The sequence below is a fragment of the Traorella sp. mt218 genome (assembly GCF_055420025.1).
Map to the genome: position 1 here is coordinate 1 of NZ_JBVAYM010000016.1, position 56695 is coordinate 56695.

The 56695-nt window shown below is 39.5% G+C and carries 62 protein-coding genes, 1 tRNA gene, 1 riboswitch and 1 other annotated feature (1 of these 65 cut by a window edge); of the genes, 59 read left to right on the top strand and 4 right to left on the bottom strand.

Annotated features, from left to right (window positions below):
* From ACZYT3_RS08740 to ACZYT3_RS08780, 9 genes are all read left to right on the top strand, one after another.
* On the top strand, positions 1–859 hold an 859-nt coding region (locus ACZYT3_RS08740; protein WP_464088370.1), incomplete at its 5' end, for a radical SAM/SPASM domain-containing protein.
* Positions 860–986: 127 nt separating this feature from the next.
* Complete coding sequence (locus ACZYT3_RS08745; RefSeq protein WP_464088371.1) at positions 987–1322, top strand: TM2 domain-containing protein; 336 nt, start codon at positions 987–989, stop codon at positions 1320–1322.
* Positions 1323–1348: 26 nt separating this feature from the next.
* Positions 1349–1657, top strand: coding sequence for a DUF2752 domain-containing protein (locus tag ACZYT3_RS08750; protein WP_464088372.1), 309 nt, complete (start codon positions 1349–1351; stop codon positions 1655–1657).
* A gap of 81 nt (positions 1658–1738) precedes the next feature.
* Positions 1739–2425, top strand: coding sequence for a response regulator transcription factor (locus ACZYT3_RS08755; RefSeq protein WP_464088373.1), 687 nt, complete (start codon positions 1739–1741; stop codon positions 2423–2425).
* Complete coding sequence (locus tag ACZYT3_RS08760) at positions 2418–3638, top strand: sensor histidine kinase (RefSeq protein ID WP_464088374.1); 1221 nt, start codon at positions 2418–2420, stop codon at positions 3636–3638. Before ACZYT3_RS08755 ends, ACZYT3_RS08760 begins: the two co-directional genes overlap by 8 nt.
* Positions 3638–4318: an ABC transporter ATP-binding protein gene (locus ACZYT3_RS08765; RefSeq protein ID WP_294560429.1), complete on the top strand. Its 681-nt coding sequence runs from the start codon at positions 3638–3640 to the stop codon at positions 4316–4318. Before ACZYT3_RS08760 ends, ACZYT3_RS08765 begins: the two co-directional genes overlap by 1 nt.
* On the top strand, positions 4315–6711 hold the full coding sequence (locus tag ACZYT3_RS08770; protein ID WP_464088375.1) for an ABC transporter permease: 2397 nt from the start codon (positions 4315–4317) through the stop codon (positions 6709–6711). Before ACZYT3_RS08765 ends, ACZYT3_RS08770 begins: the two co-directional genes overlap by 4 nt.
* Positions 6712–6721: 10 nt before the next feature.
* The gene (locus tag ACZYT3_RS08775; RefSeq protein WP_464088376.1) at positions 6722–7717 is read left to right on the top strand and encodes a GNAT family N-acetyltransferase; all 996 of its coding nucleotides are present in this window, start codon (positions 6722–6724) and stop codon (positions 7715–7717) included.
* The gene (locus tag ACZYT3_RS08780; RefSeq protein ID WP_464088377.1) at positions 7710–9002 is read left to right on the top strand and encodes an alpha-L-fucosidase; all 1293 of its coding nucleotides are present in this window, start codon (positions 7710–7712) and stop codon (positions 9000–9002) included. The genes ACZYT3_RS08775 and ACZYT3_RS08780 overlap by 8 nt, the downstream gene beginning before the upstream one ends.
* Positions 9003–9114: 112 nt before the next feature.
* On the opposite strand, the gene ACZYT3_RS08785 is transcribed toward ACZYT3_RS08780, so the two are convergent.
* A tRNA-Leu gene (locus ACZYT3_RS08785) sits at positions 9115–9201 on the bottom strand.
* A gap of 99 nt (positions 9202–9300) precedes the next feature.
* On the opposite strand from ACZYT3_RS08785, the gene ACZYT3_RS08790 reads away from it, so the two are divergent.
* The 3 genes from ACZYT3_RS08790 to ACZYT3_RS08800 are packed head-to-tail and all read left to right on the top strand — an operon-like array spanning position 9301 to position 12862.
* Positions 9301–10389: an Mbeg1-like protein gene (locus ACZYT3_RS08790; RefSeq protein WP_464088378.1), complete on the top strand. Its 1089-nt coding sequence runs from the start codon at positions 9301–9303 to the stop codon at positions 10387–10389.
* Positions 10386–11360 carry a metallophosphoesterase gene (locus ACZYT3_RS08795; RefSeq protein ID WP_294562866.1) on the top strand — a complete coding sequence of 325 codons (975 nt, stop codon included), beginning with the start codon at positions 10386–10388 and terminating at the stop codon, positions 11358–11360. The genes ACZYT3_RS08790 and ACZYT3_RS08795 overlap by 4 nt, the downstream gene beginning before the upstream one ends.
* Before the next feature lie 23 nt (positions 11361–11383).
* On the top strand, positions 11384–12862 hold the full coding sequence (locus ACZYT3_RS08800; RefSeq protein WP_294562867.1) for a nicotinate phosphoribosyltransferase: 1479 nt from the start codon (positions 11384–11386) through the stop codon (positions 12860–12862).
* A gap of 51 nt (positions 12863–12913) precedes the next feature.
* Here ACZYT3_RS08800 and ACZYT3_RS08805 read toward each other — a convergent pair whose 3' ends face one another.
* On the bottom strand, positions 12914–13624 hold the full coding sequence (locus ACZYT3_RS08805) for an alpha/beta hydrolase (protein ID WP_464088379.1): 711 nt from the start codon (positions 13622–13624) through the stop codon (positions 12914–12916).
* A gap of 106 nt (positions 13625–13730) precedes the next feature.
* On the opposite strand from ACZYT3_RS08805, the gene ACZYT3_RS08810 reads away from it, so the two are divergent.
* The 30 genes from ACZYT3_RS08810 to ACZYT3_RS08955 all read left to right on the top strand — a co-directional run bounded on the left by ACZYT3_RS08810 (position 13731) and on the right by ACZYT3_RS08955 (position 39575).
* The gene (locus ACZYT3_RS08810) at positions 13731–14198 is read left to right on the top strand and encodes a DUF4352 domain-containing protein (protein ID WP_294562869.1); all 468 of its coding nucleotides are present in this window, start codon (positions 13731–13733) and stop codon (positions 14196–14198) included.
* A 304-nt stretch (positions 14199–14502) separates the two neighbouring features.
* Positions 14503–15600 carry an aldo/keto reductase gene (locus tag ACZYT3_RS08815; protein WP_464088380.1) on the top strand — a complete coding sequence of 366 codons (1098 nt, stop codon included), beginning with the start codon at positions 14503–14505 and terminating at the stop codon, positions 15598–15600.
* Between the two features lie 128 nt (positions 15601–15728).
* Positions 15729–15860, top strand: a complete 132-nt coding sequence (locus ACZYT3_RS08820) for a hypothetical protein (RefSeq protein WP_464088381.1) — start codon at positions 15729–15731, stop codon at positions 15858–15860.
* 6 nt (positions 15861–15866) lie between these two features.
* A complete protein-coding gene (locus tag ACZYT3_RS08825) occupies positions 15867–16406 on the top strand; it encodes a response regulator transcription factor (RefSeq protein ID WP_464088382.1) in 540 nt (179 codons plus the stop codon).
* A complete protein-coding gene (locus ACZYT3_RS08830) occupies positions 16399–17580 on the top strand; it encodes a sensor histidine kinase (protein ID WP_464088383.1) in 1182 nt (393 codons plus the stop codon). The genes ACZYT3_RS08825 and ACZYT3_RS08830 overlap by 8 nt, the downstream gene beginning before the upstream one ends.
* 63 nt (positions 17581–17643) lie before the next feature.
* The gene (locus tag ACZYT3_RS08835) at positions 17644–18432 is read left to right on the top strand and encodes a hypothetical protein (RefSeq protein ID WP_464088384.1); all 789 of its coding nucleotides are present in this window, start codon (positions 17644–17646) and stop codon (positions 18430–18432) included.
* Positions 18433–18540: 108 nt separating this feature from the next.
* Positions 18541–19986: an NAD(P)/FAD-dependent oxidoreductase gene (locus tag ACZYT3_RS08840; RefSeq protein ID WP_294562923.1), complete on the top strand. Its 1446-nt coding sequence runs from the start codon at positions 18541–18543 to the stop codon at positions 19984–19986.
* Positions 19973–21226, top strand: coding sequence for an NAD(P)/FAD-dependent oxidoreductase (locus ACZYT3_RS08845; RefSeq protein WP_464088385.1), 1254 nt, complete (start codon positions 19973–19975; stop codon positions 21224–21226). Before ACZYT3_RS08840 ends, ACZYT3_RS08845 begins: the two co-directional genes overlap by 14 nt.
* Positions 21223–21588: a DUF1667 domain-containing protein gene (locus ACZYT3_RS08850; protein ID WP_294562921.1), complete on the top strand. Its 366-nt coding sequence runs from the start codon at positions 21223–21225 to the stop codon at positions 21586–21588. The genes ACZYT3_RS08845 and ACZYT3_RS08850 overlap by 4 nt, the downstream gene beginning before the upstream one ends.
* Positions 21589–21596: 8 nt before the next feature.
* Entirely contained in the window at positions 21597–22433 is an 837-nt protein-coding gene (locus tag ACZYT3_RS08855) for an aldose epimerase family protein (RefSeq protein WP_464088386.1), read from the top strand.
* Between the two features lie 10 nt (positions 22434–22443).
* Positions 22444–23343 (top strand): ROK family protein, encoded by a 900-nt coding sequence (locus ACZYT3_RS08860; protein WP_294562919.1) that lies wholly within the window; start codon positions 22444–22446, stop codon positions 23341–23343.
* Entirely contained in the window at positions 23343–24578 is a 1236-nt protein-coding gene (locus ACZYT3_RS08865) for an aminopeptidase (protein WP_464088387.1), read from the top strand. The genes ACZYT3_RS08860 and ACZYT3_RS08865 overlap by 1 nt, the downstream gene beginning before the upstream one ends.
* 51 nt (positions 24579–24629) lie before the next feature.
* Entirely contained in the window at positions 24630–25010 is a 381-nt protein-coding gene (locus tag ACZYT3_RS08870) for a hypothetical protein (protein WP_464088388.1), read from the top strand.
* 42 nt (positions 25011–25052) lie between these two features.
* Positions 25053–25251: a binding site (T-box leader), on the top strand.
* A gap of 30 nt (positions 25252–25281) precedes the next feature.
* Entirely contained in the window at positions 25282–27024 is a 1743-nt protein-coding gene (thrS, locus tag ACZYT3_RS08875) for a threonine--tRNA ligase (RefSeq protein WP_464088389.1), read from the top strand.
* Positions 27012–27926 carry a substrate-binding domain-containing protein gene (locus ACZYT3_RS08880; protein ID WP_464088390.1) on the top strand — a complete coding sequence of 305 codons (915 nt, stop codon included), beginning with the start codon at positions 27012–27014 and terminating at the stop codon, positions 27924–27926. The genes thrS and ACZYT3_RS08880 overlap by 13 nt, the downstream gene beginning before the upstream one ends.
* 61 nt (positions 27927–27987) lie before the next feature.
* A complete protein-coding gene (locus tag ACZYT3_RS08885; RefSeq protein WP_464088391.1) occupies positions 27988–28731 on the top strand; it encodes an ABC transporter permease in 744 nt (247 codons plus the stop codon).
* Positions 28732–28829: 98 nt separating this feature from the next.
* The gene (locus ACZYT3_RS08890; RefSeq protein WP_294560474.1) at positions 28830–29030 is read left to right on the top strand and encodes a hypothetical protein; all 201 of its coding nucleotides are present in this window, start codon (positions 28830–28832) and stop codon (positions 29028–29030) included.
* Positions 29031–29035: 5 nt separating this feature from the next.
* Entirely contained in the window at positions 29036–29755 is a 720-nt protein-coding gene (locus ACZYT3_RS08895) for an ABC transporter ATP-binding protein (RefSeq protein WP_294560476.1), read from the top strand.
* A complete protein-coding gene (locus ACZYT3_RS08900; protein ID WP_294560478.1) occupies positions 29748–30473 on the top strand; it encodes an ABC transporter permease in 726 nt (241 codons plus the stop codon). Before ACZYT3_RS08895 ends, ACZYT3_RS08900 begins: the two co-directional genes overlap by 8 nt.
* A gap of 245 nt (positions 30474–30718) precedes the next feature.
* Positions 30719–31201 (top strand): NADH-quinone oxidoreductase subunit NuoE family protein, encoded by a 483-nt coding sequence (locus ACZYT3_RS08905; protein WP_464088392.1) that lies wholly within the window; start codon positions 30719–30721, stop codon positions 31199–31201.
* 1 nt (position 31202) lies between these two features.
* Positions 31203–31550 (top strand): hypothetical protein, encoded by a 348-nt coding sequence (locus ACZYT3_RS08910; RefSeq protein WP_464088393.1) that lies wholly within the window; start codon positions 31203–31205, stop codon positions 31548–31550.
* Positions 31543–31953 (top strand): ATP-binding protein, encoded by a 411-nt coding sequence (locus ACZYT3_RS08915; RefSeq protein WP_464088394.1) that lies wholly within the window; start codon positions 31543–31545, stop codon positions 31951–31953. The genes ACZYT3_RS08910 and ACZYT3_RS08915 overlap by 8 nt, the downstream gene beginning before the upstream one ends.
* On the top strand, positions 31950–33122 hold the full coding sequence (locus ACZYT3_RS08920; RefSeq protein ID WP_464088395.1) for a (Fe-S)-binding protein: 1173 nt from the start codon (positions 31950–31952) through the stop codon (positions 33120–33122). Before ACZYT3_RS08915 ends, ACZYT3_RS08920 begins: the two co-directional genes overlap by 4 nt.
* Positions 33112–33444 carry a hypothetical protein gene (locus tag ACZYT3_RS08925; protein ID WP_464088396.1) on the top strand — a complete coding sequence of 111 codons (333 nt, stop codon included), beginning with the start codon at positions 33112–33114 and terminating at the stop codon, positions 33442–33444. Before ACZYT3_RS08920 ends, ACZYT3_RS08925 begins: the two co-directional genes overlap by 11 nt.
* A gap of 1 nt (position 33445) precedes the next feature.
* Positions 33446–34147: a PHP domain-containing protein gene (locus ACZYT3_RS08930; protein ID WP_464088397.1), complete on the top strand. Its 702-nt coding sequence runs from the start codon at positions 33446–33448 to the stop codon at positions 34145–34147.
* Positions 34137–34736, top strand: coding sequence for an ATP-binding protein (locus ACZYT3_RS08935; protein WP_464088398.1), 600 nt, complete (start codon positions 34137–34139; stop codon positions 34734–34736). Before ACZYT3_RS08930 ends, ACZYT3_RS08935 begins: the two co-directional genes overlap by 11 nt.
* Complete coding sequence (locus ACZYT3_RS08940; RefSeq protein WP_294560449.1) at positions 34681–35046, top strand: (2Fe-2S) ferredoxin domain-containing protein; 366 nt, start codon at positions 34681–34683, stop codon at positions 35044–35046. The genes ACZYT3_RS08935 and ACZYT3_RS08940 overlap by 56 nt, the downstream gene beginning before the upstream one ends.
* A 2-nt stretch (positions 35047–35048) precedes the next feature.
* Positions 35049–36845 (top strand): NADH-quinone oxidoreductase subunit NuoF, encoded by a 1797-nt coding sequence (gene nuoF, locus ACZYT3_RS08945; RefSeq protein WP_294560447.1) that lies wholly within the window; start codon positions 35049–35051, stop codon positions 36843–36845.
* A 12-nt stretch (positions 36846–36857) separates the two neighbouring features.
* Positions 36858–38597, top strand: a complete 1740-nt coding sequence (locus ACZYT3_RS08950) for an NADH-dependent [FeFe] hydrogenase, group A6 (RefSeq protein ID WP_294560445.1) — start codon at positions 36858–36860, stop codon at positions 38595–38597.
* Between the two features lie 27 nt (positions 38598–38624).
* The gene (locus ACZYT3_RS08955) at positions 38625–39575 is read left to right on the top strand and encodes a Gfo/Idh/MocA family protein (protein WP_464088399.1); all 951 of its coding nucleotides are present in this window, start codon (positions 38625–38627) and stop codon (positions 39573–39575) included.
* On the opposite strand, the gene ACZYT3_RS08960 is transcribed toward ACZYT3_RS08955, so the two are convergent.
* Entirely contained in the window at positions 39570–40289 is a 720-nt protein-coding gene (locus tag ACZYT3_RS08960) for a GTP pyrophosphokinase (protein ID WP_294560443.1), read from the bottom strand. The genes ACZYT3_RS08955 and ACZYT3_RS08960 overlap by 6 nt on opposite strands.
* A 175-nt stretch (positions 40290–40464) precedes the next feature.
* Between ACZYT3_RS08960 and ACZYT3_RS08965 the strand changes: the two genes are divergently transcribed.
* The 17 genes from ACZYT3_RS08965 (at position 40465) to ACZYT3_RS09045 (ending at position 55189) form a co-directional block, all read left to right on the top strand.
* Entirely contained in the window at positions 40465–42144 is a 1680-nt protein-coding gene (locus tag ACZYT3_RS08965; RefSeq protein ID WP_464088400.1) for a DEAD/DEAH box helicase, read from the top strand.
* Positions 42145–42222: 78 nt separating this feature from the next.
* The gene (locus tag ACZYT3_RS08970; protein WP_294560441.1) at positions 42223–42819 is read left to right on the top strand and encodes an ATP-binding protein; all 597 of its coding nucleotides are present in this window, start codon (positions 42223–42225) and stop codon (positions 42817–42819) included.
* A 182-nt stretch (positions 42820–43001) separates the two neighbouring features.
* Positions 43002–43580, top strand: coding sequence for a bZIP transcription factor (locus tag ACZYT3_RS08975; protein ID WP_464088401.1), 579 nt, complete (start codon positions 43002–43004; stop codon positions 43578–43580).
* Positions 43581–43686: 106 nt separating this feature from the next.
* Positions 43687–44136, top strand: coding sequence for a hypothetical protein (locus ACZYT3_RS08980; RefSeq protein ID WP_464088402.1), 450 nt, complete (start codon positions 43687–43689; stop codon positions 44134–44136).
* A gap of 28 nt (positions 44137–44164) precedes the next feature.
* Positions 44165–44638, top strand: a complete 474-nt coding sequence (locus ACZYT3_RS08985; RefSeq protein ID WP_464088403.1) for a hypothetical protein — start codon at positions 44165–44167, stop codon at positions 44636–44638.
* Positions 44639–44690: 52 nt separating this feature from the next.
* Positions 44691–45176 (top strand): thioredoxin domain-containing protein, encoded by a 486-nt coding sequence (locus tag ACZYT3_RS08990; protein ID WP_464088404.1) that lies wholly within the window; start codon positions 44691–44693, stop codon positions 45174–45176.
* Positions 45177–45270: 94 nt separating this feature from the next.
* Positions 45271–46284 (top strand): alpha-hydroxy-acid oxidizing protein, encoded by a 1014-nt coding sequence (locus ACZYT3_RS08995; protein WP_464088405.1) that lies wholly within the window; start codon positions 45271–45273, stop codon positions 46282–46284.
* 11 nt (positions 46285–46295) lie between these two features.
* A complete protein-coding gene (locus ACZYT3_RS09000) occupies positions 46296–46685 on the top strand; it encodes an Inorganic pyrophosphatase (protein WP_464088406.1) in 390 nt (129 codons plus the stop codon).
* Between the two features lie 33 nt (positions 46686–46718).
* Complete coding sequence (locus tag ACZYT3_RS09005) at positions 46719–47087, top strand: hypothetical protein (protein WP_464088407.1); 369 nt, start codon at positions 46719–46721, stop codon at positions 47085–47087.
* A 24-nt stretch (positions 47088–47111) separates the two neighbouring features.
* Positions 47112–47948: a YihY/virulence factor BrkB family protein gene (locus ACZYT3_RS09010; RefSeq protein ID WP_464088408.1), complete on the top strand. Its 837-nt coding sequence runs from the start codon at positions 47112–47114 to the stop codon at positions 47946–47948.
* The gene (gene rlmD, locus ACZYT3_RS09015; protein WP_464088409.1) at positions 47932–49239 is read left to right on the top strand and encodes a 23S rRNA (uracil(1939)-C(5))-methyltransferase RlmD; all 1308 of its coding nucleotides are present in this window, start codon (positions 47932–47934) and stop codon (positions 49237–49239) included. The genes ACZYT3_RS09010 and rlmD overlap by 17 nt, the downstream gene beginning before the upstream one ends.
* Positions 49240–49514: 275 nt before the next feature.
* Positions 49515–49913, top strand: a complete 399-nt coding sequence (locus ACZYT3_RS09020) for a hypothetical protein (RefSeq protein WP_464088410.1) — start codon at positions 49515–49517, stop codon at positions 49911–49913.
* An 8-nt stretch (positions 49914–49921) separates the two neighbouring features.
* A complete protein-coding gene (locus ACZYT3_RS09025) occupies positions 49922–50401 on the top strand; it encodes an RNA polymerase sigma factor (RefSeq protein ID WP_464088411.1) in 480 nt (159 codons plus the stop codon).
* The gene (locus ACZYT3_RS09030; RefSeq protein ID WP_464088412.1) at positions 50394–51098 is read left to right on the top strand and encodes an anti-sigma-I factor RsgI family protein; all 705 of its coding nucleotides are present in this window, start codon (positions 50394–50396) and stop codon (positions 51096–51098) included. Before ACZYT3_RS09025 ends, ACZYT3_RS09030 begins: the two co-directional genes overlap by 8 nt.
* Before the next feature lie 87 nt (positions 51099–51185).
* Positions 51186–51347, top strand: a riboswitch (M-box (ykoK) riboswitch).
* Between the two features lie 292 nt (positions 51348–51639).
* Positions 51640–54312: a magnesium-translocating P-type ATPase gene (gene mgtA, locus ACZYT3_RS09035; protein ID WP_464088413.1), complete on the top strand. Its 2673-nt coding sequence runs from the start codon at positions 51640–51642 to the stop codon at positions 54310–54312.
* Positions 54313–54359: 47 nt separating this feature from the next.
* Positions 54360–54944: an N-acetylmuramoyl-L-alanine amidase family protein gene (locus ACZYT3_RS09040; RefSeq protein ID WP_273399741.1), complete on the top strand. Its 585-nt coding sequence runs from the start codon at positions 54360–54362 to the stop codon at positions 54942–54944.
* A 23-nt stretch (positions 54945–54967) separates the two neighbouring features.
* Positions 54968–55189, top strand: a complete 222-nt coding sequence (locus tag ACZYT3_RS09045; RefSeq protein WP_273399739.1) for a hypothetical protein — start codon at positions 54968–54970, stop codon at positions 55187–55189.
* Between the two features lie 330 nt (positions 55190–55519).
* On the opposite strand, the gene ACZYT3_RS09050 is transcribed toward ACZYT3_RS09045, so the two are convergent.
* On the bottom strand, positions 55520–56695 hold the 3' portion of the coding sequence (locus ACZYT3_RS09050; RefSeq protein ID WP_281627877.1) for a BglG family transcription antiterminator. 744 nt of this gene lie beyond the right edge of the window; the window shows 1176 of its 1920 coding nt (coding positions 745–1920); its start codon lies beyond the right edge, outside the window; the stop codon is at positions 55520–55522.

The window sequence follows — 56695 nt, forward strand, 5'->3', positions numbered from 1 at the left end:
GAGGAGGATCGATATGCGTTTTAAAAAGGTATATATTGAAATCACCAATCAATGTAATTTGAATTGTTCTTTTTGTTCTCACACAAATCGTCCTTCAAAAATGATGACTGTGCATGAATTTGAAAATATCATCTTACAGATCAAGCCTTATACCCGGTATATTTATCTTCATGTTCTTGGTGAGCCTTTGATGCATCCTGATCTTTCAAGGTTTCTTCAGATTGCACATGATAATGATTTATATGTGAATCTGACGACCAATGCGACTCTTTTAAAACAACAAAGCAAAATCTTGCTTGATAGCCCTGCTCTTCGTCAAATCAACCTTTCACTTCATTCTTTTCCTCATATTCCGGATTATTTAGAAAACGCAGTCATGGTTGGCGATGAATTGTCTGAGCATGGTGTTTATGTTTCATATCGTTTGTGGACCATGAAGGATAAGATTGATGAAAATACTAAAAAGACGATTGCCTATCTTGAAGATCATTATCATGCAGATATTCATGAATACAGAAATTCTGTCAAATTAAAGCCCCATTGTTTTCTAAGCTTTGACAGAGAGTTTTTATGGCCTTCCCTGAGTCATGCTTTTATCAAAGAAAAAGGAACATGTCAGGGATGGCGTCATATGTGTGCTATTTTAGTTGACGGAAGTGTCGTTCCGTGCTGTTTGGATGCGAATGCCCACGCATTACTTGGTAATATATTTACGACACCATTTGAATATATTTTACGTGAGCATGAAAGTTTGCTTCATAATTTTCAAAATCACGTGCTTTCACTTCCATTGTGTCAAAGGTGTCATTACAGAACAAGATTTGATCATAAAAAAATACCTGAAATACAGGCAATCTAAAAAAAATGAAAGATAAGGTAGAGCTTTTCTTTCGACTGGAATGTATATCGAAACGCTTCTATATAAGACATAAAAAGTATATCATCAAAGAAATAAATTGTCTACATTTGTCGAGGAGGATAAGAATATGGACAAACAAAAAGTAGACATGTATCTGGTTTCAAATCAGAAATATTTTCCTGCTGAGAAGATGGCATTGATCAAGGAAAAATTGATGAGCATTGATGATGATCGGTATTTGACGGTTACAAGCATTGAATTAAAAGATCCTAATACCATGTTGCTTGTTTCAATCTTTTTGGGTTCTTTGGGTGTTGAACGGTTTATGCTGGGTGAAGTCGGTATGGGGCTTTTAAAGCTTTTCACCTTTGGTTTATGCGGCATTTTGACAATCATTGACTGGTTCAGTGTTTCAAAGAAAACAAAGGAAATGAATTTTCAAAAATTAATGCTTGCCATTTAGAAAGTGTTGATCACTTTCATTTTTTTATGAATAAGAAACCATTTATTTTAGGATGCATCGTACTTACCTTATTTTTATACGTGACCCATGCACGCTGTTTTGTCTATGCCATCTTTCATGTTCCATGTCCGACCTGCGGAATGACACGGGCGTGGCTGAGCGTATTGACAGGTCATATCTCATCTGCCTTCACTTATCACCCCTTATTTTTTCTGGGACCTGTGATTATTTTCTTACTGCTTTTTGATTGTAAGAATTCCCGTATCAGGGATTTCTTGCTTGGAGTGATTTCTTTTCTATTCTTTATCATTTATCTGGGCCGTTTGATTCACTGATATATGATAGGATCAAAGTGATAAAATTGTTATTTTGAAGGTATTAGTTTGTGATATAATAGTCACAAAGAGGTAAAGAGTATGAGTAAGATTTTGATTATTGAAGATGACGAAAGCATTTCTTTAGGATGTGAACATTCCCTTCGTGCCGAAGGATATGAAATATTTATTGCGAACTGTGTTGCGACAGCTAAGGACTATCTTTCTCGCAACAGCTACGATTGTCTGATCATAGACCTCGGACTGCCGGATGGCAATGGGTTTGAGGTATGTAAATATGCAAAGGAAAAATCAAATCCGGCGATCATTTTTTTAACAGCTCGCGATGATGAAAATGATATCGTCTTTGGTCTTGATATGGGAGGCGATGATTATATAACGAAACCCTTTGGACTTAAGGAATTCATTTCACGCGTGAATGCTGTCATGCGTCGTAAAAACAATCATCCGGATAAAGAAAAGATCATTACTTTAGGTAACCTGAAAATTTATTCACTCAAAGGAAAGGTTTATAAAAATAATCAGGAAATCTTTTTAAGCGCAATGGAATACCGTCTGTTGCTGACGATTGCGACAAGAAAAGGAGATATTCTGAAAAGAGATGAGCTTTTAGATAGTCTTTGGGATATCGGAGGAGATTTCATCAATGACAATACATTGACAGTTTATATCAAACGGCTAAGGGAAAAAATTGAAGATGATCCTCAGCAGCCACGTTTAATTGAAACGATTCGTGGTATTGGTTATCGAGGACTGAAAGATGAATAATGTTGCGGATAAACGATTAAGAAGGATGCTTGTTTCGATCATAATCACCATGACACTAGCGATTGCTAGTGTATTTTTGGTATCCTTTTGGCTGAATCACGATTTACAGAAACAAACAAATGAGATTGATGCGAATATGATCGGTTATCTCTCTGAAACTTATGAACTGGATGAAAATGAGATCATTGCGATCTTGACGAAAAATGATGCGCAATATGGTGAAAAAGGAAAAGAAATACTTGAAAAATATGGCATAGATGACAGCAATATCTCAGACAGTAACTTACTGAATAAAACAATTGCCGCTTTTGTAGCAATCATCCTTGTTTTTTCGGTCTTAGTATTTTTGATCGTTTATTTTTATCTTCTCAGATTAAATTCATCTATATCGAATATTTCCACATACATCAATCGTCTTTTAAACAAAGATTATGCTCTTGATATCATTGATAATGATGAAGGCAGTCTTTCAGCCTTGAAAAACGATATCTATAAGATCACAGTCATGTTGAAAGAGCAAAATGAAGTTTTGAAGCAGGATAAGATGAAGCTGGCAAATAATCTGGCTGATATCTCCCATCAGTTAAAAACACCGTTAACGAGCATGCTTATCATGTCGGATCTTCTTCAAAATGAAGATCTGAGCAAGGAAGACCGAAAGAAATTTTTGGATGTGATCCGCTCACAGTTAAAAAGAATTGAATGGCTTGTTTCTTCACTTTTAAAAATGGCGAAGCTAGATGCACGAACCGTTGATTTTAAGAAGGAGAAGATATATGCGGATGATCTTATCTTAAAAGCAGTAGAGCCTGTTAACATGCTGATGAAAAATAAAAACCAGCAGTTTATCCTTACCGGAGATAATCTGATATTGGAAATCGATATCAACTGGACAAGTGAAGCTTTATTGAATATTCTAAAAAACTGCTGTGAACATACACCTGTGGGAGGACAGCTGAAGGCTGAGATCTTTGATAGTGTCATGTACACGGAGATCGTGATTTCCGATAACGGTGAAGGTATCTCCAATAAAGATCTGCCGTTTATCTTTGAGCGCTTTTATCGTGCCAGCAAAAGCAGTGATGACAGCGTAGGAATCGGTCTGGCCATGTCATATTCGATTTTGACAAGCCAGGATGCAACGATCCATGTAAGAAGCCGCTTAAAGGCAGGTACGGCTTTTTCGATACGTTTTTATAAGCAGGTGAAATAATGGAACTTTTAAAGGTAAATGAACTAACAAAAACATATGTCAAGAAAAATAAGACGGTATATGCCGTGGATCATGTTTCCTTTCAGGTGGATAAAGGAAGCTTTATTGCGATTACAGGTGAGAGCGGTTCGGGAAAAAGCACGCTTTTGCATATGCTGGCGGGACTTGAAATACCGACAAGCGGTGAGATTATTCTTGATAAAACAAATATCTATTCCTTTACAGAGGATCAGCTGACGATATTCAGAAGAAGACAGATCGGGATGGTATATCAGTTTTACAATCTTATTCCTACCTTGAATGTCAAAGAGAACATCCTTCTTCCGATCCTTTTGGACCATAAGGAAGTAGATCAGAATTATTTTAATCAGATCATTTCAACGCTGCATATCGAAGATGAAATGGAGAGTTATCCGAACAATCTTTCAGGGGGACAGCAGCAGCGTGTTGCGGTTGCTCGGGCACTGATCCATCATCCGACACTTCTATTATGTGATGAGCCGACAGGAAATCTGGATAGCAATCGTGCCCATGAGATTGCAGATCTTTTAAAGCTTATTTCTATTAAATATGATACGACGATCATTATGATCACCCACGATATGAATATTGCCATGCAGGCGGATGATATCTATTTGATGGAACAGGGAAAGCTCAGTAAATTTGAGGATCGCCTATGAACATATTGATGACATATGTGCGAAAGTATCTCATGATGAATAAATCATCGACCCTTCTTTCCATTCTTTCACTGATTACCGCCAGTGCCTTATTTTTCCTTGTAGGATGTCTGTGTATCAATACATTGATCGGTTTTAATGATTCGATGATTGCAACCTATGGTAATTATCATGCTGTCTATCAAAATGTCAGCGATGAGTTTGTAGAGTCAATGAATCTTCATGCGAAAGTCATGCAGGCAGATGTCGTTGAAATTCAAAAAAAGATTGATATGGATTGCTTTTTGACCAAGACAAAGGATTCGTTTGTAATCGTGGGCATGGATAAAAAAAGCTTTGATGATCTGAGGATGGTCTTAAGTGAAGGACGCTTTCCTGTTTCAGAAAATGAAATCTTAGTTTCTGAAGAAGCGATGACAGATTCAAAGATATCCCTTGATCTGCATCAAAGGGTGGTAATTGATGATCAGGAATATGAGGTCGTCGGTATGATCGAAGACAGCTTCTTTGATAATGAAACCTCTTCTTATACGTTGATCACTGTATTAAACCATACCGCTGAGAAAGATCTTTATGTGCGTTATTACGATCAAAAGGACAGCGCGGCAGTCAGTCGTCAAATCATGGATTCCTTTAGTGGTGAGTTTGAAGATCTAAAGATGAACTCGGGGTATCAGCTTTACCATCAGGCAGATGAGAATCATATGATCCTATTGCTTATTTTCTTTTTTGCTTTGACCTTATTGACATTTCTGGCAATGAATATTCTTTTGATACGTAACTGTTACAAGAATTCTTATGCCAATCGCGAAAAGCATTTGGCAATCTTAAAAACGGTAGGGGTCACACAGGCTCAATGTACGACCATGATCCTTTATGAAGGTCTTTTGCTTTTAGTGATTTCATTGGCGATTGGTATTCCAGTAGGCTGGGTGCTTTATGATGTCCTCATAAATATCTTAAATGGTTTGATTTATTCTGTTTCTGCAGGTTCTTTGACATTGGGACATTCATATCGGGAGGTGATCCTGCTTATCAGCGTTGCTTATGTTGCATTGACTTCCTTTTATTTCATTCGAAAAAGTACCAAAAAAATTATCGTTCAAAGTGTAACGACAACGCTGCAGTCCAGTGATGAGGTTGAGGTGATGGATCATCCTTATTTGCAGCTGGAAAAGAAACAGCCGATCCTGATTCGTCTGCTTCATAAAAATATTCGCCAGAATCATCGCAGCTACCGTCATTTGATCATTGGTATCACGATGGTCATCACCCTTTTTATCCTTATAAATTCATTGATGGGCTATCTTCGGGAGGGAATCTTTTACGATGTCAGCGATCATAATTATGATGTAGAGGTCATTATATATGATGATGCCTATCCGACCCGATTGATGACTCGCCTTAAGAATGTTGAAAATGCTTCAGCTGTGGTAATCAGTGAAAGCATGCGATTACATAGCCCGGATATGGCGGCACTGGATTATGATTATCGTCAAAATACTCTTTTTAATGGAAATATCTATGTTGAGGTGATCGCTTATAGTGATGAAGTTCTTCAGTCTTTTTCAAAAAAGGTAGTTGACAGTGATATGAGTGAAGAAGAGCCATGGGGAATTTTGATCAATCAGATGTATAGCTCTGCCCATCGACGTTTTTATAACATCTTCAAAAATTCTGTGATTCATGATCTGTATTATGATGATCAAAAGATCTTCTCTTCTTTAAATCTTTTAAAAACCAATGCTTTGATTACCGGTTGTGGTTATCAGAAGCAGCCGCAGATCCTTGTATCTCGTCAGCTTTTTAGAGAAATATATGATCGCTCCGGTGTCAATGAGCATGAATATCATGTATATTTTCAAAGCAATGATTCAGCTTCTTTGGTACGTCAGCTTAATATCATCAATGATTCATTTGGGGCTGAACTTGAGGTCGTCAATGTACAGAAGGCGTTCAATGACGGGAAAATATTGATTTCTTTGATCCGTATTCTTTCTTATGGCTATATCCTTTCTTTGATTTTGATGGGGATCTTAGCGGCAAGCTGCGTTGCTTCAGTCAATTTTGAATATCGTAAGAAAGAATTCATGTTATATCGGGCGTTAGGTTTGCGTATGAAAGAAGTGATGCTGTTGATTCTGGCAGAGCTTCTTTACTATGAAATGCAGATCTTTATCGGTTCATGGATCTTATCGTTGGCTTTGAATTTTATCTGTTATCAGCTTTATTTTAACGGTATTGGTTTGCAGTTTTTTATACCGGAGAATTCACTTTTGGGAAGTGCGATCTTTTTTGTGCTGATGCTTGCAGCATTTATGTGTTATATTTATGTACGTATGAGAACTTTGAAATATTCACTGATTTTGAAAAATGAAATTACCATGATGTAGGAGGGATAGGATGAAAATATATATTGTGGGACCGTTATTTAGCGAGGCAGAAGAAAAACAGCGTAAATATGAAGGGGAGCGAATTCGTCACATCTTAGATTTGAATCATGTCGATTATGAGCTTTTTAATCCTGTTGATATGCCTTTTAATAGTAAAGAGGATGTTACTTCCAGTGAGATTGCTTTGGCGGATGTACAGCGTTTAAATGAAGCTGAGGCAGTATTCTTTGATCTTTCGACAGAAGACAGCGGATCGTGTGTTGCCTTGGGAATGATGATGGAGAAATTGGCGAATGGGAAAAAACTGAAGCTTTATCCGGTAATTCATGATATTCGTTTAAAACGCAATTCATTAGGAGGCTTGGAAAGCAGCTGTGGATTTAATTCTATGGTGGTAGGGATCTTAAAAGGAAACAAAATCACGATCTATTCTTCTTTTGAAGAAGCTTTACAGGCATTTCTTCATGATCATGGATGGGCAGATCTTCGGCTTGAAAGGATCGAGGATGTTGCAGTGGAACAAAGCTATAGCTGTTATCAGTCGTTTGACAAGGATGAGAATGGATTCCAGAATGATGCCTATGGATTAAGCATAGAGGAATATAAGAAATTTGTCGAGCGATGCGTAATGGATTCTAAAGGCATTGATCTTCCGGATTGGAAAGTACCGCAGACAACATATATGCTGATGGAAAACGATCATCCCGTAGGTATTTTTAAGCTGCGCCATTATTTAAACGAAGCCTTGAGAAACGGAGCCGGTCATATCGGTTACGGCATTGTGAAAGAATATCGTGGAAAAGGCTATGCGACCATGGGATTAGCCCTGACGATCCAAGAAGCAAAGAAGATCATTCGTGAAGATGAAATTTATTTTTCAGTACATAAGGATAATCCAGCCTCTTTAAAGGCCCAGATGAAGAATGGGGCATGGATCGATCATGAAGATGATGAACAATATTTTACTCGCATTGCTTTGAACGGGGAAGGTAAAAAACATGTTTGACAGAGAAATCTATGAAAAAAGAGTACAATGGTATAAGGATGCCCGCTTTGGCATGTTTATCCATTTCGGTGCATATGCGGCAGCTGCCCGTGGTGAATGGGTCAGAAGCGAAGAAGAAATGAGCATTGAGGATTATCAAAAATATATCGATGCGTTTGACCCTGATGACTGTGATATGAAAGAATGGGCAAGGATGGCAAAAAAGGCCGGTATGAGATATGCGGTCATGACAGCGAAGCATCATGATGGTTATGCACTTTTTGACACAAAACTTTCAGATTATAAAACAAAAAAAGATTATGTAGCACAGTTTTTAGAAGCTTTTCGTGCAGAAGGAATCCGTGTAGGTCTTTATTTTTCATTGCTTGACTGGCATCATCCAGACTATCCGCACTATCACGATCGCCATCATCCTGAAAGAAACAATGAGGCATATAAAGATGTGAGCCATGATTTTGAAAACTATCTTCATTTTATGCACGGTCAGGTAAGAGAGCTTTGCAGTAATTATGGGAAGCTTGATATCATGTGGTTTGATTTTTCTTATGACGAGATGCGTGCAGAAAAATGGCAGGCGCAAAAGCTTGTGGAGATGGTAAGGGGCTTTCAGCCGGATATCATCTTGGATAATCGGCTGGAAGTCAGCGGCGAAGGCTTTGGCAGTTTATTAAGCAATCATCCTTCTGATTATTGTGGTGACTTTGTCAGCCCGGAACAGATCATTCCGCCATATGGACTTTTTGATGAGAAAGGACGTCCTGTTTTATGGGAGGCCTGTATCACGATGAATGATCATTGGGGATATCATAGTCAGGACCATAACTATAAAAAAACTGCAACGATCCTTCGAAAGCTCGTGGAATGTGTTTCCAAGGGCGGTAATATGATCCTGAATGTCGGTCCTGATGCCAGAGGACGTTTTCCAAAAGAAGCCATTCATATCTTAGATGAAATCTCTTTATGGATGAGAGATCATGCAGAAAGTATTTATGGCTGCAGTTATGCTTCTTTAAAGAAGCCTGAAAATGGCCGTATTACCCAAAAAGATCAGGTATTGTATTATCATGTCATGGAAATGTCAATTGGAGGCATTCCGCTGTATGGTATTCATAGGGAAGATGTGGAATCCATCTATCTTCTTTCAGATCATTCAGAGCTGATGATCATGGATAACTGGATCGTAAATAATTATCCGGATATCGTATTTGTTGATATAAAAGGAAATGATCTTCCGGATCCCATTGATACGGTCATCAAGATCTCTCTTAAAAAGAAATGTGAATAAAGAAAGCCACTCTCTTTTGAGGGTGGCTTTTCGTTGAAAATAGATCGTTTGATCCCGTCAAATTATAAATTGATAATAAAAAAAGCCTTTAAAATAAGGCTTTATTTACATATGGTGCCCGAGGCCGGACTCGAACCGGCACGGTATCGCTACCGACGGATTTTGAGTCCGTTGCGTCTACCAATTTCACCACTCGGGCGTGTGCTTGTATATTATAAAACATTTAAGATCCAAAATCAATAAAAAACATTGAAATTCTTATAAAAACGATTTAGTATAATTTTTAGGAAGTGAGCTTATGAGCAATATTATTGATTATTTACAGTGGCGTAAGGATCTGACGCTGGATCAGGATCCCTTTAATGAGATCGATTCGCTGATACTTTCAAGGGCTGCTTATCTGCGTTGGGAATATATCTTTGAAGGTGAAGAGCAATATACCTTCCAACAAGCATATCAGAAGCTTCAATCGAAAGGTTTGGATAATGAAAAGCTGCTGGCAGATGAAGATCCGCAGCTGTTTTTGCTGCTTTCCCAAAGCCAACGTTTCCAAAGCTGTATCATCAGTGATTTTATCAGTGAGCATCAGGAAGAACAGGAGCTGCAGTTTTGTGCGCTTTTATTCCATTTAGATGATAAAACACATTATGTCGCATTTCGGGGAACGGATAACACGTTGATCGGCTGGAAGGAAAATCTGAATATGTGTTTTCAGGATGTCGTGGGAGCTCAAAGACAGGCATTAAGATATTTACGCAAGGCTGCGAATGAGCATAAAGGAAGATTAAGGCTTGGAGGTCATTCCAAGGGTGGTAATTTAGCGGTTTATAGTGCTTTGTTTACGTTGAAATCGATACAGAAAAGAATTCTGAGCGTGGATAATTTTGATGGTCCGGGACTTAGCAGAAAGATGTATGAAAAAAGAAAAGATCATGCGATCTATCAAAAGGTACACAGCTATTACCCGCAAAACAGTATCGTCGGACGTTTTCTGTATCAAAAGGAATTTGATTATACGCTGATACAAAGCAGCAAGAAGGGGATCTATCAGCATGATCTGTATTCATGGCAGTTATTAGGAAAAGAATTTATCTGTGCAGAGGCCTTTGACAGACAAAGCGAGATCATTGAGAATGCCATCAATGATTTTCTTGAGAAGATCTCTCCTTCACAGCGCAGAGAATGTGTCGATGTGATTTTTGAGGTCCTTTCTTCTACAAATGAAGAAACCTTTCATGATCTTTCAAATAATTGGCTGAAAAATACAAGTGTCATGATCAAATCGATTTCGAAGGTTGATTCAGCTGAAAGAAAAGTGATCCTTGATTCGATCAAGGCTTTCTTAAATGCTGTTTTTGATGAATTAAAGGAGGCTGACGATAAATGAAGCTGATTCATTATTTGCTTTTCATACCGGCCATCATGCTTTTGATGCTTTTCTTTTATCTGCATTTTCGCAGACTGATCAATAATAAACGATACAGGATCTATTATTGTCTTTTGACCTTGGCAATCATGTTTGTGTGCTGCATGTTTCCCGTGATGCTGGTATTTTTCATGTATGCAGCCCTTGTCTTTCTTATCTTTGATCTTCTTAAGCTGATGCGTTTAAAAATGTTTGCTGATAAGCTGTATCTGAAGGGGCTGACGCCTTTTCTCATCGCTTTTATGCTGATCATATGGGGAAATATCAATTATAGGGATCTGGTCGTTACAAGCTATGATATCAGCCTTTTGGGACTGAAAGATGATTATACGATCATGATGATCTCTGATCTTCATTTGGGAAAAGGGGCGTCGATCGACCGCTTGCAAAAGATCATTGACTGTGTGAATGAAAAAGAAGTTGATTTATTTATCATGGCAGGTGATATTTTTGATGAGAGTACCACTGATGAAATGAAAGAAGAAGCTTTTTTACGCATGAAGACGATCCAAACAAAGCTGGGGGTGTATTATATCGAAGGAAATCATGATGAACTAGATGATGAAACAAGGAGAGCTTTTGATCTTGCAGGAGTCGTGACATTAGAAGATGAAGGCGTGCTGATCGGAGATGATTTTTATCTTATCGGTAAAAATTATGACCGTTCTTCTTCTGATATCAGCATGTTGGTCAAAAAGGATATACCATCTGTCTTGGTCGACCACATTCCTCATGTCAATGAAGATGTCGCTTTGCAGTTATCCGGTCATACTCATGCCGGGCAGGTTCTTCCGTTAGGATGGCTGTTAGATACGGGAATTCATAAGACTGCTCAGGGTTACCGCATCACTTCCAGCGGTGCAGGTGCCTGGGGGATGATGAATCGCTTGGGAAGTAAATGTGAAATTGTGTTCATAAATCTTCATTCGTGATATAATAAAGCAAGGTGATAAAAATGGAAGGTCTAGACTATAAGTATGATTTTAGAGATGAACGTAATCTTTCTTTGGTAATGGATTTTTATGAATTGACGATGAGTCAATGTTATTTCAATGATCCCAAGGCGAATAAAGAAGTTACTTTCGATTTATTTTTCAGGAGAAATCCGGATGGCGGAGCTTTTTCGATCTTCTGTGGTTTGGAACAGATGATCGGTTATATCCAAAATCTTCATTTTAAGGATGAAGATATCGAATATCTGAGAAGCACGCATAAGTTTACAGATGAGTTCTTAAATTTTCTTCGACATTTCATATTTACAGGGGATGTATATGCGATAAAAGAAGGAAGCGTTGTTTTCCCAAATGAACCTTTAGTAAGAGTAAAGGCCAAGATGATCGATGCGCAGCTGCTGGAAACGGCCCTGCTTCTGGCGGTCAATCATCAAACGCTGATTGCGACAAAGGCACATCGGGTCAAATTAGCGGCTCAGGGAAGAAATGTCATGGAATTCGGTGCTCGCCGTGCTCATAATTTTGATGCGGCTTATTATGGCAGCAGAGCTTGTTATATTGGGGGAGTCGATTCTACGGCAACGGTTTTCGCAGGTCAGAAGTTCGGTATTCCGGTGGTCGGAACGATGGCACATAGCTTTGTACAATCATATGACAGCGAATATGAGGCCTTCCTTTCTTACGCTAAAAATTATCCTGACAGCTGTATCGTCCTGCTGGATACCTATGATACGTTAGGCAGCGGCATCAAAAATGCCATCCGTCTTGAAAAAGAATATCTGGCACCAAGGGGCTATCATCTTCAAGGCGTACGTATTGATTCAGGAGATATCGCTTATCTTTCACAACAGATCCGTACCATTCTTGATGAAAATGATATGCCTTTCTGTAAGATCGTTGCCAGCAATTCATTTGACGAAAATATCATTAAATCATTGATCGACCAGGGAGCCAAGATCGACAGCTTCGGTGTTGGTGAAAATTTGATCGTATCCAAATCAAGCCCTGTATTCGGCGGTGTATATAAGCTGTCAAGCGTTATTGATAATGATAAGGTCATTCCGAAGATCAAGCTTTCTGAAAATATCGAGAAAATGACCAATCCGGGCTTTAAAGACCTTTACCGTATCTATGACAGCAAAACCCATATGATGCGGGCAGATGTCATGAGCGTCCATGGTCATCCGATCAATGAAAAAGAGGATCTGACGATCTATCATCCAAATAACCGCTGGCAGAACAAAACCTTCCATGCAGGTGAATATTATGTAGAAGATCTGCTTCATCCGATCTTTATCAACGGACAGCTTGTTTATGATGTACCATCGATCGAAGAGGTGCGTGCTTATTGCGCAGACCAGCTGGATCATCTGTGGCCGCAATATAAACGTTTTGAATATCCGCATGTCTACAAAGTATCCTTGACTGAGGAGCTGTTAGGCATCAAGACAGAGCTGATTGAAAAATTAAGAAAAAAATAGCTGATCCAATCAGCTATTTTTATATACCGAATCTTTGATGGCAGCCTATCTTTATTTCTTTAACGGCAGCAGCTTGTCCTGAAGAAAATCATCGATCAAAAGAAAAGCAACATCCTGAACGCTTTTATCCTGAAGCAGACGGTGCTTTCCGCCATGAAGAAAGATACATTTTTTCTGGTCATGGCAGATCTGTTCATAGGCCCATTCACTGCTTCTGGTCGGAATGACCTCGTCGGCATCTCCCTGTATCAGCAAGATAGGGCAGCTGACCTTACGGATATCATTTTTATGTTCCTTCACGCATCCCATAAAAGCACTATAAAAACTCCGTGGCATGGAAGGTTTATTTTCATCACTGCCGCTTAATAATTTTTTACCTGTCTTGATAGCGATGCCGGCATAATTTTCAATATTGAAATGAATGAAGGCAGGAGAAATCAAAATTATTTTTTCAACAGGATATTTGCCGGCAAGATAGGAAGCAATGACTCCGCCCATCGAAAAGCCTAAAAGATATACCTTCTTATTTTGATCAAAGGCCTGTTGAAGTTTATTTTCTGCTACTAAGATCCATTTGTTGTAATCATCATCATCTTCATCATGGATATCAAACATATTAAAGCTTATGATCTCTATTTTGGAAGCAGTGGCATACTGAATAAAATCATCCATTTCATGCTTTCGATTCACGCCAAAACCATGGATCGTGATCAAAACTTTATCATCATTTTTGTGAAATAATTTCTTTAAATTTTCAAGCATACGATCACCTGTCCAAATTATAACATGTTTTAAAGAAACAGACTATTCTAGGATTCGACAAATTCATACCCTGCTTTGTCATAAGATAGAAGGGGAGGAAAATGTTATGGATCTAATAAAAATCAGAAAAAATAAAACACAGCTGCATCTGTTATGCAAAGATCATATACCGAACTTTGCGATGAAGAATGAATTTCAGACCATTACCTTTTCATTGAAAATTAATCGTTTAGAAATACATGAAGATGAATATTACGGTTATGTGATCGAAGAAGGCGGTGCTTTTTTATGCGTCGATCTCACAATAAAAAATCTGTGCGCAGATGCCTTGTCCTTTTCAAGAAGTGATTTTTTAGTGAGTTATGACCGTGATGGACCATTTGATGCGGAAGAATATTTCGGAGCAGAAAAACAGTTTGAAGATCTGCTCGTGTTAAAGCCTTTTGAAGCGATAACAGGGAAATATGTGTATATTATAAGCAAAAATGCAAAGAAGATTGCTTTTAAATATTATGAAGCTTATGATGACCAGCATATGAAAGAATATCGTCTTCGTTATATCATCGAACAATAAAAGAGCGCAGGCTCTTTTTTACATGCCAGGAAATTTCATTTTTGATAGGGCGGTTAGGACTAAGCATCCACCACAGCTTATGTGATCGCAAGAAGGAAAGCGGAAAAATAGCGAACAACTATCATGAATATCAGTGAGCAGGCAGGTGGGCATGCAGATAAGGAGTCACTTATTTGCCTATGATTCTCGTTACAAAATTATTTTCTTATAAAAGTTTTATTCTAAAATATCATATATGCTTGACTACAAATAGGGAAGAGGTGTTAAAATATAAACAGAAAAAAGGTCTTAGGGAGGAAAAAAGATGGAACTTAGAGAAAAATTTGGTTTTGGATGCATGCGTCTTCCTATGAAAGATAAAGAGGTCGATCTTGAACAGGTCAATCAGATGGTAGATGAATTTATCGAAGCGGGATTTAATTATTTTGATACGGCTCATGGTTATCTGGATGGGTTAAGTGAAACGGCGGTAAGGGAATGTGTCGCAAAGCGTTATCCCCGTGACGCTTATTATCTGACCAATAAGCTGACATCAAACTTTTTTAATTCTTATGAGGATCTGATGCCGCTGTTTGAATTACAGCTGAAGCAGTGTGGGGTGGATTATTTTGATTATTATCTGCTGCATGCGATGAATCGTGAATATTATAAAAAATATACTTCATGCCGGGCCTTTGAGTTTGTACAGGAACTCAAGCAGGCGAATAAAATAAAACATATCGGAATGTCTTTTCATGATCAGCCGGAGGTATTGGATAAGATCTTAAGCGAGCATCCGGAGATAGAGGTCGTTCAGATCCAGTTTAACTATCTGGATGCGGATAATCCGAATGTTGAAAGTGATAAGGTATATCAGGTATGTGTCAAGCATCATAAACCTGTCATTGTCATGGAACCGGTACGTGGCGGACGATTAGCGGATCTGCCGGCAGAGGCCGGAAAGGTTCTGGATGAGCTTCATGGCGGCTCTTATGCCAGTTATGCACTGCGTTATGCTGCCAGCTTTGACCAGGTCTTCATGGTGCTTAGCGGAATGAGCAGCCTGGAACAGATGCGTGATAATCTTGCGACGATGAAAGATTTCAAAAAGATGAATGAAGAAGAGTTTGCGGCAGTCGCAAAGGTACGTGAAATACTGAAAACGCTCCATCAGATCGAATGTACGGCATGTCAGTATTGTGTTGCCGGCTGTCCGAAGCAGATACCGATACCGGATATATTTGCTTTATATAATGCGAAAAAGACCTATAATGACTGGACCAGTGCATCGAATTATAAAAAATGTACTGAGAATAAAGGAAAAGCAAGTGACTGCATCAAATGTGGCAAGTGTGAGCATGTCTGTCCTCAGCATCTGAAGATTCGTGATCTGCTGGAGGAGGCTGCAAAGGTTTTTGAATAATGAAACATGCATTGAATCTTTCATGATTTGATGCATTTTCGTTAACAAATAGGTTTGGATCATGGAAGCGTCATTGATTTTAAGTTATTTTAATCTAAACCATATAAAATGAAAAAAGAGGTAGGGTTATGCGAATATTGTTATGTGAGGATGAAAAAGAATTGTCAAATGCCATTTCAGCAATCTTAAAGCATCATAATTATACGGTCGATGCCGTTTATGATGGGATGGATGCTTTAGACTATGCCCTAAGCGGTTAATATGATGTGATCCTTTTGGATATCATGATGCCAAAGATGAATGGTCTGGAAGTGTTGGAACAGCTTCGGGCAATGCATATCCAAACACCTGTCATGGTACTGAGTGCCAAATCTGAGATCGAAGATCGGATCACAGGTTTGGATATGGGGGCTGATGATTACCTCCCAAAGCCTTTTTCAATGGCTGAAATGCTTGCCCGTATCCGGGCTTTGACAAGAAGAAAACATGAGGTCATGGAGAATACTTTGACATTTGCGGATCTGACACTTGATCGTTTGACATATGAGCTGGTCGTGGAAAATAAACGTCTGCGTTTAAGCAATCGTGAATTCCAGATGATGGAAATGCTGATGAGTCATCCCAGCGTGGTCATTTCTACAGAAACCTTCATGGATAGGATATGGGGCTATGATTCAGATGCGGAAATCAATGTCGTTTGGGTCTATATCAGTGCATTGCGGAAGAAATTGAATCAGCTCGGCGCCCATGTACGTATCAAAGCCGCCAGAGGTGTCGGTTATACGCTGGAGAAAAAAGATGATTAAGGCGTACCAGCATCAGTTTATCCGAACGATGATGATCGCCTTATCGCTGATCCTGCTTATCGTGTTAACCTTGATCAATATCCTGAACTTTGTCCAGCTTTATCAGAAGGTCAATCATAAAATTGATTATCTCATTGAAAATGACGGTCAGCTTCCTTACTTTGATGAGATGAAAAAAGGTCCTGAAAACGGTACGATGTACGAAACCCGGTTTTTTACCGTCGAATACAGCCGCGATCAGATCATTGATATTGATACTTCACATATCGCTTCAGTTTCAAATTCAACTGCCAGAGAGTATGCCATTCAGGCTGGTGGTACCCAGGGTATCATCGATGATTATTACTATCGCACAAAGAGTGATGATGAGAATAAGCTGATCGTATTTATCAATATCCGCAATCAGATCGATGCGATCCAGGCAGTATTTATTTCTTCGATCTGGATCGGTATCTTTTCTTTCCTGATCCTTTTCATCGTTGTTTATTTTGCTTCTAAAAGAGCGATTTTGCCTATGGTGAAGGGAATCGAGCAGCAAAAGCGTTTCATCACGGATGCCGGTCATGAAATCAAGACGCCGCTTGCCATCATATCTGCAAATAATGAAGTGTTAACAATGGAAATTGGTGAAAATGAATGGATCAAAAGCTCACAGAACCAGATTCTGCGTTTAAATGAATTGGTAAAGAAAATGCTCATGCTTTCGAAAATGGAAGAGAGCCGGGAGATGGAAAAGGTAAATGTCAATATGAGCGAATGCTTGGAGAAAACACTTGCGGAATTTCGTCCTCTTTTGGAACAAAAACATATACATCTCAAAAAAGATATTCAAAAGGATGTGATCGTGAAAGCAGATGCTTCCTGTATGCAGACGCTCATCAATATCTTATTGGAAAATGCACAAAAATATATCAGTGAACCGTATGAAATTTCTATTATCCTGAATCATCATAATCGCAAATGCATCTTAGAAGTTTATAACAGCTGTGAGCCTTTTACAGATGATCCTAATTTGCTTTTTGAAAGATTCTATCGTGGGGATGAGGCACATTCTTCACATGTGAGCGGGCAGGGGATCGGTCTTTCGATTGCTAAGGCGATCGTAGATGCCCATCATGGGAAAATCAGTGCTCAAATGTTTCATAACGGGATCCTCTTTAAGATCGAGCTGTGATGCATATCTAAATCCTTTTGCATTCATCTGTTAAATAGAGTATAATAAACCAAAGGTGAGAAAATGATTGAATTTATAAAACGAAACAAAATCTTTTCAGGGTGTCTGATCGTCTGTCTATTGGTGATTGCCACGCTTACCGTTCGTTTGATAGTCAAAGAGCTGCGTGGTGATATTGAGGATGATCTTCCGATCATAGATGTTCCATCAGAAAAAACGGATCCTCAGATATCGCTGTTCAGCGGTGAGTTTCATGATGATGAGGATAGCATATCGCTGATATGGGATTATCAGATGAACGACCATGCTTTTGAAAAGCTGGAGCTGTATCATGGGGAAACGCTGATCGATACATTTACGAATGAAATGGAAACGACGATCTCCATTTTCGATTATGGACTGGTAACAGGCAGCAATACGTTTGAACTGCGTCTTTATTACGATGAAGGCATCGTCGTCAATGTACAAACGGAAGTCTTTGTTGATTATGTCTTTGATATTGAAATGAAGGCTCAGGCAGTAGATAACAATCTTGGAAAAGGATATCTGTTTACGATCGAATATCAGTATAATACCAATACTCCGGTCGGGATACCGGTCATTCATATTAATTCAAGTCTTTCTTCTTCCTGGGATGCCAGCTATATCGGCAGGAAGATGCAGAATCGCCAAGGAAATTATCAAAGCGTCATCGCTTACTATATGGTTTATATGAATGATCTTCCGAATGAAGAGGTGACATGGGATCTGTCATATGATTTCAGAAGCGTAGGGGTCCGTGTCAATGATTCGTATCGGGAAAATCCGCAAGAAGCAGTATTTTCAACGGAGGACATTCAGGTTTCTAAATAGAGATAAGGTATTTCATTAGAAAATGCCTTTTTTTTTTAATGGAAGAAAGCGTTTACTTGTATTTTTGATCATTCTTTTTTATAATAGAAAGGTAAAGGAGATTTCAGTATGGAAGATATTATTATTATTGGCGGCGGTATCATAGGTTCGCTGATTGCCTATAACTGTTCCAAATATCACTGCAATGTACTTTTGCTTGAAAAAGAAAATGATATTGCGAACAAGGCAACGATGGCAAACAGTGCTATCATTCACGCCGGTTATGATCCCGATGATTATTCATTGAAAGCTGAAATGAATATTCGCGGAGCTCGCAAATATCCTTCTTTGTGCAGGGAACTGAAGGTTGATTTCAAACAGATCGGTTCACTTGTCCTGGCTGTAAATGAGAATGAGGTTCATACCTTGGAGCGGCTTCATAACCAGGCTAAAAAAAGAGGAATCAAAACGCAGCTGATAGGACGTGATGAGCTTTTGACACTGGAAGAAAATATTTCAGATAATGTCATCAAGGCACTTTACTGTAAGCAGACAGGAATCGTGACTCCCTGGAAGATCGCAATTGCGGCCATGGAAACTGCGATGAGCAACCAATGTAAATGTGAACTGAATCAGGAAGTCAGGGATATTGTTGCAGAAGAAGACGGATTTACTGTAAAAACACAGGATCATACCTATCGCGCTAAAATCGTCATTAACTGTGCTGGAATCTATGCGGATAAGATCAATGAGATGGTCACTCATAAAAAGGATTTTAATATTCTGCCACGGAAGGGCGAATATTTTGTCTTATCAAAAAATGCGTCTAATTTTGTTAAACACGTTATTTATCCGGCTCCTACCAAAAAAGGGAAAGGGGTGCTTGTCGTTCCGACGGTACATGGTAATATTTTATTGGGACCAAGTGCTTCCAAACAAAAAGATCGTGAGGATAATTCGACAAGTGAGAGCGGTCTGGCATATGTCAGAGAAAAGGTAGAAAAGATCGTCAAGAATGTTCCTTATCAGGAAATCATTCACAGTTTTAGCGGTCTTCGCGCATCGTGTGCAAGCAATGATTTTATCATTGAGGAAAGCAGCGTTAAAAATTTTATCAATGTTGCCGCCATTGATTCACCGGGCTTGGCCAGTGCACCTGCCATTGCGGAAAAGGTGGTCAATGATTATGTACTGACACGTTTAAATTTATCTAAGAGAATGTTTTTTGCGCATCGTGTAAAAAATGTTGTCATCAATGAGTGCAGTACAGATGAAAAAGAGAGATATATTGAACATAATCCGAAATATGGTCGGATCATCTGCCGCTGTGAGCAGGTAAGCGAGGGTGAGATCATTGATTGTATCCGGCGGAAATGCGGGGCTCGCAGCATTGTGGCGGTAAAGAAAAGGGTTCGCCCCGGTATGGGAAAATGTCAGGGAGGATTTTGTGAACCGTTAGTGGTGAAGATTCTTGCGAAGGAGCTGGGTATTTCACCAAGCGAAGTTGATTATAATGAAAAAGGAAGTCCGGTCCTTGTCTGTGAAAGCAAAGGAGTACACCATGAGAAAGGTTGATTGTGTTATTGTTGGCGGCGGAAGTGCCGGTATGAGCTGTGCTGTCGCAATTGCCAGATTTGGTATCAAGGATATCTTGATGATTGAAAGAGAAAAGGAACTGGGCGGTATCTTGAACCAGTGCATCCATCATGGTTTTGGTCTTCATATTTATAAAAAGGAGTGTACAGGACCTGAGTTTGCGCAGCTGCTCATCGAATCGGTCAAAAAATATCATATTGATATAAAGCTGGATACGACCGTCATCAATATTACGGAAGGAAAAAAGGTCACATATGTCAATGAGGATGAAGGTGTGGTCGAAGTGCAGGCGAAAGCAATCGTCATGGCTTGCGGCTGTATGGAGAGAAGCAGGGGCATGATCTCGATTCCGGGGGACCGCTGTGGGAATGTGCTGACTGCCGGAACGGCACAGCGCTATTTAAATATCGATGGTTATATGTGCGGTAAGAGAGTTTTTATCCTTGGCAGCGGAGATATCGGTCTGATCATGGCAAGAAGGATGACGCTGGAAGGGGCCAAGGTCTTAGGTGTTGCGGAGATCATGCCTTATTCAAATGGTCTGAGTCGCAATATCGTACAGTGTTTGGAGGATTTTAATATTCCTCTATATCTGAATACTACGGTGACGCGTATCATCGGGCATCCTCGGCTCGAAAGGATCGAGCTGAGCTCGGTTGATGAAAATCTCCGGCCGATCAAGGACAGTGAATGGAGCGTGGCTGTGGACTGCCTGTTGCTTTCGATAGGACTGCTTCCGGATACCTCCCTTTTAAACAAGCTGAATGTTGAACGTGATCCGCAAACCAGAAGCGTGGCTGTCAATGAAACTTTTGAGATGAGCCTGAGCGGTTTTTTTGCCTGTGGAAATGTTCTTCAGGTACATGATCTGGTGGATGATGTCTATCTGGAGGCGGAGGTGTGCGGCAGAGAGGTTGCCCGTTATCTTCATGACGGTTTTGTTGATGAGGAAATGGTTCATGTCTGTGCGGGTGAAAATGTTGCCCATGTCGTTCCGCAGCGGCTGCGTAAAGAGAATATGCAGGATGATTGCCGTTTTTCTTTCCGTGTAAAAAAACCGATGCGTGATTGTATTTTGCGTATTCGCAGCGGTGAAAATATTCTTCGGGAAGTGAAGAAAAGAGTGATGCTGCCTGCGGAAATGGAAAAGCTTGATTTAGAAAAAAGCATGTTAATGGGGGCCAAGGATCTGGTATTTGAAGTGAAGGAGGACGTATGATAAAGGAAATGGTCTGTATCGTTTGTCCGATGAGCTGTCGGATGCAAGTTGAGATGGATAAGAAAAAAGTGGTTTCTGTGAGTCATAACGGCTGTGTAAGAGGTGTTAAGTATGCCAATGAAGAGATGAGCAATCCTACACGCATGGTAACAAGTACCGTCGTGCTGAAAAATGCAGCGCTAACACGTCTTCCGGTGATGACGGCATCGCCGGTGCCTAAGCGCAAGGTAGCGGACGTCATGAAACAAATCAATAAGGTCAAGGTAAAAGCACCTGTAAAGATGTATGACGTCATCATCGAAAATGTTGCCCGTACAGGTGTCAATGTCGTTGCGTCCCGTTCGATGGATGCGATCAAATAGGAGGAAATATGGTTATTGAAAATGATGTTTTACGATTAGAAGTCAGTGAGGCCGGCGGTGAGATCGCAAGTTTAATATATAAGAAAAAAGATCTTGAGGTCATGTGGCAGGGAGATGAGAAGCATTGGAAGGGAAAGAATCCGACCTTGTTTCCGATAGTAGGCAATACGTATTCAAAAGATTATAAGATCGATGGAAAGACCTATGCCATGAAAAATCACGGCTTGATCCGTTATGCGATATTAAAATGTGTCAAAAAGAGCGATGATGAGATTACGATGGAACTGAAAAGCAATGAAGAAACTAAAAGTCAGTATCCTTTTGATTTTACTTATCAGATCAAATATAAATTAATGAATGACCGTGTCATCATCACTTATCAGATCACCAATGATTCATCACGTATCATGCCATTTACCTTTGGTTTGCATCCGGGCTTCAATGTGCGTCATTATGATACCGGTATCTTACGATTTGCCTGTCCTGAAGAAGCGACACAGATTCATATCCATGATGGTGTACGTGAGGAAAAGGTAAGCTTTGATCATTGGAATTTATCACATGAAATGATTGCCAAGGAACAGACCATTGTTTATAAGAATCTGAAAAGTCCGTATGTCGATCTGATCATGGATGAATATAAGATTCGTATGACGATTGATGGTTTCCCGTTCCTTGCTCTTTGGAGCAGTGATCCGGATGCTGATTTTCTTTGTATTGAACCGTGGTATGGACATGGAGATTTTGAGAAGGTGGATGTACCATTTGAAAAAAGAGAGGGCATGATGTCACTTTCACCGAACAAATCGTTTATGACGAGCTACTGGTTTGAGGTTTATGAATAGGGAGATAGAAATGAAAACATATATTGGCGTAGATTTAGGCGGTACGAATGTACGTGCTGCCAGAGTAGATGAAAACGGAAAGATCCTTGAAGTTGTAAAGGAAAGCACTGAGATCGAACAGGGTGTCGATCATGTCATGGATAAGATCGTACGCATGATCACATCACTGGATCGTTGGAATGAGTGTCAGGGCATCGGTTTAGGTGTTCCGGGACCTGTGGATACCCAGCGGGGCATGATGATGCTTTCTACCAATTTGCCGGGATTTACAAAATATCCGATGTGTGAGGAAATCAGCAAGCGATGCGGATTGCCTGCTTATGCGGATAATGATGTCAATGTTGCCTGTCTGGCGGAGAGCTACCATGGAGCAGGTAAGGAATATCCGATCTGTTACTATGTGACGATCTCAACAGGAATCGGCGGAGCGTTTACGGTCAATCATCAGCTTGTCAGCGGTATGGCAGGATATGCCGGTGAGATTGCGAATATCGTGATCGATAGGAATCGCAAGAAAATCAACTATCTTAATGTAGGGGCCGTTGAAAATGAGGCCAGCGGTCTTGCGATCACCCGTAAGGGCAAGGAAGTATTTGGCGACTCGATCCGGCATGCAGGCGATGTTTTTGATCTGGCACGCGAGGGAAATGAAAAAGCAGTAAAGATCGTAGAGGAGATGACCTATGATCTGGCTTTGATGTTTGCGGATATCGCCCATGTCGTTAACCCGCATATCTTTATCGTGGGCGGCGGATGCATGAAGTCCAAGGATGTTTTCTTTGATAAGATGCAGGAAATCTTTAAGACTCTTGTTCATGAAGGCATGCGTTGTACAAAATTCAGTGAAGCCCGGCTGGAGGAACCGGGTCTTATAGGAGCGGCGATGCTGCCGATGTCGAGAGGTAACTAATGTTAGAGAAAAGATTGGATCAATACGCAAGACTGATCGCTCTTAGCGGTGTTCATGTTCAAAAGGGTCAGCATGTCGTCATTCGTGCAGGAGTCGATAATGCCTCTTTTGTCAGAAAACTGGTGAAAGCCTGTTATGAAGCACATGCTAAAAAAGTAACGGTCGAATGGAGCGATGCGATCATTAATCGGATGGACTATGAATATCAAAGCATCGAAGAATTATGTGATGTCAAAGCATATACGATCGAAAAAATGAAAGATCAATATGAAAGCGGCAGCTGTTTTATATCCCTTACATCACCGATTCCCGAAATCATGAAAGGCATTGATTCTAAAAAGATATCCGCCCGCAATATCGCTTATTCGAAACAAACCAAACCTTTTCAGAAATATACAAGCGCAAATCTGACACAGTGGTGTGTCGCGGCAGTTTCCAATTCATTATGGGCCAAAAAGGTTTTCAGCGATCTTGATGAAGATGAGGCCAATGAAAAATTATGGGATGCGATCCTTTCAAGCTGTCATGTCTTTGAAGAGAATGATCCTGTTTTGGCGTGGAAGCAACACGATGAAGCTTTTGCCCATCGCATCGCCCTGTTAAATGAAATGAATTTTAAAGAATTGCATTTTGTCAACGGCAAAGGAACCGATCTGCATGTTGCCTTGGCACCACATCATATATGGGCAGGCGGCTATGAAAAGACCCAAAAAGATCAGATCATCTTTAATCCCAATATGCCGACAGAAGAAATCTTTACGATGCCTTATCGCAATCATGTGAACGGACGTGTTTATTCGACCAAACCATTGGATTATTCCGGTACGCTGATCGAAGATTTTTATCTTGATTTTAAAGATGGCAGAGTGATCCATTATCATGCGGAGAAAGGAATGGAGGCTTTAAAAGAACTCATCGAGTTTGATGAAGGCAGTCATTACATTGGCGAGGTGGCGCTCGTTCCTTTCCACTCCCCTATATCACAGATGAATCTTCTTTTCTATAATACGCTGTTTGATGAAAATGCCAGTTGTCATCTGGCACTGGGTGCCGCCTATCCGACAACTGTCAAGAATGGTGAAAATATGACAAATGAACAGCTTTTGGAAGCCGGTGCCAATGATTCTTTACTGCATGTAGACTTTATGTTTGGCAGTGAGGATATGCATGTTACAGGCATTGGTTTTGATGGTAAAGAAACAGATATTTTTGTACAGGGAGATTTTGTGATATAGCTTTAAATGAACGGGGTTTAATATTGGAGATGATTGCTGAAAGGAGATAATATGAAGAAGATATCTTTATTTATTTCGTTGATCTTATTATTTGGCTGTATGCAGGATCATAAGAATCGTCCTTATCAGAATTTAGATATTGAAGATGTAGAATCCATCGTATTGGAATATGAATATCCGCCATTTGATAAAGTTGAATTAGGTCAAAAGGATCGCGAAGCATTGATTGGGTATCTAAATGATTTAGATGTATCTTTGTTTGATAAACAGGAAGATGTTCCAATAGGAAATGGGACATCTGTTGACATTCATACTGAAGAGGAAACTTATCGAATTTACAGCATAGAGCCTTATTTAAATATCAATGACCAATGGTATCGTTGTGATGATGTACAGGAAATCTTTCAGATCATAAAAGAGAACGGTAATTGATAAAAACATTTGACATTTTTCTTAATTAGGTGTTAAATAATGCCATAAGCGAAGAATTGGATATGAATACTTGTGATTCAATCAAGAGAGATGTCGGGTGGTGCAAGACATTTTGATAGCCTGTATTTACTCCCAAGGAGCTGTCCTATGAAAATAGGACCGTAGATCTGCGTTAAAGAAAAGAGGTGTATGAACATACACGAAATAAGGTGGTACCACGAACACGACTCTCGTCCTTTGGCAGAGTCGTTTTTTTATTAGGAGGAGAGCTATGATCGATATTAAAGAAGATGAAAAATTAAGTGTATTGAATCACTCCTGTGCGCATTTGATGGCGCAGGCGGTGAAGCATCTTTATCCTCAGGCAAAGTTTTGGGTAGGACCGGTCATCAGTGAGGGGTTCTATTATGACATTGACTTAGGAGATGATGTGATTCATGATGAGGATCTTCCAAAGATTGAAAAGGAAATGAAGAAGATCGTCAAGGATGGCAAACGTATTGTCTGTGAACATCATACGAAGGCTGAAGCCATGGAAATGTTCAAGGATGATGAGTATAAGCTGGATCTGATCGAAGGATTGGAAGATGGCAGCATTACTTGTTATCGACAGGGTGATTTTGTGGATCTTTGCCGCGGACCTCATGTGGAAAGTGTCAAGCTTTTGAAGAATTTCAAGCTTTTGAAGCATTCGGGTGCCTATTGGAAAGGTGATAAGAACAATAAGATGCTTCAACGAATTTATGGTGTCTGCTTTGAAACAGCGGAAGATCTGCAGAAGCATTTAGATTTATTGGAAGAAGCTAAGAAAAGAGATCATAAGAAGCTGGGCAAAGAATTAGAATTGTTCATGATGAGCGAATATGCTCCGGGTGCTCCGTTCTTTTTGCCTAATGGTATGATCTTGCGAAATGAATTGGAGAAATTCTGGTATGATGAACATACCAAAGAAGGTTATGAGTTTATCAAGACACCGATCATGATGTCGAAGGAATTATGGGAAGTAAGTGGCCACTGGTACAATTATCGTGAGAATATGTACACGTCTATGGTGGATGACCGTGAGTTTGCGATCAAACCGATGAATTGTCCGGGAAGCATGCTGGTTTATAAGAATTCTTTGCATTCATATAAGGATCTTCCGATTCGTATGGGTGAATTGGGACAGGTACATCGTCATGAAGCCAGCGGAGCGTTGAATGGCCTTTTCAGGGTTCGTACATTTACACAGGATGATGCACATATCTTCATGCGTATGGATCAGATCGAAAGTGAAGTAATTTCATTGATTCGTTTTATCGATCGTGTCTATGCGATCTTTGGTTTGACGTATGACATTGAATTAAGCACGCGTCCTGAGGAAAAGTATATTGGTGAGATCGAGGTATGGGAAAGAAGCGAAGCGGCTTTAGCGAAGGCTTGTGAGGCTGCCGGCAAGACATATAAGATTAATCCGGGCGATGGTGCTTTCTATGGACCGAAGCTGGATTTTCATATCAAAGATTCATTAGGAAGAGTCTGGCAGTGTGGCACGATCCAGTTAGATATGAATCTTCCGGAAAGGTTTGATCTGACATATATTGATGAACATGGTGAAAAGGTACGGCCGGTCATGCTGCATCGTGTCATATTCGGCTCAGTAGAACGTTTCATCGGAATTCTGATCGAACATTTTGGCGGTAAGTTCCCAATGTGGCTGGCTCCTGTACAGGTAGAAGTGATTCCGGTCCATCATGAACATCATTATGAATATGCCAAAGAAATCAATGATGAATTGAATCAACTTGGTTTTAGGAGCAAATTAGATGCAAGAAATGAAAAATTGGGTTATCGTATTAGGGAAGCACAAATGAAAAAGATTCCAATCGAATTAGTCGTGGGTGACGGTGAGAAAGAAAATCATACGGTAACGATCCGCCGCCAGGGTCATAAAGAATCGAACACGGTATCATTTGATGAATTTGTGAAGATGCTTCAGAAAGAAATAGAGGAGAAGGTAAGATGCGACATTTAAAATCATTGATGGTGGCTGCCTTGCTTTTGGCAGGCTGTTCCACAACTACGACAAATGAACCTGTCAAGGTGTTGTCACCGACAGGAGCGCCAGCTCTTTCACTTTTAGAAGCAGCAAGTGAAGAAAGTGAAAACACTTTTGAATTTGTTACTGGAAGCGAAGTTGTAAGCGCAGAATTAGTAAAAGATGACAGCGAGTATGATATCATCATCGCACCTGTTAATTTAGGTGCCAAGATGATCGAAGCCGGAAAGAGTCCTTATCGTTTAAAAGCTGTGATCACATGGGGAAATCTTTATCTGGTAGGTACCAGTGAAAATGCTTTGAATGAAGAAGGAACCTTTGCGACTTTTGGTGAAGGAAGCGTGACTGATTTTGTTTTGCGCCAGGCTGTTGATCTTGACAATATCACACCTGAAATCGTGATGTATTCAAGTGCTCAGGATGTTCAGGGAGCATTATTGAGCGGTAATGCAAACTGTGGCATGCTGGCTGAACCGGCTGTAACCGCAACGATTCAGAAAGCAAAAGAGCAGGGCATCGAGCTTCAGGTCATCGAGAACCTTCAGACAGCCTATCAGGAAAAGATGGGGACTGATTTAGAAGGATTCCCTCAGGCAGCGATCTTTGTGAAAGAAGGCAGTGAAGATAAATGTGCGAATGTAATCAGTACGATCGAAACATTTGTCAATGAAACAGCAGTCAATGATCCGGATAAGATCGTGGAGCTTGTCGATGCGATCGGTGCTGATACTTTAGGTGTTCCAAGTGCAGCTATCTCAAAAGCTACATGGGAAAGACAGAATATTCACTATGTTGAGGCCGGCGAATGTACAGATGATCTGACAACGCTTCTGTCATTGATGAATATTGAGTTCAGTGAAGAGATGCTTTCAAAATAATCATTAGGGAGGTCATGGTATCTCCCTTTTATTTTTAAAGAAAAACGAGTATAATAGCGGTATGAAAAAGCGCAGTTTCGTTACAATCCTTGTTTTATTGATCGTATGGATGATAAGCGGAGAAATGGTTGATAATCCGATCAAGCTCCCTTCTTTTTTTGATGTCGCTGAACGAATGATTGAATTAGCGCTTGACAGCGGTTTTTATGAAGCGTTTACCCATACGCTTGCAAGAAGCTTTTTTGGTCTTTTATTGGCCTTGTTCATGGGGGTTTCCTTTGGTGTGTGCAGCGGTATCAGCCATAAGTTTGAAGAATATTTTGAGCCTGTCTATACGATACTGAAAAGCATTCCCAATGTATCTTATATATTAATCGTACTGATTTGGACAAATTCACGGATTGCTACCTGTGTGATCGGTTTTATGGTCATGTTTCCTATGGCTTATGCCAATACGTTAAGCGGTATGAAAAGCATTGAAAGCAAATATCTGAATTTGATGCGTATTTATCCAGTCAGACGTTCATATAAGATTTTCAAGGTTTATTTACCTTTGATATCCCATTATATCTATGCTTCTTTTTCAAATGGTCTGGGACTTACTTTTAAGGTCGGCATCATGGCAGAAATATTAGGTTCGGTATCACCGGGTCTTGGACGTCAGTTTCAGTTATGCCGCATCAATGTCGATATGATCGGTATCTTTGCATGGACGATTTGGCTTGTCTTGTTTTTGATTGTCTTTGAAGCAATCTTAAAGTTTCTTCAAAACAAATTTATAAAAGATGAAGAAATCCATGATTGAGAGTCATCAGCAGATGATTCTTTTTTTTGTAATTTTAATTTTACCTTTTCAATTAGATAATTTTGCTGTATAATAGCCCGGTAAAAAAAGGAGGAAATATGAAAAGTAATATATATAAAGCCTTATACATGATAAGCATACTTCTTGTGATATTAGGATTGATTATGGCCGTTTTTTCTTTAATTGTGATCTTGCCGCAGATTGATTCAACCAATATCATAATTCCACTCGCATTTTTAATCTTAGCCATTATTGGCTTATTGCTTATGAAATATTACAAAAATAAAATGAAGGGGTGATTTTTTTGGAATACATTGTCGAAACAAAAGATTTAAAGAAAAATTATAAAGGATTTATGGCCAATGACGGGGTCAGCATTCAAGTGCCAAAAGGATCGATCTTCGGATTGATCGGAAGAAATGGAGCAGGTAAAACGACATTAATGAAATTGATCTTAGGTTTTTCTAATAAAACAAGCGGAGAAATAATCATTAATGGGAAATCAGAAGAAAAAGAGTTATGGCAAGAGAGAGGTAGAATTGGTTCTATTATCGAAGTGCCGGCCTTTTATGATGAAATGAGCTGTTATGCTAATACGATGTATCAGGCAAAGCTTCACGGTAAAGGGAAAAATGAAGTAAACGAGGTCTTAAAGAAAGTAGATTTACTTAAATTCAAACATCGCAAGGTCAAAGCTTTTTCTTTGGGAATGCGCCAGAAATTAGGAATTGCCTGTGCTTTGCTTGGCAATCCTGATTTATTGCTTTTAGACGAACCGACCAACGGTCTGGATCCGGTGGCGATCTCTGAAATCAGACATTTGCTTGAAGATTTAAACAGACAAGGTGTGAGCATATTCATTTCAAGTCATATCCTAGGAGAAATGGAAAAAATAGCGACTGATTATGCTTTTATGATTGATGGGAAAATAGTAAAAAGCTTATCAAGTAAAGAGCTCAAAGAATCAGGTAAAGACTTGGAAACTTACTTTTTGGAATTAGTAGGGGGAAATACAAATGAGTAAAATATTTAAAGCCGAGCTTTATAAGATACGTCACAATTTAGTATTTTTTGTTTCTTTACTAGCGTCCGCACCTTTAGGAGCTTTGCTTACTGTCGTAGCAGGGCTTGATAGCAGCATATGTTTGGCTGAGGTTCTGAGCAGCATCGTTTCATTCTATGAAATCTTTTTTATCATCATGATCGCCATGTATGTAACTAACGATTATGAAAAAGGAACTATAAAAGCCATCGTTTCAAGTGGTGTTAGTAAAACAAAAATATATTTCGGAAGATTATTGGTATCGATTTTTATTTCTGAAATCATGTTTATTTTAGCTTGTATCGGAGCTTACGTTTGGGGAACTGTCAAGGGAATTCCTATGACATCCGGAGAATTTGTTTGGACCAATATGCAAATTATCGAAAGTATCGTTATTCAAATGATCATTGTCATTGCTTATGCGATGATCGGATATTTTATTTCAGTCTTAACAAAAAAACAGATCGTAGCTATCATGGTATCCATCGTTGTCATTAATTTTGAACCGGTAGCCGTCAGTTATATCGGAAAAGCATTAGGACAAAATCTGTCTGTCTTAGATTTTTCTAATACAATCAGTCAAATCGAGAAGTTAAATATAACAGGGAATATTTTATTAAGCTCCTTGTTGTTTGTGCTTGTTGTTTTTGTATTCACCTTTGCTATTGGCACATATGTTTTCAAGCATCGTGATATCTAAGAAAAGACGTATTTAAAAGGACGATCATAAAAGAGTATATTTAGGATTCTAAATATGCTCTTTTTTTACAATAAGGAGATGCAGTTATAAAAGATACTGTGTGAATTTTTTTGATCATTTTCAGTAGGAGCATTAAATGAAAAACACTAATTTGTGATAGAAATAACAAAAGAGGGTTTTCTAAAGGAGAGAAAAATGGTAAAATAACTTCATGAAGTTTTTTGATTCAGAAGGAAGGTTGTCAAATGGAAAAGATAAATGCTGAAACAAGAAAAAAGATTGATGAGATTGTCGAAAGACATAAGGACAAGATGGGTCCTGTCAAATTGATGCTGCATGATGTTCAGAATGAATGTGGCTATATCCCGTTTGAAGCGATGCTGAAGATTGCTGATGCCTGTCATGTAAGCGTTGCCAATGTATATGGGGTCGTTACATTCTATGCACAGTTTACAACCCAGCCGAAAGGCAAGCATGTCATTAATGTCTGTATGGGAACCGCCTGTTATGTAAAGGGCTCCCAGCAGCTTTTGGAAACGATTTGTGAGTCTTGTGGCTGTGAGGTCAACAAGACAAGTCCGGATGGCTTGTTTTCTATTGATGCCACACGTTGTCTTGGAGCCTGCGGATTGGCACCGGTAGCGATCATTGATGGCAAGGTTCATGGCAACATTACGGATATGAATGAGGTCAGACAGCTGATCAGTGCGATTGCTGCGAGTGAATAATATGAAATTAGATGAAATTATAAAAGCTGTACATGGGGAATGGCTGGTCAGCTGTGGAAATGAATGTGAGATTAATTACGGTTTTTCTTCAGATCTGATGAGTGACGCGTTAGCGCTGATCCAACAATATTCGGAGGAAACGATACTGATCACAGGTTTATGCAATTCACAAAGCATCCGTACGGCTGATATGCTGGATATTCATACTATCTTGATCGTAAGAGGAAAAAAATACAATGAGGAAGAAATTGCCTTAGCCAAAGAAATGAATATCAATGTGATTACCACACCTTTGACGATGTTTGAAACTTGCGGCATCCTGCATGCAAAGGGATTGAAGAGTGTTTAAAGAAACCTATCCTGTCATGCGTGAAGATTATGTCAATGCCGGTAAGGTATCAACGGATATTAAAGGATTGTTGAAACAGCTGGGGCTTCCTGCTGATATCCTGCGCAGAATCGCTGTTGCCTGTTATGAAGCAGAAATCAATATGATCATTCATTCCTATGGCGGAGAAGTGGTTCTGGAAATCAGTGAAGAGGGTGTCTATCTTTCTTTCAATGATTGCGGTCCGGGAATCAGGGATGTGGAGAAGGCGATGATGCCGGGATATTCAACAGCTTCCGGGAAAGCATTGGAATTTGGCTTTGGTGCCGGTATGGGACTTCCGAATATTAAAAGGGTGGCGGATACATTTGATTTACAAACATCTTCCCAGGGAACCTGTTTAAGGATCGGATTTCGTATATGAGAGTGATTACTTATACGCTTCATAAGTGTGTAAAATGTATGCGTTGTCTGAAAACATGTCCCTTTGAAGCGATTACGATCAAGGATGAAAGAGTGCTTATATCTGCAGATAAATGTATTAACTGCGGAGCATGTATCAGTGTCTGTAAGCATTCGGGACTGAGTGCGAAGGGATCGACACTGATTGATTTACAAAATTATAAGATAAAGATTGGTCTGGTTCCAAGTTCAATTTATTGTGATTGTTCGGATGAAACAGACGCGCGGCGATTGAACGCTGCTTTATTAAAGCTTGGTTTTGATGAATTAGTAAGTCTGAGTCCTTATGAGGGGGCTGTTTATGAAAAGGTCAATGATCTTTTAAAAGGAAAACAAGGCTTGTATATTTCTTCATTTTGCCCGGTGGTGAATGAGCTTATTGAAAAACAGTATCCGATGCTGTTGGAAAATCAGATTGATTTTGAATATCCTTCAGTGCTGGCAGCAAAGGATGTACGTCAGAAATATGGTGAGGATGCAGGTATCTTTTTGCTTTGCGAATGTCCTGCCAAGCTGGCTTTTGGGAAATATCCGTATGGTAATGTCAACAGCGAGATCGATCATTGTCTTTCGATCGTAGATCTGTTTCCTAACATCAATAGCTATCGCAATCATGAGGAGGCAGATGTCGAATTATGTAAGGAAGGCATCCGTTCGGTAGCCTGTGGACTTGGACAGCGCTTTGATGCCCAGATCTTATCTGTGAATGGGATGGATAAGGTTTTGAAGGCTTTGGAGCTGAGTGAGTTTGGTCTTTTAAAGGAAGTAAAGTATCTGTCGCTGAGCGCTTGTTTCAACGGTTGCATCGGCGGACAGTTTTTATGGGGAAATCCTTTCAATGGAAGGATCAATATGCATGAGCTGATGAAGAGCGCTCACGGAAAGATAAAGAATTACACGCTTGAAGAGCTTCGAAAGGATAAGGATGAGCAAAAGCTGCAGCCAAAGAATATGATGGAACAATTGAAGCGATTCAGTGCGGTCAATGAAATTTTTGATCATCTTCCGGGCTTTGACTGTGGTGCCTGCGGTTATCCGTCCTGTCGCAGCATGGCAGAGGCCATCGTTGATAAAGAGCAGTGTCTGGAAGATTGCCGGATCATTAAAAGGAGAGAAAAGGATGCAGGTTAAAGAATTTGCGCAAAAGACGGGTTTTAAGATATGGGCAAGCGAGAAGGCGCTGGAAAAAGAAATTTCAGGTGTCTTTGTCGGTGATCTGTTAAGCTGGGTCATTGGCAACAGTGAAGCAAATCAGATATGGATCACGGTCCAGAGTCATCTTAACAGCGTTGCTGTAAGCGCTTTGAAAGAAATCAGCGTGCTGGTGATCGCCCAGGATGCAAAGATTGAGCAGGAAGTGATCGATCGGGCACTTGAAGAGGATATCGCTTTATGTGCGAGCAAGCTTTCAGCTTATGAAATCTGTAAGAAATGTGTGGAGCTAGGGTTGTAGCATGCGTGTCGATCTGCATATTCATTCAGCGCTTTCTCCCTGTGCCAGCGATGATATGACACCGCATAATATTGTCAATATGGCAAAGATATGCGGTTTGGAAATGATCAGTGTCTGTGATCATAATACGCTGGGACAGCAGCGAGTCATGGCTGAGGTAGCCCGAAAGCTTGATATGGGATATGTCTATGGTGTGGAGGTGCAGAGCATCGAAGAAGTGCATCTGTGTATCTATTTTCAGGATTATTCAAGGGCGATGGTATTTGATGCGTGGTTAAAAGAGCATTTGCCTCTGATCAGAAATGATGTTCGTTATTTTGGCAATCAATGGCTGTTTGATGAAGCTGATGAAGTGGTTGCCGGTGAAGATGTGCTTTTGCTTCAATCGGTGAATCAGAGCATGGAGAATATCATCCGAAAAGCACATCAGTGTCAGGGGATCGTTTCCCTGGCCCATGTCTGTGATAAGGCAAATTCGATCATGACGCAATTAGGTTTTATTCCCCGGCATTTGGAATTTGATCTGATCGAAGTAAAAAATCAGGCACAAAAAGAAATGGTGCAGCAGCTGCATCCATGGCTGAAGGAAGTGTTATGGATCAGAAACAGCGATGCACATTATCTTCAGGATATCGATCATTTTGAGGAAGATATTGATATCAGGATGTGGAAAGCGTTGTGGAGGGATGCAAATGATGGCTGATTTAAGCATGTATCTGTTAGATATTGCTTCTAACAGCATACGGGCAGAAGCATCTCATATCATGATACGCTTTGTGGACAGTAAAAAGAAAAATGAAATTTCTCTTGAAATCAGAGATGACGGAAAGGGCATGGATGAAGCGATGGTAAAAAAGGTACAGGATCCTTTCTTTACGACTCGCAAGACAAGAAAAATCGGTCTGGGGATACCGTTTTTCAAGGAATTGGCTCAACAGTGTGAAGGCCGTTTTGAATTGGAATCAAAAGTGAATAAAGGAACAAGGATCAAATGTACGATGAAAAAGGATCATTGGGATGTTCCTCCCAGAGGTGATATCGGTGATGCGCTGGTATTGGCTCTATGTATGAATGAAGCCGTTCATATTCACTTTGATTATATAAGTGATGAGAAGCAGTTTAGTTTTGATTCACAGCAAATCAGGGAAATCCTGGGCGATGTAAGCATCTGCGAAGCTGAGATTTCTTCTTGGTGCAAGGCTTATATCAATGAAGGTATCAAAGAGGAGGAAAAAGATGAAGTCATTAGCGGATTTAAAAGCTCTGCGCGATCAGACAAAGAAACGTCTTGACCTGCGCGATGGTGAAAATGATTACCGGATCGTTGTCGGTATGGGGACGTGCGGCATTTCTGCGGGTGCCCGTCCGGTATTGAACACCTTTGTGGAAGAGGTGGCGAAGCATAATTATAGTGCGTCTGTCACACAGAGCGGATGTATGGGGCTATGTTCCTATGAGCCGATCGTAGAAGTGTTTGATAAGCAGGGAAATAAGACAACTTATGTTCATATGAATCCTGCTAAGGCGGAAGAAGTTACACGTAAACATATCGGACAGGGAGAAATCTGTGAGGAATTTACGATAGGAGCAGCAGGTAGATAAGTATGGAAAGAATGAATGTACTGATCTGCGGAGGAACGGGATGTACATCCTCCAAGAGTGATCTGATTGAGAAAGAATTTAATCGTGTTTTAGAGGAAATGGGTCTGGATAAGGAAGTCAAGGTCGTAAAGACCGGCTGCTTTGGCTTATGTCAGAAAGGCCCGATCATTGCCATTCATCCGGACAGGGTTTTCTATTGTCAGGTAAAGGTAGAAGATGTCAGTGAGATCGTGAATGAGCATATTTATAAGGGAAGACGTGTCGAACGTCTGGAAATGCATGATATCGATGAGGAAACAAAGGAAAAAGTTTTCAGCATGGATAAGATCCGTTTCTATGCGAAGCAGAAGCGTGTTGCCTTGAAAAACTGTGGTGTGATCAATCCGGAGGATATCAATGAATATATTGCCCGTGATGGTTATATGGCCTTAGGTAAGGTGTTGACAGAAATGACGCCACAGGAGGTCGTTGATGAAATTAAGAAATCCGGACTTCGCGGACGTGGCGGCGGAGGCTTCCTTACAGGCTTGAAATGGCAGTTTGCCGCTCAGGAAGAGAGCGATCAGAAATATGTCATCTGTAACGCCGATGAAGGAGATCCGGGTGCTTTCATGGATCGTTCTATCTTGGAAGGTGATCCGCACAGCGTCATCGAAGCGATGGCGATTGCCGGTTATGCGATCGGTGCCAATTATGGTTATATCTATATCCGTGCCGAGTATCCGATTGCTGTTGAACGTTTGAATATTGCGATCAAGCAGGCCAGGGAATTGGGCTTGTTGGGAAAGAATATCTTTTCGACAGATTTTAGTTTTGACTTAGAGCTTCGTTTAGGTGCCGGTGCCTTTGTCTGTGGTGAGGAAACGGCTTTGATTGCCTCAATTGAAGGAAAGCGTGGCATGCCGATGCCAAAACCACCATTTCCGGCACATAAAGGTGTCTGGGGAAAACCGACGATCATCAACAACGTGGAAACACTTGCCAATGTAGCCCAGATCATCAATAACGGTGCTGACTGGTTCAAGTCGATGGGAACGGAAAAATCAAGCGGTACGAAAGTATTTGCCTTGGGTGGCAAGGTCGTCAATACCGGTCTTGTGGAAGTACCGATGGGTACGACGCTGCGTGAAGTAATTTATGAAATTGGCGGCGGCTGTCCGAATAATAAACGTTTTAAGGCTGTTCAGACAGGCGGTCCGAGCGGCGGCTGTCTGACAGAAGATGATCTGGATTCACCGATTGATTTTGATACGCTGGTAGCCAAGGGTTCGATGATGGGTTCAGGCGGTATGATCGTCATGGACGAAGATAACTGTATGGTCGATATCGCTCGTTTCTATATGGATTTCATCGTTGATGAATCATGCGGCAAGTGTACGCCGTGTCGTGTCGGAACCAAGCGTCTTTTGGAAATGCTGACGGATATCTGTGAAGGAAGAGGTACGATGGAGCTGATCGATGAGATGGAACAGCTTTGTTATACGATCAAGTCTACCGCACTTTGCGGATTGGGACAGACAGCACCAAATCCGGTATTATCTACGCTGCGTTTCTTTAGAGATGAATATGAAGCACATGTTAAGGATAAACGCTGTCCGGCACATGTATGTAAGGCATTGCTCTCTTATTCGATCGATCCGGATAAATGTAAGAAGTGCTCTTTGTGTTCGAAGAAATGTCCGACAGGTGCGATCAGCGGTATTGCCGGTAAGGAAGTATTTAAGATTGATACAAGCAAGTGCATCAAGTGCGGTGCCTGCAGGGAAGCCTGCCACTTTGGCGCTGTTGAGATGAGATAGGAGGGCTTTGAGATGGTGAAATTAAAGATCAACAATCAGGAAATTGAAGCGGCAGAAGGATCTACGATCCTGGAAGCAGCCAGAGCCAATAATATTCATATCCCGACGCTTTGTTATTTAAAGGATCTGACGGGAACGGGCGCCTGTCGTGTCTGTCAGGTAGAAGTAAAAGGGGCACGTAATCTTTGTGCTGCCTGCATTTATCCGATCAGTGAAGGTATGGAAGTCTATACGAATTCTAAAAAAGCACTTGATGCCAGAAGAGGCGTTGTAGAGCTGATGCTTTCCAACCACTCTAAAAATTGTCTGCAGTGTATCCGCAACAATAACTGCGAACTGCAGCGCCTGGCCGCTCAGGTAGGGGTCCGTGAGGATGCCTTTAAAGGTGAAAAGACAAAACCGACCTTTGATGATGCCAGCGAAGGCATCGTCCGTGATACGAGCAAATGTGTTCTTTGCGGACGCTGTGTCAGCGCCTGTGAGAAAATACAGGGATTAGGTGTCTTAAACTATATCAATCGTGGCTTTAAGACGAGTGTCGGACCTGTCTTTGACCTGTCATTAAAAGATGTCAACTGTATGCAGTGCGGACAGTGCGTCAATGTCTGTCCGGTAGGTGCCTTACATGAAAAGGAAACGATTCATGAAGTCATCGAAGCATTGAATGATCCTTCAAAGCATGTGATCGTACAAACAGCGCCGGCCATTCGTGCAGCACTCGGTGAAGAGTTTGGGATGCCGATCGGTACGAAGGTAACGGGAAAAATGGTAACGGCACTGAAGCTTTGCGGTTTTGATCGTGTTTATGATACGGATTATGGGGCTGATCTGACGATCATGGAGGAAGGAAATGAATTCCTTCACCGTATAAAAAAAGGCGGTGTGTTACCAATGATCACCTCCTGCTCACCGGGATGGGTCAATTATTGTGAAAGAGAATATCCGGATCTGTTGGATCATCTTTCCAGCTGTAAATCACCGCATATGATGTTTGGTGCCATCCTCAAGAGCTATTATGCAGAAGTGAAGGGCATCGATCCAAAAGATATCTATGTTGTTTCGATCATGCCTTGTGTTGCCAAGAAAGGTGAGATCAACAAGAAAGAAAATGTTCATGACGGCATGCAGGATGTCGATGCTGTTCTGACTACCAGAGAGTGTGCCCGTCTGATCAGGATGTTTGGTATTGATTTTGCCGATCTGAAGGATTCTGAATTTGATCAGGATATGTTTGGTGAATACTCAGGTGCGGGCGTTATCTTTGGTACCAGCGGCGGTGTCATGGAAGCGGCTTTACGAACAGTAGCGGATATCTTGGAAAATAAGGAATTAAAAAATATCGAATACAAGGCCGTACGTGGTGTGGAAGGCTTAAAGGAAGCAACGCTGGAAATTGCCGGCATGGAGATCCATGTGGCTGTTGCTCATTCCATGAAAATTGCGAAACCGCTTTTGGATGATATTCGAAACGGTGTCAGCAAATATCATTTCATTGAGATCATGGGCTGTCCGGGCGGTTGTATCAATGGCGGCGGTATGCCATATGTCAGTGCGGATGTGCGTAACAGCGGCTTCAACTATAAGGCAAAGCGTGCAGCAGCGCTCTATGCGGAAGATGAAGAACTGCCGGTACGTAAATCACACGAAAATAAGCAGATTCAGGCACTGTATGAAAATTATCTGGGCGAACCGAACAGTGAAAAAGCACATCATCTGCTTCATACGACTTACAATAAAAGAGAGAGATTCTAGAAAGGCTCATCGAGCCTTTTCTTCTTTATGATAAATATCGTAATTTTAGGATGTGGTCATATCGCAGAGCGCATTGCCACAGGCATTCACTATTCAAAGGGAAAGCTTTATGGCATTGCTTCAAGGGATCGGCAAAAGGCATCCTCGTTCGCCCAAAAATATCATATCGATCACATCTTTTCCTATGAAGAAGCCTTCAAGGATCCTGCTGTTGATCTGATTTATATCGCTACCGCAAATCCGACCCATACAGCACTTGGAAAAGAAGCCTTAAGCCATCATAAACATGTCATCATTGAAAAACCGCTGGCAGCTAATTGTCAGGATATCAAAGCACTTTTTGAAACAGCCGCCAGGCATCACTGCTTTTTGATGGAAGCCCATAAGACCTGTTTTACACCTCTCCAACAGATCATACGTAAAAGAGTCTGTGAAATTGGACCTCTTCATGCAATCAGCGCAAAATATTGTGCTTCATTTGATGAGAATGCATTGAAGGAGTGGAATGTAGAAGAAAGCATGGGTGGCAGTTTCTATGATGTCGGTGTCTATCCGATCTGCTTTTCACATTTATATGCACAAAGCGATATCAAGCAAATGAGCTTCCATGTCAAACCATATAAGGACTATCCCTGTGATTTTGAATGTGAATGTACGATTGAATATGAAAATGGGATCTTATCATCCTTGAAATCAAGCTGGCTGGAAAAAGAAAAAAATAAAGGAATTCTTATTGGAGAGAAAGGTCGTATCGAAATCATCGATTACTGGAAGAATACTCAGGCAAGGATCATGATCAGCGATCAAGAGGAAATCATCCGAGTTGACCAAAAAAGTGATTTTACCGGTGAGATCGATCATGCGCTTGATTGCATACAAAAAGGACTTCTTCAAAGTCCGCTCATGTCAGAAAAATTCAGTTTACAAATATCACAGGTGCTGGAAGAGATGAAACGTCAGCGAAAAAAGGCTTTATGATGATAAAGTCTTTTTTTGTGAGGCCTCTTGAAGCATTTTCTTCAAAGCTTCAATCATTTCTTCATAGTCATCATTCTGATCAACTTCTTCCTGATGGACTTCCTCATTTAAAGCCAGCATTTTCTTATCTAAAAATTTTACGATGTCGGCACATTCCCGTAATTCTCGCTGAATATGAGGGGGAATGTCTTTTTCATATTTATAACGGATCTTGTGTTCGATCGAAGCCCAAAAATCCATGGCAATCGTGCGGATCTGTATTTCTACCTTGGTATTGATGCAGCCCTCCGCTAAATTGACAGGAACGGAAACGATGAGATGATAGCTCTGATAACCGCTTGGTTTTTGATTTTTGATATAATCCTTATGAATGAGGATCTTAAGATCCTGCTGTTTTTCAATCAGCTCAACCAATAAATAAATATCGCTCGTAAATTTACAAACGATGCGTATGCCTGCGATATCGTCAATATATCTGATCATGTTCTCCGCACTTATTTCAATATTATTCTTCTGCATTTTTTTAAAGATGCTCTTAGGCGTTTTGATACGTGAGGAGATATGTTCGATCGGACTATAAGAATTTGCAATCTTAAATTCCCGATTCAAGATGTTGATACGTGTAAGCACTTCTTCTAAAGCTGCCTGATAAAGCAACATCATCTTTTCAAGCTGTATTTTCATTTGAGGTAAGTTTTCTGCTACTTCATTCATCTATATCACCAAATTAATTATAACTCAAAAACTAACTATTTTATTCGTGATAATTTGTGAAAAAATGGGAGCAAAATGCAGGATGTTGGAAAAAAATGGCTCTTTAGAGGATTTCTTTTGCAATTACTGACAATAAATGGTATAGTGGAACAGATAACTATAGAAAGAGGAAAAAATGAGTAATTTTTATAAACTAGGTTTAAGTGAAGAAATTAATCGTGCGATTGAAGAGTGCGGTTATTTAGAACCAACAAAAATACAGGAAGATGCGATTCCTGTTTTAATGGAAAACCGTGATGTGCTTGGAAAAAGCAACACCGGTACAGGAAAGACAGCTGCTTTTGGGCTGCCGGCAATTGAAAAGGTGGATCCATCGATCCGTAAGCCCCAGATATTGATACTGGCTCCGACAAGAGAGCTGGATATCCAGATCGCAACAGAGCTGAGAAAGTTCTCCAAATATAAGGAAGGCGTCAAGATCGTTCCGATTTATGGCGGCGAATCGATTGAGAATCAGATACGTCTATTGAAAAGAGGCTGTAATATTGTCGTCGGAACACCGGGAAGAGTCATGGATCATCTGCGTCGTAAGACCCTTAAATTAGATGATATCCGCATGGTCGTTTTGGATGAGGCGGATGAAATGCTGAATATGGGATTTAAGGAAGATATTGAAACGATTCTTAATTACATGGAAAAGGGAAGCTACCAGATGGCTTTATTCAGCGCAACGATGCCCGATGCTATCTTAAGGATCACCCAGCAGTTTCAACATGATCCTGTCACGATCGAGATAAAAAGTGCCCAGCGTACGATCGATACGGTCGATCAGATATATTATGAATGTCGCCGCGGACAGAAAAGTGAAGCTTTACGTGTTGTCTTAGAAACGCTTCATCCAAGCTTAACGATGATCTTTACGAATACGAAAAAGATGGTAGACGAGCTTGTTGATGAGCTGAACAGCTATGATATCAAGGCGATCGGCCTGCATGGCGATATGAAACAGCAGGTCCGGACAAGGGTCATGAATCAGTTTAAACAGCGGAATTATCCGATTTTGATTGCGACAGATGTTGCGGCAAGAGGAATTGATGTAGATGATATCGATCTGGTCGTCAATTATGATATACCTCAGGATCATGAATATTACATTCATCGTGTTGGCAGAACAGGAAGGGCAGGAAAGAAAGGACTGGCTGTTACGCTGGTTTCCGGAAGTGCCCAGAAGCGTTTTATCAAGGATATTTCAAGATATACCAAAACTCATATACGCAATGTTCCATTGCCAAGCAGTGAGCAGCTGATCGAACTGAATAAGAGAAAATATATCGAAAAGGTTCTTCAGGCATGTTCAGAAGGCATTAATTCTCAGACCTTTGAGATTGCTAACGAGCTATTAAGTGAAGGTGTTTCAATAGAAAATCTGGTCGGTGCTTTGATTTCGCTGAGCTATAAGCCTTTGGATGTCCGTGTGGATGAACCTGAGAAAAAGAAAGGCAAGATGCGTAATTTCAAAGAGGGCGAAACAACGACCTTACATATCAATATCGGTAAAAACCAGGGAGTCACCCCAAGTCATATCGTAGCGGCAATTGCGGAATATACAAATGGTTCAAGTGATATGATCGGCAAGATTGAAATGAAAGGCTCTTATGCTTTGGTCGATATTGAAAACAGTGCCGTTGATCTGGTGCTTAACAGCATGCATTCATGTAAGATCAAAGGATTTGATGTGACAGTTAAATTAGATGGGATCAAAGGTCCTAAAAAGACTTCAGATAAAAAGAAAACTTCTTCAAGAAGGTCCTCGCATCCTAAAACAGAAAAAAGAAGAACCCGTTCAGACCAATAAGACGGGTTCTTTTAAAATTACAGTCATAAAACATGAAAGAAAAAGCAAAAGCATGTATAATGAAAACGGGTGAGAACAATGAAAAACAGAGTCGTCATCGATGGATCGAAGTGTACAGGCTGTGGGAATTGCATAAAGGTTTGTACGAATTCAGTCTTGCAGCTGATCAATGGGAAGGTACATGTCGTAAATGAGAAAAGATGTGATAACAATGGCTACTGCATGCAGTTTTGTCAGGCGGATGCCATGAGCTTCCAGCCGAAAGTAAAAAGCTTCTGTGTGGGCGATGAATGTGATTATGAAGCAACCTCAGAGCTTTACAACTGGCCGGTACAGATCACCAGCGTCAATTCAAACAATCGTTATCTGAAAGATTCCCGTTTGCTGATTGCAGCTGATTGTTCAGCTTATGCATATGCAAGTTTTCATCAGGATTTTATCCGTGATCATGTAGCTTTGATTGCCTGTCCCAAAAACGATCTGACCAATCATCTGTTGGAAAAATGTACCGACTTATTTAAAAATGTTAATTTTGAAAGTGTAGAGGTCATTGCGATGAATGCCCCTTGCTGCACTCCTTTATTGGAAACGATCAGAAAAGCCATCCGGCTAAGCGGTAAGGATTATAAGGTCTATGAAAGAATTGTCACACCTGATGGTGAGATATTTGAATGACAGAAACAAGCAGGGATAAATGTGATCATATCGCTTGACCATGTAAATGTAATAAATATTCGATAAAAGATGGTTGTTTTATACAGAATGATCATCTTTTTATATAGTATTTATAGGGTAAAAATGATAATATAAATATAGATGGATATTTAGAGAATGAATTGATCAGGGAGGATAATTTTATGAAAAAAAAGTATTTTATCATGATGATGGCATCGTTTATCGTTTTAAGCGGCTGTAACAACATTTCCAAGAGTGAATATGACAATTTGAATGGAAAATATAATGCAGTCGTTGCCCATAGAGATGAGCTGGCAGCTGAGATTTCTGATCTTGAAGCTGAAAACCGTAAACTTGAAGCAGAGCTTGAACAGGTCAAACAGTTAAATGAGGTGAGCGATAGTAATGGAATGGTGAAGGTCGTGCTCAGTGGGGGATTTAGCGCAACCGTCCGTTCACTGATCCCAAATTATGCCATTCATGATGAACGCCCTCTTTGTGCTGTTGTCAATCTGTATCAGAGTGATCCATTTGTAGTTTATTTAGGGGATGAGCTGATTTCACAGGTTGAGGAAGGAAAGACGTATGTATTTGAAATTGAACGGACAGTCGTTGATATGTCACAACATGAGTATAAACAAAATGCTGGAGTTGAAGCATTGATTCCTTTATATAACCTTCGGATCACTTCTGTCCGTTTAGCAAACGATGATGAGATTGGTATAAGTGGAGCTGTGATTACCATGACATTGGCTGATTAAAAGGGAGCGATCCCTTTTCTTTATGGAGAAAAGCCTTTAATTATGTGGAATTTTGGGAATTTATTGAAATGTTTTCATTTTGAAGTATAATATGTTTGAGGGTCATATGAAAATAAAAAGCAATCGTTTTAAATGTCGTAATCTGCCTGCAAACTATGAAGTCAATGCAAGAGTCAAGTCAAAGCCTGTTTTGACGATGTGCTTCATTGCTGTTGCCGGACTTATTTTAATATTTCAGAATTCTTATTTTTTTATGGGGGTTCTTTTGCTTTTTTTTGGTATATATTCGCTCTTATTTTCAAAGAATCAGACAACGGTTGAGTTTAGTGATGATTTTGTGATCTTTTATTTGGATGATCACGGCGGTGAATGCTATTTGATTTACTATGCTGATATTGAAAGTTATGAGTATCAGCGGAAGTTATTTGATACGGATATCGTACGGATCAAGCTTAAAAATCAGAAAATCTTAGAATTTAAATCATTGGATCGCCGCAAGATTACAAAAAATTTAGAAAAGCATGTGGCACATAAAATAGAAGATGATGAAGAGTAGTCATTTTCTTTTTTTAAAAGGAGGAAGCATGAAAAAATTTATATTATCTTGTATGATGGCGGTGTTAGTCGGTTGTTCACCCTCTTATCCGCGTGATACGGGAGTGGCTCGTTTAAATCGGTTAAGCATGGATGAAGTAAATGAAAAGATAGAAAATGATGAAACGTTTATGTTTGTATTTACGCAGGAAACATGTTCGAGCTGTTTATTTTTTAAAGAAAATGTCTTAGCTTATTACATGCAGGATCATGGCTTTGATTTTAATGAGGTCGTATTGGAAATGAATAGTGACGATTTTCAAAAAGCGGCTGATTTTGTGGCTGAGCATCCCAATCCTGAACAGTTTTTAACATCAGACCTATTGCCTACGGATGTTTTGACACCATCATTTTATTTTATTGAAGATGGAGAAGTGATGGAGATTTATATCGGTGGGGATTTGTCCGAGGATGAATTTGATCAATTGATTCAAAAGTATCAGTTGGACCGAATCGAAGAGTAGTTTGTATTTTAACGAGAATATGATATAATCTTTAAATGCTGGAGGTATATTGATGAAAAAATTACTATTGGGATTATGTATGAGCGTAGCTTTGCTTGGAGGATGTTCATCACAGCCTGGTTATGATAGATCTACTGAAATGGGAACGCTCCATAAGTTAACTTTAAGTGAAGTGCTTGATAGAATGGAAAACGGTGATACTTTTATGTTTGCCTTTACGATGACCACCTGTCATAATTGCGAGGATTTTAAAGAGAACGTGTTGTCAGACTATATCGGCGATCATGGATTTGAATTTAATGAGGTCGTTTTGGATGGTGAAGATCCGCAGCTTGTTTATGATTTTGTTGCCGAGCATCCGAATCCTGCGGAATTTTTAAGTGACGGCATGAGTGCCACGGAGGTTTATACGCCGACTTTCTATTTTGTAAAAGACGGGAAAGTGGAGGATATTTTCGTAGGTGCTAATATTACTGAGAAGCAATTTGATGATTACATACAGAAGTACCAGCTGGATAAAGCAAGTGAGCAGGAATAAAGCCTGCTTTTCTTTTTGAAAAGCAATGAAAATTTTGAAAAGAATTGAAAATGCCTTTCAAATAAGATATAATAACAGACGGAAGTGAAAATTTATGAACGATATGAATGAGGTTAGAAGGCAGGCTGGAAGCAGGATGACCAAATGCAGGGCTTGCAGGGAATGTAATGGAATTGTATGTGCAGGACAGACGCCCGGATGCGGCGGTAAGGGAAACGGTTCGACTTTTATAAGAAATGTTTCTAAATTAAAAGAAGTATGTGTCAATATGAATGTCATTGCTTCAAATGGAGAAGTTTCTACAGAAAGTGATTTTTTTGGAAAGCGGGTAGCCTTACCTGTCTATGTCGCACCGATCGGTAATATTGAAGCCAATTACGGTGCAGAGATGAGCGAATATGAATATACCTGTGCCTTGGTTGAAGGCTGCGGAAGGGATACGATCGTATTTAGCGGAGATGGTCAGAATGTGGATGTTTTGATGGAACCGCTCAGAGCAGCACATGATGGATGGATCGTTCCGACGATCAAGCCCTGGCAGAAGGATGAAATGAAAAGACGTATTGAGATGATTAAAGCAAGCGGCTGCAGCGTATGTTGTAGTGATATAGATGCGGCAGGGCTGGTTTCATTAAAAACAGGAACACCGGCTGTTGAGTTTAAAGACGTACAGGGCCTGAAGGAAATCGTTCAGGAAGCACAGATGCCTGTTATCTTTAAAGGTATCATGACAGTTGAGGCAGCAAAAAAAGCAATGGAGGCAGGTGCTGCAGGAATCGTGGTCAGCAATCATGGAGGACGTGTGCTTCAGGATGGCTTGTCAACGATCGAAGTGCTGGAGGAAATTGCGAATGCTGTCAAAGGACGTATGAAAGTATTTGTAGATGGTGGTTTTAGAAGCGGAAGCGATGTCTTTAAGGCACTGGCTTTGGGAGCTGACGGAGTTTTGATCGGAAGGCCTTTTTCCATTGCCGCAATAGGAAATCATGCTGAGGGTGTCAGAACTTATCTTCATCAGATTCAAAGTGAATTAAAAGAAACGATGATGATGTGCGGATGCCGAAGCATATCCGATATAAGTAAAGATTGCGTATCAGTAACGTTTTAGGAGGTAAAGATATGAACGCATATGAAAACAATGCCTTTTTCTGGCAAAAACTGGATACCCTGTATTTATCAAGTCAGTTAGTGATCGATCGCCCGAAAAACACCTGTCATTATAAATATTCAAATCTGGTTTATCCGGTTGATTATGGATATTTAAGCGATAGTACGGGAAGTGATCAATCACCGATCGATGTTTTTAAGGGAAGCGTTAAGAGTACCAAGGTAGGTGCTATCGTAGTAACCGCCGATATCTTAAAGAAAGATTGTGAAGCGAAGCTTTTGATCGGTTGTACGGATGAAGAAATTGAAAATATTTTAATTTTTCTGAATCAGACAGAATTTCAAAAAGCTGTCTTATTACAACGAGGAGATGAAATGCCTGATTGGGCAAGTGACGATTAAGAAGTAATAATTACTTCTTTTTTTTGGAGGAACATGAAAAAACTACATCTTATGATCTGTTTGATGCTTATTGGCTGTACTTCGGTAAGAAAATTGGATTTATTGGAAAAAGCATTGTATGAAACAAAAGAAGTATATGTAGAAATGGAGAAAGAAGAGGTTTTGGATTATTTCTCTATCGATGAAAAAGATTTTAATGATTATATTGCACTTCAGACATTATTGGTATTCAATGGTAAACAGATTTTTGTTTTTGAAAATGCCAGTGAACATTTAAATCAAAAACTGGATGATTATCAGAATGAAAAGGGATCTTTATCAATAATCGATGAATATACGGTTTATTTAAGTGAAAATGATGAGAATTTATTAAATTTGATCACAAAGTATTTGAATGAATAGCAGACATTCGGATATAATGATGTCATGAGAAAGATTATCGCAAGCATAGCACAGATTCATTCATTTGAAGGAAGCCTTTTTGTATATTCCTTATCATTTTCGCTGCTTTTGACGATTGCACCGGCATTGATCGTTTTTGTAGCGTCTTTTCAGTGGCTGAATATTGATGTCAATCAATTGATCCATTTGCTTTCCCAAATCATGCCGGTAGAACTGATATCGCCTTTCATTGACTTTCTTTTGAATAAAAGCAGTGCTTCTGTTTGGGTATCCATGATATCAATGGGTGTTTCGTTATTTCTTGCCAGTCGCTGTATCTATTCATTTTTATTGATTGCAGTGAGCGTAGAAAAGGTGGATTATCCAAAATGGTCGATCCGGATATACAGTGTTTTTGAATTTGTGCTGATTTATTTATATGTCATTGGCTGTGTGATGCTGACATCTTATCTGGGCAGGATCTCCTTTATTTATGTGCCTCTTTTATATTTTTCGGCAGCCTTGTTTGGCTTTTATGTGTTTTATCATCTATGCACATTTAAAGATCGGGGAAAGAGTTATGGGTTTATCGGTGCTTTATTTTCAACGATAGCCATTTATCTGGTCGGACTTTTATTTTTTCAGATCATTTATCATTTTACGAATTATGATTCGATCTATGGTCCTCTGGCTTCATTGATGGTGCTGTTTTTATCGGTACTGGTTATCTCAATGATCATTTATATGGGATATGTTTTAAATACCCAGTTTGTTAATACAAAAAAAGAAAAGAACCGCAGGAACTGGTTTTTCCATTTCTGTGCGGATATCGAAACAGGAATTTTAAGAAAGGTTAAGGAAAAATATGAAAATAGAAATTAAAAAAAGCGGGATCAATGGAGAAGGTATCGGATATATCGAGCATCAGCCTGTATTTGTGGAGGGGGCATTGCCTTTTGAAACGGTTGAAGCTGAGATCGTGGAAAAGAATAAGACATATATGACAGCGAAAACGAAGCAGATCATTCATAAATCGAAGCATCGCTGTACGCCGGCATGCCGTGTTTATAAACAGTGCAGGGCCTGCTCCCTGATGATTGCCGATTATGAAGCACAGTGTCAGATGAAGGAAGACAATCTGAAACAGAGCCTTATGAAATATGCTGCCATACCTTCATCACTCGTAAGAAAAATCGTGAAAAGTGAGCAGATTCTTCATTACCGGAATGCCTGTAAGATACCTTTTGGAATGAAGGGGAAAAAGCTGGTTACAGGAATGTATCAGCCCAATTCTAATTATTTTACACCTATTGAAACATGTATCATCCATGATGAACAGCTTGAGCGTATTCGGATGGAAATTTTAGATATATTAAATGATTTTCATTATAAGGCCTATGATTCTTCTACGAAAAAAGGTTTTCGTACACTGGCGATACGTATCCTTGATCACCATGCACAGGTCACTTTGGTTACAGGGGAAGATGTGATTGATGAAGCTTGTATTCAAAGGATCTTAGATATTCCAAATGTCATTTCCTTGTGGCAAAGTATCCATACTCAAAAGAAAACAGTTGAGATCTTCGGACATAAAATGATTCCTCTTTCTGAAAAAAGGTTTTTAGATTTTGATCTTAAAGGTGTCCGTGTGAAAATCTCACCACGTTCCTTTTTTCAGCTGAATACAAAGCAGGCAGACCGTTTGTATGAGATCGTTAAAGAAGAGGTTGGGAATGTAAACCTGTTGGTGGAGGTTTATAGCGGTATTGGCGGTATTTCTTTTACTCTAAGAGATAACGCTAAAGAGATCATCGGTATCGAAAGCATCAAGGATGCAGTGGTAAATGCCAATATGAGTGCAAAAGAAAATCATCTGGATCATATTCATTTTATCTGTGATGATGCCGCTTATAAGCTGGAATATCTCTCGAAGCATAATGATATCGATGTTTTGGTCGTAGATCCTCCCAGAAGCGGATTGGATGAGAATATGTTGAATGTCATATTAAAAAGCAGAATCAAAAAGATCATCTACATATCCTGTAATCCCGCAACACTTGGAAAGAATTTAGCTGTATTAAAGAAAAAATATCAAATAAACAAGGTCATACCTCTCGATATGTTTCCACAGACACCTAACATAGAGAGTGTGAGCGTGATAATAAGAAAATAAAAGTGCAGAATTATCCGGATATTATAAAGATTGAATGATGAAATTTTAAATCTTCCAAAAATGGATATTCACTGATACTAAATATGAAATTGTCTGGTTTTTAAGAAAATCAGGCATTTTTATTACTGTTACCATATGTTTACATAATTGTATTTATTGTAGAGAGAATTATATGAACGTGTTAAAATAATTTTGAAAAAAATGAATGGATTGTCAGATATCATTCGTATATATAGTGAAAACCGTTATGGTTTGAATGATGGGAGGAATTATATATGAAAAAGTTGATCGTTGTTGTATGTGCGGCATTTGTTGTCGCAGTGGTTGGTGCAATGAGCATCAAGGCGGCTCAGAAAGATTATGAGCAAGGATGTATTTCTGCTTATATTGATGAAGATGGCGATGGCATTTGTGATCATGCTGCTTACAAGAGCCTGACCTGTCTTGATCGGAAAAACAATGCAGGGTATATTTCTGATTATATTGATGCGAATGGTGATGGTATTTGCGACAATGCTGCCCAGAAAAATTATGACTGGAAAAACAATGGAGGATATACATCTGCATATATTGATGTGAATGGTGACGGTATATGTAATCATCGGACAGATAATGAGCGTTGTTATGAGAACTGTTATGAAAATCATCGCTATGGTCATCATCACGGACGCTAGAGGATGTCATGCGTAGTGAACAAGAGGTAAATCGAGCCATTGATTTGTATTCTGATACCATCCGAAGAATCTGTATGATTCATTTAAAAAACAGTGCGGATACCGAGGATATCTTTCAAACGGTCTTTTTGAAATATGCATTAAGTCATGTAGACTTTGAAAGTGATGAACATGAAAAAGCATGGCTGATTCGTGTTGCAATCAATGCCTGTAAAGATTTATTAAAGAGTTTTTGGAAACATACGGTTGCTTTGGATGAAATCATTGAACAGCCTTCTCAGATTTCACCTGATCATAAGGAAGTTTTAGAGGCAGTGCTTTCACTTCCGACCCGATATCGAGATGTTGTTTATCTTCATTATTATGAAGATTATACAGCTCCTGAAATTGCTCAGATCTTACATAAAAATGTAAATACGGTGTACACGTTATTAACTCGTTCCAAGCAAATGCTTCAAAAGAAACTGGAGGGTGATGAATATGAATGAAAAAATAATAAAAGAAGCATTTCATCAAGTAAAAGCCGGGGAAGAACTGAAAAATCATACGAAGCAGTTTGTTTATGATAAGACAAAGGGTTATTCGAAAAGGCATACTTATAAATTTAGATATGCACTCATACCTGTTGCTTGCGTATTGATGTTATTTATTGGATATCAAATGTATTTTACACCGACCTTGGCAATCAGCATTGATATCAATCCATCGATCGAGATGGAAGTAAATCGCTTTGATAAGGTGATTGCCATTAATGGCTATAATGAAGATGGTGAAGAGCTTTTAAGTCAAATCAATGATGTAAAATATATGAATTATGCGGATGCGGTCAATCAGATCATAGAGAATAAAGAGATATCAACATTATTATCGAATGATGAAATCATGATCATCTCAATCATTGGCGATGATGATGAACAGTCGTTGAGGATTCTTTCTGATATCGAGGCTTATACTTCAAAGGATACGAACATTCACTGTTATCATGGCTATTATGAAGAATTGGATGAAGCGAATGAGTTAGGCCTCTCTTATGGCAAATATCATGCTTATCAGAAACTGCGCTCGCTTGATATAAATATTTCTATTGAAGAAGTACGCTCCATGAGCATGCGTGAGATACATGATCTGCTTGAATCCTATTCACAGGATCAGTCAGGACATCATCAGTATGGACATGGTCACTAAGATATGAGGGGGATCAAGGATTTATAAATATCTGTAGGAAAAACTTACCTTTTAGGTGTTGACAAAGATGAAATAATTTGTTAGGATTCAAGTGTTCGGTAGGTAAGGCTCCTACAGGGATACGGACTGTTGCCGCGAAATAGTGGAGACACTATGAGATGGTTTGAACAGGATACATCGAAAGCAAGGTGTATCATAATACAGTTTCATCGCCCTGCAGAGTTAAAGCTCAAACGAATGTGTGAATGATACACTCTCGTATGTCTATCGGACATACGAGTTTTTTTAGTGAAAGAGGTGGCGTATATGGATCAAGGTCAATGTCGAATATGTTTAAATGGGCGATGGGATAGGTACAGATACGCTTTTTATAGTGCTTAAATGATCCGGCCATCGTCAGCGATGGCTTTTTTAATCCTTTCCATGAAGAAAAGGGGTGATGAGGATGGATGCGGAAAGCTGCTCGTGTCAAAGAAATTTAGTTAGAAGAAGCTTTTCATATCCGTCTTTTGAAATGCTTCTTCGATGAAAGGAGATAATCATGAAAAAAATAAGAAATGTAAATAGCTTTGAAAGTATCAACCGGCGTTTATATTGGGCTTCTTCTCATAGTGAGCCGGAAATATTGGAAAATTATGATGTAAATGAGAGAGGTCTGGACAATGACGGTGTTGAAAAATCAAGGGATGATCATGGAAGAAATATCTTTACTTATGGGAAAAAGAATACACTGACAAAACGACTTGTAGAAGCCTTTATTAATCCATTTACAGTAGTTTTGCTTATCTTGGCGGTCATATCTGTATTTACGGATATCGTTTTGGCTTCTGCTGATGATCGTAATTATGTTACGGTCATCAGCATAACGACGATGGTGATGATTTCAGGAATCCTGCGTTTTATACAGGAAACACGCAGCGGCAATGTCGCTGAAAAGCTTAGCGGTATGATCCATACGACAGCTTGTGTGGAACGTGAGGGCATCAAAGAAGAAATACCGATCGAGGATATCGTCGTAGGAGATCTGATCCATTTATCTGCAGGTGATATGATACCCGCAGATTTGCGGATCTTATCAGCGAAGGATCTGTTTGTCAGCCAGTCGGCACTTACCGGCGAGAGTGAGCCTGTTGAAAAGAACGGGATGACGATCACGGATGAAACAGCTTTGATGGATGCTGCGAATTTGGCTTTTATGGGAAGCAATGTCATAAGCGGAGCTGCGAAAGGAATTGTAATTGCGATCGGAAATGATACGATGCTGGGATGTATGGCCAAAAGCCTTGATGAAAAGCCGCCAAAGACAACCTTTGAAAAGGGGGTTAATGCTGTTTCATGGGTCTTGATACGTTTTATGCTCATGATGGTTCCAATTGTTTTCGTGGTTAACGGAATGACGAAAAATGATTGGATGCAGGCATTGCTGTTTGCGATTTCCATTGCCGTAGGTCTTACTCCCGAAATGCTGCCGATGATCGTAACGACATCGCTTGCAAAGGGTGCTTTGGTCATGAGCAAAAATAAGGTGATCATTAAAAATCTGAATGCGATCCAGAATTTAGGTTCAATGGATATTCTTTGTACGGATAAGACCGGAACGCTTACGCAGGATAAGGTCGTATTGGAATATTATCTGAATATTGATGGTCACAGTGATGAACGTGTGCTTCGTCATGCTTTTCTGAATAGCTATTTTCAGACGGGATTAAAGAATTTGATTGATTTAGCAGTGATTGCCAGACAAAAAAAGAAAGGATGGGATACGCTGATCAATCGATATGAGAAGATTGATGAGATTCCTTTTGACTTTGAAAGACGCCGCATGAGCGTGGTAGTAAAGGATGTCGAGGGCAAGACGCAGCTTGTCAGCAAAGGTGCGGTCGAGGAGATGCTTGCGTGCTGCAGCTATGCGGAGCTTGGCGGAAGTATTAAACCCTTGACAGAAGGAGTACGTCAAACGGTACTTGAAAAATCAGATGAATTGAATCAAAAGGGAATGCGTGTCATTGCTGTTGCACAGAAAACAGATCCTTCTCCTGTCGGTGAATTTTCGATTGCAGATGAAAAAGACATGGCCCTGATCGGTTTTCTTGCCTTTCTTGATCCGCCAAAGCCAACGACCAAAGCGGCAATTGAGGCACTTTTGGAATATGGAGTCGATGTAAAGGTGTTGACGGGCGATAATGAGAAAGTGACCCGAGCCATTTGTCAAGAGGTAGGCTTAGATACTGATAAAGTGCTTTTAGGGGATGATATCGAACAAATGAATGATGATGAGCTTATGGACGAAGTAACACATGTCCGGGTATTTGCCAAGCTTTCACCTTCTCAGAAAGCACGTATCATCCATGCCTTGAAAAACAAAGGGCACAGTGTCGGTTATATGGGAGATGGCATCAATGATGCGGCAGCAATGAAGGTGGCAGATGTCGGTATTTCCGTTGACAGTGCGGTCGATATCGCAAAGGAAGCGGCTTCGGTAGTGCTTTTGGAAAAAGATCTGATGGTATTGGAAAAGGGAGTTATCGAAGGGAGAAGGACATATGTCAATATGATGAAATATATCAAAATAACGGCTTCTTCAAATTTTGGAAATATGCTGTCAGTGCTTGCGGCCAGTGCCTTCCTTCCGTTTTTGCCGATGACTTCGATTCAGCTGATCCTTTTAAATCTGATTTATGATCTTTCCTGTACTGCGATCTCATGGGATCATGTTGATGAAGAAAATATCAAGATGCCGCAGGCTTGGAGCGCATCGGGAATCAGTCGTTTTATGTTATGGATGGGTCCGGTCAGCTCGTTGTTTGATATTGCTACTTACCTTATCTTGTATTTTGTCATCTGTCCGATGATGTGTGGAGGCCTTATTTATACGAAGCTGAATGAGTCGGCAATGCAAGCCTTATATATGTCAGTTTTTCAAACCGGATGGTTTATTGAATCCATGTGGAGCCAGATGCTGGTCATTCATATGATACGTACGGAAAAGGTACCTTTTATTCAAAGTCGTTCATCTTTATCGCTTATGATCATGAGCTTTATCGGTATCTTAGCGGTTACCCTGATGCCTTTTACACCTTTGGCGGGTGCTTTGGAGCTTGCGGTATTGCCAATGGAATATTTTGTCATTCTTATTGCTTTGGTAATTGGATATATTGCGCTTGCGACATGTATGAAAAAGCTTTATATCCGACGATTTAAAAAGCTCTTGTAAGTTCTGTTTCATTCCTCTTGTTCATAGACTGTAAAGAGGGTGATGAGATGATAAAAATTTTAATCGATCAGGGACATAATCCGGGAACGATCAATGCCGGAGCCAGTGCAAATGGATTGATAGAATCAGAATTGACCTATCAGGCAGGTGTTTATCTGAAAGAGCTATTAGATACGAATTGTGATTTCGAGGTTCGTCTGACCCGTAATACGCCGTTAGAGGTCTTGGGCTATGATACCCGCACCTCTCTTCAGGAAAGAGTTCAGATGGCCAATGACTGGCCGGCGGATTACTTCATATCGCTGCATGGAAATTATAATGCCAATCCGTTGATTTCAGGCAGTGAGGTTTATATCTACTCTTATGAGAGCATTGCTGAAAGGCTGGCACGAGATGTGCTGAATGGAATGGTAGAGGTGGCACATACGCGTGATAACGGTGTACGTGTCAATCCTCAGCTTTATGTCCTAAGGGCTACGAGCATGCCTGCTATTCTTGTGGAAATGGCATACCTGACAAACATGGAAGATGCAGAAAGGCTTCATAATGATCTCTTCTTGTTTTCGCTGGGAATATATGTAGGTATTTTAAGGTTTTTTGACTATATTCAAAATGCTTCTTTCATGGTATGATATCTTTATGAAAGGAGTCGGCTATGAATATCAGGGAGCTGGAAAAGTTATTTGTCATCATTCAGGCAAATGTAGATAAAAAATATGAAGAAGAGTGTTCGATGGCCATGGATTGTTTTCTGGAAGAAGAGTTTGATCTTGGACAATGCACACGTTTTCTTGAGTATCTGCTTACACTTGTAAAAGAAGAAAAGGCAGATGAGATACAATCATTAATGGAAAACTACTTAGAAAAAAATGGATAGTTACATGATTCATGCAGAAATTGAATCAAAAAAAGATAGAGCTTAAATATAAATTCTTAGATGATAATATTTGCAAAACAGCATCAAATTTTTCGCATTTATGTATAAAGCAAGCGATTGACTTTTACATGTCCTAAGTAGTTTATTTTAAAATACAATATTATGTTGTATTTGAGAATTGTATATTTGAATGTGAGAAAGGAGGAAGAATCATTTGTTATTCTTCCTCCTTTTTTTATGCTTGTTTTATATAGTAACAATTATAGTATCTTTATTGATTCTAATATAAAGTTATGGGCGTTTTATGATGACACGATATTAATCGTATGATTAAATAATTGAAATAATTGTATTGATAAATTCATCATAGTCTTTACAATCAATAATTTTTTGGTTGACTTGCTTATTATTTAGAGAACTTATGATAAAATCAAATACATCTCTTGTAAGATTTCGATCTTCTGATTTAAATGCCAACATAAAGACGTAATTGACATAATCATCTTCCCATTTAATTGGATTACTACTGATTAATACAGAAATTGCAGATTCTTTAATACTACTGAACTGATTGTCAACAGGATGTGGTAAAGCCAAATTTTTGTAAGCACTAGAAGCAATTTTTTCTCGTGCTAATACTGCATCCATATATTCGTGGTTTACGTAATTGTTTTGCTCCATTTTTTTACATAAATAAGTAATAACTTCATTTCTGGAATCAAACTGATTCGAGATAAAAAATAACTCTCTTTTTATGAATTTACGAATATTTTTCTCAATCTCTTTTGTAGATAATCGGCTTCTTAGTTGTTCTATTTTTTTTATTAACGATTGATAATCTTCTCTAGTTGGAATCATGTTAACTTGAACACTAGGTATGTCAATTGTAGGATCAATAGGTAATGTCGTAATAATTAAATCAATATTGTCTTGTTTTTCTAAAAAAGAATATGAGCTGACAACACTTGATAAATATAATCCACTAATTTCACTTGATAATTTCTGAAATAATAATTTTCCGCTGTTATAGTAGTCGTAAGTCACGATTGCACAGTTGATGTTTTTAGCATAAGTTTGTTTTTCTTCCATTAAGACACCAAGGTGTAAAGCTATATAGGAAATTTCCACTTCATTTAAAGTAATATTCGTAATTTGATGAATAATTGAACCTATATATTCAGCGATCAGGTATAAGAACGGATAATCATTTTTAATTGAAATAAAATGATTTGTTGGCAAAAAATAATTATTTTTGGAACGAATAAGAAGATTTTGAATGTGAAATGCAAATCTAACCATAAAATTATCAATTTTTAAATCAAGACCATATGCTCTGTTAACTTGTTCAATAATTGTGTTAACAATAGATATAGTTTCTTTATCTAAAAGGTTGGATACTTCATCATAAGGAAGTTTTCCATAGTTTTTAGAAATAATTCTTGTAGACATTAAAAGTGAAGCATCAAGAATTAATTTTATTGAAAAATTGATATTATATAGCTGTTT

Excerpts from the sequence above, each read along its gene's own strand:
- ACZYT3_RS08745 (WP_464088371.1), top strand. The coding sequence starts at position 987 with ATGGACAAACAAAAAGTAGACATGTATCTGGTTTCAAATCAGAAATAT.
- ACZYT3_RS08750 (WP_464088372.1), top strand. The coding sequence starts at position 1,349 with ATGAATAAGAAACCATTTATTTTAGGATGCATCGTACTTACCTTATTT.
- ACZYT3_RS08755 (WP_464088373.1), top strand. The coding sequence starts at position 1,739 with ATGAGTAAGATTTTGATTATTGAAGATGACGAAAGCATTTCTTTAGGA.
- ACZYT3_RS08760 (WP_464088374.1), top strand. The coding sequence starts at position 2,418 with ATGAATAATGTTGCGGATAAACGATTAAGAAGGATGCTTGTTTCGATC.
- ACZYT3_RS08765 (WP_294560429.1), top strand. The coding sequence starts at position 3,638 with ATGGAACTTTTAAAGGTAAATGAACTAACAAAAACATATGTCAAGAAA.
- ACZYT3_RS08770 (WP_464088375.1), top strand. The coding sequence starts at position 4,315 with ATGAACATATTGATGACATATGTGCGAAAGTATCTCATGATGAATAAA.
- ACZYT3_RS08775 (WP_464088376.1), top strand. The coding sequence starts at position 6,722 with ATGAAAATATATATTGTGGGACCGTTATTTAGCGAGGCAGAAGAAAAA.
- ACZYT3_RS08780 (WP_464088377.1), top strand. The coding sequence starts at position 7,710 with ATGTTTGACAGAGAAATCTATGAAAAAAGAGTACAATGGTATAAGGAT.
- ACZYT3_RS08790 (WP_464088378.1), top strand. The coding sequence starts at position 9,301 with ATGAGCAATATTATTGATTATTTACAGTGGCGTAAGGATCTGACGCTG.
- ACZYT3_RS08795 (WP_294562866.1), top strand. The coding sequence starts at position 10,386 with ATGAAGCTGATTCATTATTTGCTTTTCATACCGGCCATCATGCTTTTG.
- ACZYT3_RS08800 (WP_294562867.1), top strand. The coding sequence starts at position 11,384 with ATGGAAGGTCTAGACTATAAGTATGATTTTAGAGATGAACGTAATCTT.
- ACZYT3_RS08805 (WP_464088379.1), bottom strand. The coding sequence starts at position 13,624 with ATGCTTGAAAATTTAAAGAAATTATTTCACAAAAATGATGATAAAGTT.
- ACZYT3_RS08810 (WP_294562869.1), top strand. The coding sequence starts at position 13,731 with ATGGATCTAATAAAAATCAGAAAAAATAAAACACAGCTGCATCTGTTA.
- ACZYT3_RS08815 (WP_464088380.1), top strand. The coding sequence starts at position 14,503 with ATGGAACTTAGAGAAAAATTTGGTTTTGGATGCATGCGTCTTCCTATG.
- ACZYT3_RS08820 (WP_464088381.1), top strand. The coding sequence starts at position 15,729 with ATGCGAATATTGTTATGTGAGGATGAAAAAGAATTGTCAAATGCCATT.
- ACZYT3_RS08830 (WP_464088383.1), top strand. The coding sequence starts at position 16,399 with ATGATTAAGGCGTACCAGCATCAGTTTATCCGAACGATGATGATCGCC.
- ACZYT3_RS08835 (WP_464088384.1), top strand. The coding sequence starts at position 17,644 with ATGATTGAATTTATAAAACGAAACAAAATCTTTTCAGGGTGTCTGATC.
- ACZYT3_RS08840 (WP_294562923.1), top strand. The coding sequence starts at position 18,541 with ATGGAAGATATTATTATTATTGGCGGCGGTATCATAGGTTCGCTGATT.
- ACZYT3_RS08845 (WP_464088385.1), top strand. The coding sequence starts at position 19,973 with ATGAGAAAGGTTGATTGTGTTATTGTTGGCGGCGGAAGTGCCGGTATG.
- ACZYT3_RS08850 (WP_294562921.1), top strand. The coding sequence starts at position 21,223 with ATGATAAAGGAAATGGTCTGTATCGTTTGTCCGATGAGCTGTCGGATG.
- ACZYT3_RS08855 (WP_464088386.1), top strand. The coding sequence starts at position 21,597 with ATGGTTATTGAAAATGATGTTTTACGATTAGAAGTCAGTGAGGCCGGC.
- ACZYT3_RS08860 (WP_294562919.1), top strand. The coding sequence starts at position 22,444 with ATGAAAACATATATTGGCGTAGATTTAGGCGGTACGAATGTACGTGCT.
- ACZYT3_RS08865 (WP_464088387.1), top strand. The coding sequence starts at position 23,343 with ATGTTAGAGAAAAGATTGGATCAATACGCAAGACTGATCGCTCTTAGC.
- ACZYT3_RS08870 (WP_464088388.1), top strand. The coding sequence starts at position 24,630 with ATGAAGAAGATATCTTTATTTATTTCGTTGATCTTATTATTTGGCTGT.
- thrS (WP_464088389.1), top strand. The coding sequence starts at position 25,282 with ATGATCGATATTAAAGAAGATGAAAAATTAAGTGTATTGAATCACTCC.
- ACZYT3_RS08880 (WP_464088390.1), top strand. The coding sequence starts at position 27,012 with ATGCGACATTTAAAATCATTGATGGTGGCTGCCTTGCTTTTGGCAGGC.
- ACZYT3_RS08885 (WP_464088391.1), top strand. The coding sequence starts at position 27,988 with ATGAAAAAGCGCAGTTTCGTTACAATCCTTGTTTTATTGATCGTATGG.
- ACZYT3_RS08890 (WP_294560474.1), top strand. The coding sequence starts at position 28,830 with ATGAAAAGTAATATATATAAAGCCTTATACATGATAAGCATACTTCTT.
- ACZYT3_RS08900 (WP_294560478.1), top strand. The coding sequence starts at position 29,748 with ATGAGTAAAATATTTAAAGCCGAGCTTTATAAGATACGTCACAATTTA.
- ACZYT3_RS08905 (WP_464088392.1), top strand. The coding sequence starts at position 30,719 with ATGGAAAAGATAAATGCTGAAACAAGAAAAAAGATTGATGAGATTGTC.
- ACZYT3_RS08910 (WP_464088393.1), top strand. The coding sequence starts at position 31,203 with ATGAAATTAGATGAAATTATAAAAGCTGTACATGGGGAATGGCTGGTC.
- ACZYT3_RS08920 (WP_464088395.1), top strand. The coding sequence starts at position 31,950 with ATGAGAGTGATTACTTATACGCTTCATAAGTGTGTAAAATGTATGCGT.
- ACZYT3_RS08925 (WP_464088396.1), top strand. The coding sequence starts at position 33,112 with ATGCAGGTTAAAGAATTTGCGCAAAAGACGGGTTTTAAGATATGGGCA.
- ACZYT3_RS08930 (WP_464088397.1), top strand. The coding sequence starts at position 33,446 with ATGCGTGTCGATCTGCATATTCATTCAGCGCTTTCTCCCTGTGCCAGC.
- ACZYT3_RS08935 (WP_464088398.1), top strand. The coding sequence starts at position 34,137 with ATGATGGCTGATTTAAGCATGTATCTGTTAGATATTGCTTCTAACAGC.
- ACZYT3_RS08940 (WP_294560449.1), top strand. The coding sequence starts at position 34,681 with ATGAAGTCATTAGCGGATTTAAAAGCTCTGCGCGATCAGACAAAGAAA.
- nuoF (WP_294560447.1), top strand. The coding sequence starts at position 35,049 with ATGGAAAGAATGAATGTACTGATCTGCGGAGGAACGGGATGTACATCC.
- ACZYT3_RS08950 (WP_294560445.1), top strand. The coding sequence starts at position 36,858 with ATGGTGAAATTAAAGATCAACAATCAGGAAATTGAAGCGGCAGAAGGA.
- ACZYT3_RS08955 (WP_464088399.1), top strand. The coding sequence starts at position 38,625 with ATGATAAATATCGTAATTTTAGGATGTGGTCATATCGCAGAGCGCATT.
- ACZYT3_RS08960 (WP_294560443.1), bottom strand. The coding sequence starts at position 40,289 with ATGAATGAAGTAGCAGAAAACTTACCTCAAATGAAAATACAGCTTGAA.
- ACZYT3_RS08965 (WP_464088400.1), top strand. The coding sequence starts at position 40,465 with ATGAGTAATTTTTATAAACTAGGTTTAAGTGAAGAAATTAATCGTGCG.
- ACZYT3_RS08970 (WP_294560441.1), top strand. The coding sequence starts at position 42,223 with ATGAAAAACAGAGTCGTCATCGATGGATCGAAGTGTACAGGCTGTGGG.
- ACZYT3_RS08975 (WP_464088401.1), top strand. The coding sequence starts at position 43,002 with ATGAAAAAAAAGTATTTTATCATGATGATGGCATCGTTTATCGTTTTA.
- ACZYT3_RS08980 (WP_464088402.1), top strand. The coding sequence starts at position 43,687 with ATGAAAATAAAAAGCAATCGTTTTAAATGTCGTAATCTGCCTGCAAAC.
- ACZYT3_RS08985 (WP_464088403.1), top strand. The coding sequence starts at position 44,165 with ATGAAAAAATTTATATTATCTTGTATGATGGCGGTGTTAGTCGGTTGT.
- ACZYT3_RS08990 (WP_464088404.1), top strand. The coding sequence starts at position 44,691 with ATGAAAAAATTACTATTGGGATTATGTATGAGCGTAGCTTTGCTTGGA.
- ACZYT3_RS08995 (WP_464088405.1), top strand. The coding sequence starts at position 45,271 with ATGAACGATATGAATGAGGTTAGAAGGCAGGCTGGAAGCAGGATGACC.
- ACZYT3_RS09000 (WP_464088406.1), top strand. The coding sequence starts at position 46,296 with ATGAACGCATATGAAAACAATGCCTTTTTCTGGCAAAAACTGGATACC.
- ACZYT3_RS09005 (WP_464088407.1), top strand. The coding sequence starts at position 46,719 with ATGAAAAAACTACATCTTATGATCTGTTTGATGCTTATTGGCTGTACT.
- ACZYT3_RS09010 (WP_464088408.1), top strand. The coding sequence starts at position 47,112 with ATGAGAAAGATTATCGCAAGCATAGCACAGATTCATTCATTTGAAGGA.
- rlmD (WP_464088409.1), top strand. The coding sequence starts at position 47,932 with ATGAAAATAGAAATTAAAAAAAGCGGGATCAATGGAGAAGGTATCGGA.
- ACZYT3_RS09020 (WP_464088410.1), top strand. The coding sequence starts at position 49,515 with ATGAAAAAGTTGATCGTTGTTGTATGTGCGGCATTTGTTGTCGCAGTG.
- ACZYT3_RS09025 (WP_464088411.1), top strand. The coding sequence starts at position 49,922 with ATGCGTAGTGAACAAGAGGTAAATCGAGCCATTGATTTGTATTCTGAT.
- ACZYT3_RS09030 (WP_464088412.1), top strand. The coding sequence starts at position 50,394 with ATGAATGAAAAAATAATAAAAGAAGCATTTCATCAAGTAAAAGCCGGG.
- mgtA (WP_464088413.1), top strand. The coding sequence starts at position 51,640 with ATGAAAAAAATAAGAAATGTAAATAGCTTTGAAAGTATCAACCGGCGT.
- ACZYT3_RS09040 (WP_273399741.1), top strand. The coding sequence starts at position 54,360 with ATGATAAAAATTTTAATCGATCAGGGACATAATCCGGGAACGATCAAT.
- ACZYT3_RS09045 (WP_273399739.1), top strand. The coding sequence starts at position 54,968 with ATGAATATCAGGGAGCTGGAAAAGTTATTTGTCATCATTCAGGCAAAT.